Genomic DNA, 57447 nt, shown 5'->3' on the forward strand with positions numbered 1-57447 from the left:
CGCAGGCGGTCGTCGGCCGCCAGCTTGAACTGCTCCGCGGGATCATCGCTCTCGCAGATGACATATTTGCTGTCGGCATCGAGCCCAACCACTTTGAGTTCCCGCATGGCTATCTCCTCGCAGGCTCCGTGCAGATCAGCGACGGACCCGTCACGGCGCACTTTAGTCCAGCAACCGCCCGTCATCCGTGCTGACACGCTGGGCGGCGGCGCGCCGATCACCGGCTGTTCAAGGGCGCGCGACTAGAGCCGCTCGACGACCCAGTCGACGCACTCGGTGAGGGCGCTGACGTCGTCGGGATCCACGGCCGGGAACATCCCGACCCGCAGCTGGTTGCGGCCGAGCTTGCGGTACGGCTCGGTGTCGACGATGCCGTTTGCCCGCAGGACCTTCGCCACGGCCGCGGCGTCGACGTCGTCGGCGAAGTCGATGGTGCCCACCACCTGCGAGCGCAGCTTCGGGTCGCTGACGAACGGGGTGGTGTAGGGCCGCTCCTGTGCCCACGAGTACAGCCGTCCCGAGGAGTCCGCCGTGCGCTTGACGGCCCAGTCCAGCCCGCCGTTGCCCAGCATCCAGTCGACCTGCTCGGCCATCAGCGCCAGGGTGCCGACCGCGGGGGTGTTGTAGGTCTGGTCCTTGAGGCTGTTCTCCACCGCGATGGGCAGCGACAGGAAGTCGGGCACCCAGCGGCCCGAAGCGGCGATGGACTCGACGCGGGCCAGCGCGGCGGGGCTCATGACGGCCAGCCACAGCCCGCCGTCGCTGGCGAAGTTCTTCTGCGGCGAAAAGTAGTAGGCGTCGGTCTCGGCGATGTCGACGGGCAGGCCGCCCGCCCCGGACGTCGCGTCGATGACGACCAGCGCGTCACCGGAATCGGTGGGTCGGCGCACGGGCACCGCGACCCCGGTCGAGGTCTCGTTGTGGGCCCACGCGATCACGTCCACCGACGGATCGCTCTGGGGTTCGGGGGCGCCGCCCGAATCCGACTTGATGACGACGGGGTCGCCGACGAAGGGGTTCTTGGCCACCGCGGAGGCGAACTTCGAGCTGAATTCCCCATAGGACAGGTGCAGCGAGCGCTTGTCGATCAGGCCGAACGCCGCGGCGTCCCAGAACGCCGTCGCCCCCCCGTTGCCCAGAATGACCTCGTAGCCGTCCGGCACCGAGAACAGCTGAGCGAGCCCCGACCGCAGTCGGCCTACCAGATTCTTGACCGGCGCCTGGCGGTGCGAGGTCCCGAACAGCGGCGCCGCCGTCGTGGTCAACGCCTGCAGTTGCTCGGACCGGACCTTGGACGGGCCGCACCCGAAGCGGCCGTCGCGGGGCTTGATGGCGTCGGGAATTTGAAGGGAATCTGCGAGCTGGTCAGCCATGCTCATCAGGGTAGTGAGCCACCCTGGCGGGCCGTTGCGGCGGGCCGACCGTCGGACCGGGCCGTCAACGCAAAACGCCTGCTCGGGGCGCCTCCGACGTTTCCTTCGTTGTGATCCAGGGCATACGAATTCGATGACCACTGGTCAGGTCACAGTGCCTCGGACGGGCCTAGGAAATATCCGGTACCTCCGGTACTGTCTGGACATAGCACGTCCAAATGTAAACCTCATTGAGGAGGCCTAGGTTATGGCTAGGACGCGATTGGTCCGGCGTTGGCGCCGCAACATGGAAGTGCGCGACGACGCTGACTACGTCAACATGCTTGCCACACTGTCCGAGGGGTCGGTGCGGCGCAACTTCAACCCGTACACCGACATCGATTGGGACTCACCGGAATTCGCTGTCACCGAGAACGACCCTCGGTGGATCCTGCCGGAGACCGACCCGCTGGGCCGTCATCCCTGGTACTTGGCGCAGTCCGACGAGCGCAAGATCAAGATCGGGATGTGGCGGCAGGCCAACGTGGCCAAGGTGGGACTGCACTTCGAATCCATCCTGATCCGCGGCCTGATGAACTACACGTTCTGGGTGCCCAACGGCTCGCCCGAATACCGGTACTGCCTGCACGAGTCGGTCGAAGAGTGCAACCACACCATGATGTTCCAGGAGATGGTGAACCGGATCGGCGCCGACGTCCCGGGCATGCCGCGGATGCTCAAGTGGCTGTCGCCGTTGGTTCCGCTGGTGGCGGGGCCGCTGCCGGTGGCCTTCTTCATCGGCGTGCTCGCCGGCGAGGAGCCCATCGACCACACGCAGAAAAATGTTTTGCGCGAAGGCAAGTCCCTGCACCCGATCATGGAACGGGTGATGGCGATCCACGTCGCCGAGGAAGCGCGCCACATCTCGTTCGCCCACGAGTTCTTGCGCAAGCGGGTGCCGGAATTGACCAAGAGGCAGCGGTTCTGGACCGCGTTGTACCTGCCGCTGACCATGAAGGTGCTGTGCCGCGCGATTGTGGTGCCGCCCAAGGCGTTCTGGCAGGAGTTCGACATCCCGCGCGAGGTCAAGAAGGAACTGTTCTTCCGGTCGCCGGAATCGCGCAAGTGGCTCAGCGACATGTTCGGTGACGTGCGGATGCTGGCCTATGACACCGGCCTGATGGAGACGCGCTCGGCGCGGCTGATGTGGCGGTTGTGCAAGATCAACGGCAAGCCGTCGCGCTACCGCAGCGAGCCGCAGCGCCAGCACCTGGCCTCGGTCCCGGCCGCGTAACGAGTCCGGTCCATAGGTTTCATGCCGCACGTTATTACCCAGTCGTGCTGCAACGACGGGTCCTGTGTTTTCGCGTGTCCGGTGAATTGCATTCACCCCACGCCGGACGAGCCCGGCTTCGCCACCTCGGAGATGCTCTACATCGATCCGGCGGCCTGCGTGGACTGCGGTGCGTGCGTGAGCGCGTGCCCGGTCGGGGCCATCGCGCCCGACACCCGGTTGGACACCAAGCAGCTGCCCTTCGTCGAAATCAACGCGTCGTTCTACCCGAAACGGCCCGAGGGTGAGAAGCTTCCGCCGACGTCGAAGCTGGCGCCGGTCATCCCGGCCGCCGAAGTGCGGGCCCGCCGCCGGCCGCTGACCGTGGCCATCGTCGGATCGGGTCCGGCGGCGATGTATGCCGCCGACGAGCTACTCACCCAGCATGGCGTGCGCGTCAACGTCTTTGAGAAGTTGCCCACCCCGTACGGGTTGGTGCGGGCCGGGGTGGCGCCCGATCACCAGAACACCAAGCGGGTCACCCGCCTCTTCGAGCGGGTCGCCGGCCACGAGCGCTTCCGCTTCTATCTCAACGTCGAGATCGGCGAACACCTCAGCCACGACGACCTGCTGGCGCACCACCACGCCGTGCTGTACGCCGTGGGTGCGCCCGACGACCGTCGCCTGGACATCGAGGGCATGGGTTTGGCCGGCACCGGGACCGCGACCGAATTGGTGGCCTGGATCAACGGTCATCCCGACTTCGCCGATCTGCCAGTCGATCTCGGCCACGAGCGGGTGGTAATCATCGGCAACGGGAACGTCGCCCTCGACGTCGCCCGGGTGCTCACCGCGGACCCCGACGACCTGGCCCGCACCGACATCGCCGACCACGCCTTGGCGGCGCTGCGCGGCTCGGCGGTGCGTGAGGTGGTGATCGCCGCCCGGCGCGGCCCGGCCCAGTCGGCGTTCACGTTGCCCGAGCTGATCGGGCTCACGGGCAGCTCCGAGGTCGTCCTCAGCGCGGCCGACCACGAACTGGTCGCGGCCGACCTGGCGACGGCGTCGGATCCCTTGACGAAAAGCAAGCTGGAAATCCTGAGCACGCTCGGCGACGATTCGGCGCCGGCGGCACGCCCGCGGATCAGGCTGGCTTACCGGCTCACCCCGACCCGTGTGCTGGGCGAGCAGCGCGTCTCCGGTGTGGAGTTCTCGGTCACCGGCACCGATGAGGCGCGCCGCCTGAACACGGGCCTGGTGCTGACGTCGATCGGCTACCGCGGCAAGCCGATTCGTGGGCTTCCCTATGACGAATCGTCGGCCGTGGTGCCCAACGACGGCGGGCGCGTCGTCGATCCCGCCTCGGGCGCACCCGTGCCCGGCGCATACGTCGCGGGCTGGATCAAGCGGGGACCGAGCGGGTTCATCGGGACCAACAAGTCGTGCTCGTTTGAGACCGTGCAGGCCCTGGTGGCCGATTTCAACGCCGGCAAGCTGACCGAACCGGCGGCCAAGCCCGAGGCGCTGGCCGCCCTGGTGCGCGCCCGCCGGCCCGAGGCTGTCGACGCGGCGGGATGGCGTGCCATCGACGCCGCCGAAATCGCGCGCGGCAGCGGTGACGGCCGGCCCCGCAACAAGTTCACCGACGTCGCCGCGATGCTCGCGGCCGCCGCGACCGCCGAGCCGGCGCCGCCACCGCGACGCCGGCTCTTGGACCGGCTGCTCGGCTAACCGGCGCCCTGCCCGGACATCGCCGCGGTGATCTCTTCCATGCTGACCTCGCGGACCGGCTGCCCCAGCGACCAGTGGTGGCCGAATGGGTCGGCGACCACGCCGTAGCGGTCGCCCCAGAACTGGTCCTCCAACGGGGCCACCACGGTGGCACCGGCGTCCAGCGCCCGCTGGAAGCTGGCGTCGACGTCGGCGACGGTGAGGTGGATCGTCACCGGGGTGCCGCCCAGCGAGGTCGGTGTCATCGACTTGCCGCCACACACCTCCGGGAAGTCGTCGTTGAGCATCACCGTGAAGCCGTTGATGCGCAGCGCGGCGTGCACCAGTTTGCCGTCCGAACGCGGCACGCGCCCGATCTCCTCAGCCCCAAAAGCGTTGACGTAGAAGTCGATTGCCGCGGCGGCATCGTCGACCACGAGGTGGGGCGACAGTGCGGGTTCGATGTTGATCGCCATCCTGGTTCTCCTTGCTGTCGGTTCCGTCGCCTGCCCACCGCGGACAGGCTCACGACGTATGACTGCGTCGGCGACGCAAAGTCATCGCGCGACAGCAACCATTAGATCGCCGGGCACCGACAACCAGGAGGCCTCAGGCGTTGGTGAGGCTGCGGTCCCAACCCTCGACGGATTCCGGGCTGCGCGGGGCGGGGCCCACATAGATGGCCGACGGCCGGACCAGCTTGCCCAGCCGCTTCTGCTCGAGAATGTGGGCGCACCACCCGGCGGTGCGTCCGCAGGTGAACATCGCCGGCATCATGTTGGCCGGCACCCGGGCGAAGTCCAGGATGACCGCGGCCCAGAACTCGACGTTGGTCTCGATGGCCCGGTCCGGACGCCGCTCCCGCAGCTCGGCCAGCGCGGCCTGCTCCAGCGCCACGGCAACCTCGTGGCGCGGTGCGCCCAGCCGCTCGGCGGTGGCGCGCAGCACCCGCGCCCGCGGGTCCTCGGCGCGGTACACCCGGTGCCCGAATCCCATCAGCTTGTCGCCGCTGTCCAAGATCTTCTTCACCAGGCCGCGCGCGTCGCCGGTGCGCTCGACCTCTTCGATCATCGGCAGCACCCGCGCCGGCGCGCCCCCGTGCAGGGGACCGCTCATCGCGCCGATCGCCCCGGACAGCGCCGCCGCCACGTCGGCGCCGGTGGAGGCGATCACGCGCGCGGTGAACGTCGAGGCGTTCATCCCGTGCTCGGCGGCCGAAACCCAGTAGGCGTCAATCGCTTCGACGTGGCGCGGGTCCGGCTCGCCCTGCCAGCGCGTCATGAAACGGGCAGTGACCGTTTCGCATTCGTCGATCACCCGCTGCGGCACCGCGGGCTGATAGATGCCGCGCGCGGACTGGGCAACGTAGGACAGCGCCATGACGGACGCCCGGGCCAGCTGGTTGCGGGCGGTGGCGTCATCGGTGTCCAGCAGCGGCTTGTACCCCCAGATCGGGGCGAGCATCGCCAGGCCGGCCTGCACGTCGACGCGCACGTCGCCGGTGTGGATGGGCAGCGGGAACGGCTCGGCGGGCGGCAGCCCGTGGCCGAACTTGCCGTCGACCAGCAACGCCCAAACGTCGCCGAAGGTGACCTGCTGACCCACCAGGTCTTCGATATCGACACCGCGGTAGCGCAGCGCGCCGCCGTCTTTATCCGGCTCGGCGATTTCGGTGGTGAAGGCGACCACGCCTTCGAGGCCGGGGACAAAGTCTTCGGGGACCACAGTCATGCCGAAAATTCTCGCACCCCCCGCTCGGGCCGACGCTACCGGCCGGTAGCAAGCGCCGGTAGCGTTGACGCGATGGCACGACGGGACCCCGAGCCAGGAAAAGAGCACCTGCAAAGAATGCGTGTGGAATACGGATCGGCGGAGAAGGACGGCAGTCCCGATCTCGACGCGGACTGGCTCGGCGATGGTTGGGTTTCGTTGTTGCGCAAATGGATCGACGACGCCGAGCGATCGGGTGTCGCCGAGCCCAACGCGATGGTGCTGGCCACCGTCACCGCCGACGGGCGGCCGGCGAGCCGATCGGTGCTGTGCAAGGGCGTCGACGAGACCGGGATCACCTTTTTCACCAACTATGACTCGGCCAAGGGCGACGATCTGGCCGCGACGCCGTACGCCGCGGTCACGTTTCCCTGGTACCAGCTCGGCCGCCAGGTCCACGTCCGCGGCCCGGTGAGCAAGGTCACTGCGGAGGCGACCCAGGAGTACTGGTCGAAACGGCCGCGCGGATCACAGCTGGGCGCCTGGGCCTCGCACCAGTCGCAACCGATCGCCTCGCGGGCGGCCCTGCTGGGCCAGCTGGAGGAGGTGACCGCGCGCTTCGCGGACCGCGAGCAGGTTCCGGTGCCGCCGGGCTGGGGCGGCTATCTCATCGCGCCCGAGGTGGTCGAGTTCTGGCAGGGACGGGAAAACCGGTTGCATAACCGTATCCGGGTCAGCGGCGATCGCATCGAGCGCCTCCAGCCGTAGCGCGCCCGCGCGGGGGCTAACTTGGCTGGCGATGGACGAAACGGATTCGGTACGTCGGATCTGGACGGCGCTCGGGCTGCCCGGCATCGTCGACGTGCACACGCACTTCATGCCCAAATCCGTGATGGACAAGGTGTGGCGGTACTTCGATGACGCCGGCCCGCTGGTGGGACGGCATTGGCCGATCGCCTACCGCAGCGACGAACAACAGCGACTGCGAACCCTCCGTGGCTTTGGGGTCCGGGCGTTCACGGCGCTGATCTATCCGCACAAGCCGCACATGGCGGCCTGGTTGAACCAGTGGGGCCGATCGTTCGCGGCGACGACGCCCGACTGCCTGCACACCGCGACGCTGTACCCCGAACCCGGCGTCGAGGACTACGTCGGTCAGGCCATCGCGTCCGGCGCCCGCGTATTCAAGGCCCACATTCAGGTCGGCCGCTACAGCCCCACCGACCCGCTGCTCGATGGCGCCTGGGGCGTCATCGAAGACGCCGCGATCCCCGTCATCATCCACTGCGGCTCGGGTCCCGTCCCCGGCGAACACACCGGCGTCGGGCCCGTCGCGGCACTGCTCGCCCGCCATCCGCACCTGCGGTTGATCATCGCCCACCTGGGCATGCCCGAGTACACGGACTTCCTCGACCTGGCAGAGCGCTACGACGACGTGCGGCTCGACACCACGATGGCGTTCACCCCGTTCGTCGAGGAGGCCATGCCCTTCCCGCCCGCCGAGTACGGACGCCTCCGTGATCTCGCCGACCGCATACTTTTCGGGAGCGACTTTCCCAACATCCCGTACGGCTACGTCGACGCGGTCGAGGTCCTCACCCGGCTGCCCGGTATCGACGATGTGTGGCTGCGAAAGGTGTTACACGACAACGCCGCTCACGTCTTCGGGTTGGCCGGACCGATGTCCACGGCGGGGTGATGGGCGCCGCTTTCCGGGACAACGGCGGTGCGCCGTACCTGTTGTGGTCCGCGCCACGGCGGATCCGCGCGCCACGCGTCGCCGACCGCCGGGCGCGCAGTGGCGAAAGTCACGAACCGGCGGGATCGTCACCGCGCTACCTGATGAAAGCTTAAGGAAGGTTCCCAGACCCGACCCCGGACGGGCGCCTCGTCGCGATAACGACTACCTTCAGCTGTAAGCACCAAGTCAGGGGCAGCCATATCAGCCGGAAGCACGAAGGGGTTCTCGTGGCCGACACCGACGACACCGCCACTCTGAAGTACCCGGGCGGTGAGACCGACCTGGAGATCGTCAGCGCCACCGAAGGCGCCGACGGCATCGCGCTGGGCTCGCTGTTGTCCAAGACCGGCTACACCACGTTCGACAACGGCTTCGTCAACACCGCGTCGTGCAAGAGCTCCATCACCTACATCGACGGCGACGCCGGAATCCTGCGTTACCGCGGCTACCCGATCGAGCAACTGGCCGAGAAGTCGACCTTCATCGAGGTGAGCTACCTCCTGATCTACGGTGAGCTGCCCAGCAAGGAGCAGCTGGCCGAGTTCACCAAGCGGATTCAGCTGCACACCATGCTGCACGAGGACCTGAAGCGGTTCTTCGACGGATTTCCGCGCAACGCCCACCCGATGCCGGTGCTGTCCAGCGCGGTCAACGCGCTCTCGGCGTACTACCCGGATTCCCTCGACCCGACCGACAACGAGCAGGTCGAGTTGTCCACCATCCGGCTGTTGGCCAAGCTGCCGACCATCGCCGCCTACGCATACAAGAAGTCGGTCGGTCAGCCGTTCCTCTACCCGGACAACTCGCTGACCCTGGTGGAGAACTTCCTGCGCATGACGTTCGGCCTACCGGCCGAGCCGTACCAGGCGGACCCCGAGATCATCCGGGCGCTGGACATGCTGCTCATCCTGCACGCCGACCACGAACAGAACTGCTCGACGTCGACGGTGCGGCTGGTCGGGTCGTCGCAGGCGAACCTGTTCACCTCCGTTTCCGGTGGGATCAACGCGCTGTGGGGCCCGCTGCACGGCGGCGCCAACCAGGCGGTCCTCGAGATGCTCGAGCAGATTCGCGAAAGCGACGACAACGTCAGTGAATTCGTCCGCAAGGTGAAGAACCGCGAGGCCGGCGTCAAGCTGATGGGCTTCGGCCACCGCGTCTACAAGAACTACGACCCGCGGGCCCGCATCGTCAAGGAGCAGGCGGACAAGATCCTGGCCAAGCTCGGCGGCGACGACGACCTGCTCAGCATCGCCAAGGAGCTCGAAGAGGCGGCGCTGACCGACGACTACTTCGTCGAACGCAAGCTGTACCCCAACGTCGACTTCTACACCGGCCTGATCTACCGCGCCCTCGGGTTCCCGACCCGGATGTTCACCGTGCTGTTCGCGCTGGGCCGGATGCCCGGCTGGATCGCGCACTGGCGTGAGATGCACGACGAGGGCGACAGCAAGATCGGCCGTCCGCGCCAGATCTACACCGGCTACACCGAGCGCGACTACGCGACGATCGACGCGCGCTAGTTTCCTGCCGAGCAGACGCAGAATCGCCTGCGGGCGGCGGGATTTACGCGATTCTCTGCCTGGTCGCGAGGGAGGCGAGCACTGCCATCGCCGCGTTGTGCCCGCCGATGCCCGACACCGCCCCACCGCGGCGAGCGCCCGAGCCGCACAACATGATTCGTTCGTGAGCGGTGGCCACGCCCCACTGCCTCGCCGGGGTGTCCAGCGGATCGTCGTCATCGGCGAACGGCCACGACAGCCCGCCGTGGAAAATGTTGCCGCCGCTCATGCCGAGGGTGCGCTCGAGATCTGATGTGGTCGTCGTCTCGATGCACGGGCGCCCCTGCGCATCGTGCAGCAGCAGTTCTTGAATCGGTTCGGCCAGAACAGCATTCAGCGATCCCAGCACCTTGTCGGTGAGCCGATCGCGCAGCGCGTCCGGGTCGGCGTCGCCGAACAGCGCGTGCGGGGTGTGCAGGCCGAACACCGTCATCGTCTGGGCGCCCGAGCGGCGCTGGTCATCGGACAGGATGCTGGGATCGGTCAGGGAGTGGCAATACGCTTCGCACGGCAGGGGATTCGGCGGTTGCCCCGCGGCCGCCTGGGTATAGGCCGTATCCAGTTGCGTCCAGGTCTCGTTGACGTGGAACGTGCCGGCGAAGGCCTGGTCGGGTGTGACGCCCCGGTCGCGTAGGCGGGGCAGGCGCCGCAGCACCATGTTCACCTTGACCTGCGCGCCGCCGTCCGCCGGTGGCGGTTCGTCGCCGAGCAGCCCGGCCAGCACGGTGGGCGTGACGCCGGCGAGGACGAACCGGGCCCGGACCCGGCGCTCATGGCCGCCGCTGCGATAGCGCACTTCGCCGCTCGGGTCGAGCGCGTAAACCTCTGCGCCGCTGATAATTTCGGCACCGTGGCCGACGGCGGCCGCGGCCAGGGCGGTGGTCAGCGCGCCCATCCCGCCGATCGGGACGTCCCAGTCCCCGGTGCCGCCGCCGAGCACGTGGTACAGGAAGCAGACGTTCTGCGTCAACGACTCATCGTCGAGGCGCGCGAAGGTGCCGATGAGGGCGTCCGTGGCCATCACCCCGCGAACCAGGTCGTTGCCCACCGCGTCGGTGATGGCCTCGCCGACCGGTTCCTCGATCAGGGCTTCCCAGGCGGCCGCCGCGCGGCGGTCGTTGCTTTCCAGTACGTGGCGGCGGGCCTGCTCGCGGCTGCGCAGCGGTTCGAGCAGCGTCGGCCACAGCCGCTCGGTCACCAGCCGGCAGCGCTGGTAGAAGTCCGCGAAGCCCTGGGCGTCGTCGGCCGCGCCGATGGCGGCGAAGGTGTTACCGGGCGCCCCGATCAGCAGCCCGCTGCGGCCGCCGGTGGCGGGGTCGGGCGTGTACGACGAATAGGGACGCCGGGCCAGCCGAATCCCGGCGCCCAGGTCCTCGACGATGCGGCTCGGTAGCAGGCTGACCAGATAGGAGTAGCGCGACAGCCGGACGCCGACCCCGTCGAAGGGTTGCGCCGAGATCGCGGCCCCGCCGGTCTGTTCCAGCCGTTCCAGCAGGCGCACCCGCAGGCCGGCCCGCGCGAGGTAGGCCGCCGCGACGAGGCCGTTGTGCCCGCCCCCGACGACGGCGACGTCCACCGCGTCGTCGGCGTCCGCGTGGCCGCTCAGCTCAGGTAGCCCTCGACCTCGTCGGGCGGCCGCACCTCCGCCTCGCGCGGGTCGCCGCCGCTCTCGCGGAGCGCCCGGCGCTGCCGCAGCAGATCCCAGCACTGGTCGAGTTCGATCTCCATGCGCCGAAGGCGGTCATGTTCCTCCGACGTGTCGATGTCACCGCGCTGCAGTTGGGCCCGCAGCGCTTTTTCTTCGGCGACCAGTTCGCGGATGTGTGCCAGGGTGTCGTTGTCGGTGGGTTTGCTGCCGTTGGCCATCGCTCCAGTCTGCCCGACTCGGGAGGGGGCGGATAGCCGCCGACGGCCCGCGGCTAACTGGGTCCGGGTAGTCGCAGCACCAGCCGCGCACCGCCCAGCGGGCTGCTTTCCAGCTCGGCAGTCCCGCCGTGCAGCTCGGCCTGCTGGGCTACCAAGGCCAATCCCAGGCCCGACCCGGAATGCGAGGCCGTCGATCCGCGGGAGAACCGCGCGAACACCACCTGGCGCTCGTCCTCCGGGACGCCGCGCCCGTTGTCGTCGATGGCGATCTCCACGCCGGCGCGGGAGCTGACCGCCGACAGCTCGACGCGGGTGGCGCCGCCATGCTTGACGGCATTGGCGATCGCGTTGTCGACCGCGAGGCGCAAGCCGGCCGGCAGCCCGACGATGATGCAGGTGGGCGAGGGCACCAGTGAGACGTCGACCCCGGGGTAGACGCGGGTGGCGTCGTGGGCGGCGCGGTCGAGCAGCTCGGTGATGTCGACCGGCACGTGATCGTCGGACGTCGACAGCTCGCCCTGGGCCAGGCGCTCGAGGGCGGTCAGCGTGGCCTCGATGCGCGACTGCGTGCGGATGACGTCGCCCAGCACCTCTTTGCGTTGTTCGTCCGGCATGTCCAGGGTGGAGAGCACTTCGAGGTTGGTGCGCATCGCGGTCAGGGGGGTGCGCAGCTCGTGCGAGGACACGGCGGCGAAGTCGCGCGCAGACGCGAGCGCATCCTTGGTCCGGTCCTGCTCGGTCCAGATGCGCTGCAGCATGCCCCGCATGGCCTCGGCGATCTCGACCGCCTCGGTGGCACCGCGCACCGCCACTTGCGGCCGTTCGTCGGCGTCGATCGAACGGGCTTGCTGGGCCAGGCGTTTGAACGGCCGCACCGCGAAAGCCGCCAGGAGCCAAGCGAACACCGCCGCCGCGCCGATCGACAGCGCACAGATCAGGATCACCCGGCGATGCAGGTTGTTGGTCTGGGCGATCGTGTCGTAGTACGTCGCGCCCACTGCCACCGTCGCCGGCTGCGGCGTGGCGACCTCCAAGGTTCGGACGCGATAGCGCACCCCGTTGATGTAGGTGTCTGCATACCCCACCTCCAGCGGCGGCAGTGTGACGTCCGAGTTGGACTTGACCTGGCCGTCGCGCCGGACGGTGATCACGGTGTCCTGGTCGTGGGGTGCGCGCGGGATGTCGTCGAGGCCCCGGGGCAGGAAGGGGATGGCGAAACCGGCCGCCTCGTCCAGGCGGCGGTCCAGCCGCTCCTTCCAGGCGCTGGTGATGCCGAACCACACGACCGCCCCCGCGATCACCACCACGATCGCGGTGCCGATCGCCGTCGCGACCGCGACCCGGGCCCGTAGCGACGGCGTACGGGTCAGGATCCGGGACAGGAAGTTCATGGCCGCTCGACCGGGTTACTGCATGCGCAGCACGAATCCCACTCCGCGCACGGTGTGCAGCAGCCGGGGCCCGCCGTGGGCCTCGAGCTTGCGGCGCAGGTATCCGATGAAGACGTCGACGACGTTGGTGTCGGCGGCAAAGTCATAGCCCCATACCAGCTCGAGTAGCTGCGCACGGGACAGGACCGCGGTCTTGTGTTCGGCCAGCACCGCCAGCAGGTCGAATTCCCGCTTGGTCAGGTCGACGTCGACGCCGTTGACGCGAGCCCGCCGGCCGGGGATGTCGACTTCCAGCGGTCCCACCGTGATGGTCTCCGACGAGGAGGTGGCGGTGGCGCCGCGGCGGCGCAGCAGCGCTTTGACCCGCGCGACCAGCTCGGCCAGCACGAACGGTTTGACCAGGTAATCGTCGGCGCCGGCCTCCAGGCCCGCCACCCGGTCGTCGACCGAGCTGCGGGCGGAGAGCACGCAGACCGGGACGTCGTTGTCCATGGCGCGCAGCGCGGTGACGACGCTGACCCCGTCCAGCACCGGCATGTTGATGTCGAGCACGATCGCGTCCGGCCGCGTTTCGGTGGCGCTGCGCAACGCCTCGGCGCCGTCGACCGCGGTCGACACCTCGAACCCGGACAGGCGCAGGCCACGTTCCAGCGACGCGAGCACATCGGAGTCGTCGTCGACGACCAAGACCCGAGGTGAGCTAGCTCCTGTGTCCATGCCGCCCATCTTGCCTGATTGCCGCCTATGGATGCGGGAGGCACCACCGTCGCGGGGCTAGGCGCGCTTCGCCTCGGCCGGTCCGCGTCACGGCCAGACATAAACCAGGCACGCGCGCGTCGGCGATTCTGGTGTCTGAGTTACGTGTCGCGGTATCCGCGGCGGTGCAGCGCCTCGCGAATTTTTCCGATAACGGCTTCTGGTCGGTCCTCGACAATGACCCTGATAACGATCCACCCGCAATCCTGCAACGCGCTGAGTCGCCGGAGATCCCGCACATATTGGCGCCGCATGGTGCGGTGTTGGTCCCCGTCGTATTCGACCGCTACCTTGAACCGCTCCCAGCCCATGTCGAGCAGTGCCACGGTCCGGTAATGCATGACCACCGGTATCTGAGTCTCGGGAGTGGGCAGCCCCGCGTTGACGATCAGCAAGCGCAGCCAGGTTTCCTTGGGCGATGCCGCGCCTGGATCGACCAAGGGAAGTGCCTCCCGTAGCCGCCGAAGGCCGCGAGCACGCGGGTGTCCCTTGGTCACCAGCAAAACATCCTCGACGGAAAAGGGCGTGGCGCGCATCAGCGCGTCGAGGCGGGCCACCGCTTCTCCGGTGGGGAGACGACAGCTCAAGTCAAATGCCGTCCGCGCAACCGTGGTCACCGGAAGCCCTGCGACACACGTGATTTCATTGTCTCGCAACCGCTGATTGCGGGTCACTATGCCCATAGGGGCGTGTTGATTACTCCAGATCAATTCGACCGGTTCGTCCTCGTCGATCCAATTCGCGCCGTGCAGCGCCGCCGCGGCCAGCCCAGCGAGCACACCGCGTCGCCGCGTCCATAGCCACGCCGCTTCCGACCGCATTCGGAGCGAGGGCGCCACGTGACGCGCCAGGTAGATGTCGGGATAGATCGCGCGAAACTCGGTCCTCAGCTGATACCGGGTCAGTTTGCGCTGTCGCAGGGCCTCGCTGCCGACGATGGGTCCGTCCATGCGCGTAAGACGCGACGTGTCGCTGTTGGGTTGGCCAGACATAAACCACGCACGCGCGCGTCGGCGATTCTTGTGTCTGAGTTACGTGTCGCGGCGAAGGCGCCAGCGTTTCAGGGCAGACCGATGTTGCGGTAGCGCTGCAGCCGGGCGGCCAGCCGCTCGGAGGCGGGTATCCCGCGCAACGCCTGCACCTCGGCGGCGATGGCGCGTGAGAGTCGCCGCGAGAACTCGACGGGCTCGTCGGCGGCATCGGGATGTTCCGCGACGACGACGTCGACGATCCCGGACGCCAACAGGTCGGTCGACCGGATGCCTTGTGCGGCGGCAAGTTCGGCGGCGTGATCGGTGTCGCGGAAGACGATCGCGCTCGCGCCTTCCGGCGGTAGCGGCGCCAGCCAGCCGTGCAGCGCGGCCAACACCCGATCGGCCGGCACCATCGCCAGCGCCGGCCCGCCGCTGCCCTGGCCCAGCAGCACGGAGACCGTCGGGGTGTCCAGGGTCACCAGCTCGGCCAGGCACTGGGCGATCTGCCCGGCGAGCCCGCCCTGTTCGGCGTCGGCCGACAGCGCCGGTCCCGCCGTGTCGATCACCAGCACCAGCGGCAGGCGCAACTCGGCGGCCAGCGCCATGCCGCGCCGGACCTCGCGCAACGACGCGGGGCCCACGGTGCTCGCCCGGCCGCCCGCTATCCGCCGCTGGCCGAGCACCACCACCGGCTGACCGGCGAATCGGGCCAGCGCCAGCAGCGTCGTCGCCGCCTCTCCCCGGCCGGTCCCCGACAACAGCACCTGGTCGGTTGCGCCGTGCCGCAACAGAAGTCCGACGCCCGGCCGGTCCGGACGCCGCGATGCCACCACCGAATCCCACGCCGCGACGTCGGGTGTCGGTTCGGGTGGTGGCGGCGTGGGCAGCGGCCCGGGCGGGTCGGCGATGACGGTCATCGCTCGGTCCAGCGTCGGGCGCAGCTCGTCGAGCGGGATGACGTCGTCGATCACGCCGTGCCGCTGCAGGTTCTCCGCGGTCTGCACGCCCTCGGGGAACGGTTCGCCGTAGAGCAGCTGGTACACGCGAGGTCCGAGGAAGCCGATCAACGCGCCCGGTTCGGCGAGCGTGACGTGGCCCAGCGAGCCCCACGACGCGAAGACCCCACCGGTGGTCGGATTGCGCAGATAGACCAGGTAGGGCAGGTGAGCCCGGGTGTGCAGCCGGACGGCCGCGGCGATCTTCACCATCTGCAGGAACGCGACCGTGCCCTCTTGCATGCGGGTGCCGCCGGAGCTCGGCGAGGCCAGTAGCGGCAGCCCCTCGGCGGTCGCCCGCTGCACCGCCGCGGTGATCCGTTCGGCGGCGGCCACCCCGATCGAGCCACCCAGAAAGCCGAATTCGCAGACCACCACCGCGACCCGGCGCCCGAAGATGCGCCCTTCGCCGGTCAGCACGGATTCGTCCAGGCCCGTCGCGGCGCGGGCATTGGCCAGCTCTCGCGCATAGGCGGCGCTGGCCGGCACGGCGAGCGGCTCGCTGTCCCAGCGGATGAAGGAATTCTCGTCCAGGACCGCGTCGCGTAGTTGACCAGCCGTGATACGACTCACGTGACGAGGCTATATAGGGTGGCTGCCATGATCGGTGTCAGCCAGGCCGAAGCGGTTTTGACCATCGAGTTGCAGCGCCCCGAGCGCCGCAACGCCTTGAACTCCCAGCTCGTCGAGGAGCTGCGCGAGGCCGTGCTGAAGGCGGGCGACGGCTCCACCCGGGCGATCGTGCTGACCGGGCAGGGCACGGTGTTTTGCGCCGGCGCGGACCTGAGCGGTGACGCATTCGCCGCCGACTATCCCGACCGCCTCATCGAGCTGCACAGGGTCTTGGACGCCACCCTCATCCCGGTGATCGGCGCCATCAACGGCCCCGCCATCGGCGCGGGCCTGCAGCTGGCCATGCAATGCGATCTCCGGGTCGTCGCGCCGGACGCCTTCTTCCAATTCCCCACATCGAAATACGGTCTGGCCCTTGACAACTGGAGCATCCGGCGCCTGGCTTCACTGGTCGGTCACGGCCGGGCCCGCGCGATGCTGCTGGCCGCCGAAAAGCTGACGGCCGACGTGGCCCTGCAGACCGGGATGGCCAACCGCATCGGGACGCTGTCCGACGCCCAGGCCTGGGCCGCCGAGATCGCCGGCCTGGCCCCGTTGGCGATCCAGCACGCCAAGCGGGTGCTCAACGACGACGGCGCCATCGAGGAGGCCGACCCGGTGCACAAGGAGCTTTTCGACAAGGCGTGGGGCAGCCAGGACGTCATCGAGGCCCAGGTCGCGCGTATCGAGAAGCGGCCACCGAAGTTCCAGGGGGCCTGACGAGCCATGCGGGGGACGCTACGGCTGATCGCCGGCACGGCGTCGCTGGCGGGCGGGGGTTGGCTGCTGCGCGCGCTGCACGGCGCGCCGGACGCCCTCGGCGCCCACCCCGCATCGATCGCCGCGGCGACCGCGGGGTCCCCGAACTGTCGCGACGGCGTCTTCGTCAACCTCGAGCCCGCCTCGGAAACCAAGATGGACCGCGAGCAACTGCGGCTCATCGCGTGGGAGCTGGTGGGCAACCGGGGTGGAAGCCGGCCGCGCGGGCCGATCCCGCTGACGGCCCCCGGGGTCTTCCGCGCGGATCCGAGCGGGCTGGCCGTCAGCTGGTTCGGCCACTCCACGGCGCTGGTGGAAATCGACGGCTACCGGGTGCTCACCGATCCGGTGTGGAGCGACCGGTGTTCGCCGTCGGACGTCGTCGGGCCGCAGCGGCTGCACCCGCCGCCGATTCAACTCGAGGGGTTGCCCGCCGTCGACGCGGTGGTGATCAGCCACGATCACTACGACCACCTCGACATCGACACGATTCGGGCGTTGGCCCGCACGCAGCGGTCCCCGTTCTTCGTTCCGCTCGGTGTCGGCGCCCACCTTCGCAGGTGGGGGATACCCGAGCACCGCATCGTCGAGCTCGATTGGCACCAGAGCGCGACGGTCGACGAGCTCACCGTGGTGTGCGTGCCGGCGCGGCATTTTTCGGGGCGCTTCCTGGATCGCAACACGACGCTGTGGGCGTCGTGGGTCTTTCGCGGGCCGACCCATCGCGCGTACTTCGGCGGCGACACCGGGTACACGAAGAGCTTCGCCCAGATCGGCGCCGACCACGGACCGTTCGACCTGACCCTGCTGCCCATCGGGGCCTACAACACGGCGTGGCCCGACGTGCACATGAACCCCGAGGAGGCGCTGCGGGCGCACCTGGACGTCACCGACGGGGGGCTGTTGGTGCCGATCCACTGGGGCACCTTCCGGTTGGCCCCGCACCCGTGGGCCGAGCCGGTCGAGCGGCTGCTCGCCGCCGCGGAGCCCGAGCAGGTGAACGTGGCGGTTCCGGTGCCGGGCCAGCGCATTGATCTCGCGGCCCCGGTGAAATCGAACCCGTGGTGGCAGCTCTGATTCCGGAGTCCGGCAACCCCACCGCGTTAGAGTGCGCCATGACCAAACGCGCGGTCGCTGCCATCTCGGTGCTGCTCGGATTGACGGGATGCGGCTCCGCGCAGCCGACCGCCGGGGCCCCGTCCACACTGTCTGACGTCGCGCCCAACCAAGTGGCCGGCGTGGCGATTCCTGCCGGCCGCATCGACGATGCCGTCGCCAAGATCGACGGCCTGGTCGGCGACCTGATGAAGAACACCGGCGTGCCGGGAATGGCGGTCGCCGTCGTCCACGGCGGGAAAGTGTTGTACGCCAAGGGTTTCGGTGTCAAGGATGTGAGCAAGGGCGAGGGGCAAGGAAACAAGGTGGACGCCGACACCGTCTTCCAGCTGGCTTCGGTGTCCAAATCGGTTGGCGCGACGGTGATCGCGCACGAGGTCAGCGATCACGTCGTCACCTGGGACACCCCAGTGGCCGCCAAGTTGCCCTGGTTCACGCTCGGCGATCCCTATGTCAGTAGCCATGTGACCGTCGCCGACGTGTATTCGCATCGCTCCGGGCTGCCCGATCACGCGGGCGACAAACTCGAAGACCTGGGCTACGACCGTCGTCAGACCCTCGAGCGACTCAGGTATCTGCCGCTGGCACCCTTCCGGATCAGCTACGCCTACACCAACTATGGGATCACCGCCGGCGCGGAGGCCGTGGCGGCCGCGGCCGGCAAGTCATGGGAGGACCTGTCCGACGAGGCGCTCTACCGCCCGCTAAAAATGACGTCGACGAGCTCACGCTTCGCCGACTTCCTCGCCCGGCCCAATCACGCGGTCAACCACGTCAAGGTCGCCGGCAAGTGGGAGGCCCGCTTCCAGCGTGATCCCGATCCCCAGTCACCCGCGGGCGGCCTCAGCTCATCGGTCAACGACATGGCCCGTTGGCTGATGATGTTGCTGGGCAACGGGACTCACGACGGGCGGCGGATCGCCGCGCCGGAAGACCTGTTGCCGGCCATCAGTCCGCAGACGGTGTCGACACCCGCGACGACGCCCAAGGCGCGCACCGGGTTCTACGGATACGGTTTCAACGCGTCGGTCGATTCCTCGGGCCGCACCGAATACAGCCATTCCGGCGCTTTCGCTTTGGGGGCGGCGACGAACTTCGTGGTGATGCCCTCGGAAGACGTGGGCATCATCGCGCTGACCAACGGCGCGCCCTACGGCATCCCGGAAACCCTGACCGCCGAATTCATGGACCTCGTCCAATACGGCCAGATCCGCGAGGACTGGGGTCCCTTGTACCAGAAGGCGATCGGCTGGCTGAACAATCCGGTGGGCTCGCTGGTCGGCAAGCAGCCCCCGCCCAAACCCGCCCCGGCCAAGCCGCTTCGCGACTATGCAGGCGTGTACGCCAGCGACTACTGGGGCCCGGCCGTCGTGACCGAACGCGACGGCGCCCTGCACTTGGCGATGGGCCCGAAAAACCACACGGTCGCCCTCACCCATTGGGACGGCGACACCTTCACCTTCCCGCTGACCGACGAAAACGCCCCACCCGGAACGATTTCCAAAGCGGTCTTCTCCAACGACACCCTGAATCTGGAGTACTACGACACCGAGAAGCTGGGGACCTTCGCCCGATGAGCTCCTCACTGATCACCGGCCTGACCGACGCCGAGGTGGCGCAGCGGGTCGCCGACGGCCAGAGCAACGCCGTGCGGAAACGGGCGACGCGCAGCATCACCGATATCGTGCGGGCCAACGTGTTCACCCGGATCAACGCGATCCTGGGAGTGTTACTGCTGATCGTGCTGGCGACCGGCTCGCTGATCAACGGGATGTTCGGACTGTTGATCATCGCCAACAGCGTCGTCGGCATGGTCCAGGAAATCCGGGCCAAGCAGACGCTGGACAAGCTCGCGATCGTGGGTCAGGCGAAACCCGTGGTGCGCAGGCAATCCGGGACGCGTGCGGTCCCGCCCGAGGAGGTGGTGCTCGACGACATCATCGAGCTCGGGCCCGGCGATCAGGTCGTCGTCGACGGAGAGATCATCGAAGAGGCGAACCTGGAGGTCGACGAGTCACTGCTGACCGGTGAGGCCGACCCGATCGCCAAGGCCGTCGGCGACGCGGTGATGTCGGGCAGTTTCGTCGTTGCGGGCGCCGGCGCCTACCGGGCCACCAAGGTCGGCCCGGACGCCTACGCGGCCAAACTCGCCGAGGAAGCCAGCAAGTTCACGTTGGTGAAATCCGAACTGCGCAACGGCATCAACCGCATCCTGCAGTTCATCACCTACCTTCTGGTGCCGGCCGGCCTGCTGACGATCTACACCCAGCTGTTCACCACGCACGCGGGCTGGCAGGAGTCCGTGCTGCGGACGGTGGGCGCCCTGGTGCCGATGGTGCCCGAAGGGCTGGTGCTGCTGACGTCGGTCGCGTTCGCGGTCGGGGTGGTCCGGCTGGGCCAGCGCCGCTGCCTGGTGCAGGAGCTGCCCGCCATCGAGGGGCTCGCGCGGGTCGACGTGGTCTGCGCCGACAAGACGGGCACCCTGACCGAAAGCGGCATGCGGGTCGCCCGGGTGGACGAGCTCGACGAGGACGCGCACCGCGATCGGATCGGCGACGTGCTGGCGGCGTTGGCCGCCGCCGACCCGCGACCCAACGCGAGCGTGCGCGCGATCGCCGAGACCTATCACGAGTCGCCGGGCTGGACCGCCACGGCGACAGCACCTTTCAAGTCCGCCACCAAGTGGAGCGGGGTGTCCTTCGAAGGGCACGGCGACTGGGTGATGGGGGCGCCCGACGTGTTGCTCGAGCCGGCGTCGGCGGCGGCCGAACAGGCCGAGCGGATCGGGTCGCAGGGCTTGCGGGTCCTGCTGGTGGGCGCCGCCGACGTGGCCGTCGACCACCCCAGCGCACCGGGGGACGTCACCCCGGTCGCGCTGGTGGTGCTCGAACAGAAGGTCCGACCTGACGCCCACGAGACGCTGGAATACTTTGCCGATCAGGGTGTTTCGGTCAAGGTGTTGTCCGGGGACAACGCCGTTTCTGTCGGCGCCGTCGCCGACAAGCTCGGGTTGCGCGGCGAGACGATGGATGCGCGCCAACTCCCCTCGGACCCCGCGCAATTGGCCGACGCGCTGGACACCCACACCACCTTCGGCCGGGTGCGTCCCGATCAGAAGCGCGCCGTCGTACACGCCCTGCAATCGCGCGGGCACACGGTCGCGATGACCGGCGACGGCGTCAACGACGTCCTGGCCCTCAAGGACGCCGATATCGGCGTCGCGATGGGGGCCGGCAGCCCGGCTTCCCGTGCCGTCGCACAGATCGTCCTGCTGGACAACAGGTTTGCCACGCTACCGTACGTGGTCGGCGAGGGCCGACGCGTGATCGGCAACATCGAGCGGGTCGCCAACCTGTTCCTGACCAAGACGGTGTACTCGGTGCTGCTGGCGTTGTTGGTGGGCATCGAATGCCTGTTTTCCAAAGCGTTGAAAGCCGATCCGTTGCTGTATCCGTTCCAGCCGATCCACGTCACCATCGCGGCGTGGTTCACCATCGGAATACCGTCGTTCATCCTGTCCCTGGCGCCCAACATCGAGCGCGCCGAGCCCGGTTTCGTGCGCCGGGTGCTGAGCTCGGCGCTGCCGTCCGGGCTGATCGTCGGCACCGCGACCTTCGCGTCGTACCTGGCCGCCTACCCTGGCCGGCACGCCGGCTTCCAGCAACAGGATCAGGCGTCGACCGCGGCCCTGATCACCTTGCTCATGACGGCCCTGTGGGTGCTCGCGGTGGTCGCACGGCCCTACCAGTGGTGGCGGGTGGCGCTCGTAATCGTCTCGGGCCTGGCGTATGTGGTGATCTTCAGCCTCCCCCTGGCCCGCAAGCAGTTCCTGCTGGATCCGTCCAATGTCACGGTGACCGCGACCGCGCTGGGGATCGGTCTGCTGGGCGTAGCCGCGGTCGAGGCCATGTGGTGGATCCGCGCCAGGATGCTGGGCGTGCAGCCGCGGCTGTGGCGCTGAGCACAGCGAACTCGGCGCCGGCCGGTTTCACCGGGCAAGTACGATGCCGGAAAAAGGGAGGGCACATGGGATTCCTGGACAAGGCCAAGGATCTGTTGTGGCAGAACGCCGACAAGGTCGAGACGGCCATCGACAAGGCAGGCGAGTTCGTCGACGAAAAGACGCAGGGCAAATACTCCGACACCATTCACCAGGTGCAGGAGCAGGCGAAGAAGGCGGCCGGCGCCGCGGACACGGGCGACCAGCAGAACTGAGCCATGGCCAAGCTTTCCGGATCCATCGATGTCCCGCTGCCGCCCGAGGTGGCCTGGCAGCACGCCTCCGACCTGTCCCGGTACAAGGATTGGCTGACCATCCACCGGGTGTGGCGCAGCGCATTGCCCGACGAGATCGAGAAGGGCTCGGTCGTCGAGTCGATTGTCGAGGTCAAGGGCATGCCCAACCGGATCAAATGGACGGTCGTGCGCTACAAGCCACCCGAGGGCATGACGCTCAACGGCGACGGAGTCGGCGGGGTCAAGGTCAAGCTGATGGCCAAGATCCAGCCCAAAGGGGACGGCTCCCTCGTCAGTTTCGACGTGCACCTCGGTGGCCCCGCACTGTTCGGCCCCATCGGCATGATCGTCGCCGCCGCACTGCGCGGCGATATCGACCAGTCGCTGGAGAACTTCGTGACGGTGTTCACCCGGCCCGATCCGAGCAGCAACGGGCATCGCTGATCGCCCGCCGATGAGTTTTCGCCTCGGGCGCGGTCGATAGTGTGAACCCCCTTTCTTCCGGGGACACATCATCAGGAGGTCACCATGCCTATTCGTGACAGCGCCCCGCTGGGCGCCCCATGCTGGATCGATCTGACCACGTCCGACGTCGCCCGCGCCCAGGATTTCTACGGCACGGTCTTCGGCTGGACGTTCGAATCCGCCGGGCCCGAGTACGGCGGATATGTCAACGCAGCCAAGGGCGGCCACCCCGTCGCCGGGATCATGGCCAACCGGGCCGGGGCCGAGGCGCCGGACCGCTGGGTTACCTATTTCCACACCGCCGACATCCAGACCACGCTGGCCGCGGTGACCGGGGCGGGCGGTTCGGTCTGCATGGCGATGGAGGTGCCCGCCAAGGGCCATATGGGCCTGGCGACCGACCCCGCCGGCGCGACGTTCGGTTTGTGGCAGCCGCTGCAGCACCGCGGTTTCGAGATCATCGGAGCGGCCGGCGCCCCCGTCTGGCATCAGCTGACCACCCGCGACTACGGTGCGGCCCTCGACTTCTACCGCGACGTCCTCGGCTGGCGTACCGAATCCGAGTCCGATACCGACGAATTCCGCTACACCACAGCGTGGTTCGGCGACGAGCAATTGCTCGGCGTGATGGACGGCGCCTCGCTGCTACCCGAGGCCGTCCCGTCGAACTGGGTGACCTTCTTCGGCGCCGAGGACGTCGACAAGACCCTGCGAGTGATCGTCGACAACGGCGGCGCTGTGGTGCGCGACGCCGAGGACACCCCGTATGGACGGCTGGCCGCCGCGACCGATCCGACGGGCGCCCCGTTCAACCTGTCATCGCTGCAGGCCTAGCCGACGAGCGCCGCCACGCTAGGACGACGCTCGGTGCCGCGGACCGGCGGCGGAGTCGGTTAACCTCGCTACCATGACTCGCCGACTGCGCCCCGGTTGGCTGGTGGCGTTTTTCGCCGTGGTGGTTTCGGCCAGCGCGTGGCTGCCGTGGCTGAGGACGGCGGTCAACGGCGGGGGCTGGGCCAACGCCATCGGAGGCGCCCACGGCAACTTGGAACTGCCCCCGGGGTTCGGCGCCGGCCAGCTCATCGTGCTGCTAGCCTCGACCCTGCTGGTGGCCGGCGCAATGATGGGCCGAGGATTGTCGGTGAAGCTCGCTTCGGTTGCGGCGCTGCTGATTTCGCTGTTGATCGTGGCGCTGACGGTGTGGTACTACAAGCTCAACGTCAACCCGCCGGTGTCGGCCGAATACGGCCTCTACGTCGGTGCGGGCGGCGCGGTGTGCGCCGCAGCGTGCTCGATCGTGGCGGTGATCTCGGCGTTGGCGTCGGGACGGCCGCGGCGCTGAGCCCTCACGCCGACGGGAACTCGTGCTTCCCCGAAGCGGCGCTGGTGTCGGGCTCGTTGACGCCGAACACGAAGGGCGCGAATACGATCTCGCGCCCGTCGGGATCCCGATAGGTTATCGCGCCCGTGGCCGCCCAGTACGGGTGCTGGTCGACGGGTTCGACGCCCGCGTCGTGCAGGCGGGCGAGTGCGGCTCGTTGTGCTTGGGGGTCCGGAAAATAAAGACAGAGCTGTTCATGGGGGTCCACCGCGACGTCGTCGGCGGCCTGCACGATCTCCATGGTGAGGTTCCAGCTGGGGAGCCCGAAGATCGCGCCGTTGCTGCCGTAGCTGTCCTCGAACGTCTCGTAGAGCGGCAGACCGACGAGGTCGCGGTAGAACCGCACCGTCTCCGCGAAGTGCGAGGAGCGGCGCGCGAAGCGGATGCCGCCGATGGGGGCCAACTGCGGCGGCCAATGCGTCGTGCGGTGGTGCTTGTGCTGGTCGGTGCTCATCACAGTCCGATCGCGTCCGCGGCGGACTCGGCGGTGTCCCAGCGGCGCAGCTCGGAGCCGGGCGCCCAGGTCGAGTGGGTGCCGCTGGAGATCCGTTCCGGCAGTGGGAGTTTGCACACCGGCCCGTCGCCGGGGCGGGTGGCGTCGAACACGAGGCAATACGAGGCGTCCGTGTTCATGTCGGTGGTGAGCATGATCAGGTAGCCGTCGTCTTCGCCGGTGCCGCCGACGCGCGGTGCCATTGCGGTCTCGCTGCCGTAGACGCCGTCCCCGAACGAGAACCGCTCCTCGGTTCCGGTGCGCAGGTCGTGTTTGACCAGGCCGTCGAACAGGAACCAACCCGGCTTGCCCGTGGCCGCATAGACGTAGCGATAGTCGGCGGCCGCGTAGCCGGTGTTGATGGTGCCGAACTCGGTGACGGATTCGAACAGCCGCTCTTCGCGCACCTCGCCGGTGACCAGGTTGAAGCGCCACCGGTGCAGGCGTGCCTGCAGGCGATCCAGGGCTAAGAAGCGGAACAGTTTGTCCCACTTGGTTCCACCGGTATCGAGCGGGGAGGGGTCGCCTTCGAAGAATCCGTCGAGCACGATCTCGTCGCCATCCTCGTAGGCGTTGGTGAAGTGCAGCACGAACGTGGGGTCGGCCTCGAACCAGCGAATGTCCTCGGTCCCGCCGCGGCGCGGGATCACCGCGAACCGCGACGGGATGTCGGGGTGGAAGCGCGGCAGGTGCACGTCGTGCTCGAGCAGCTGAGGATCCCAGAACAACGGGAAATCGTTGAGAATGGCGTAGTTTTCGGTGAACGCCATGTCGTGGGGGAGGCGCGGACCGGGCAGCGGGATGTCGACGTAGTGAGTCAGTTCGTTGCGCTCGTCGACGACACCGTAATGCATGTACGGGTCTTGCTTGCTGTAGTTGAAGAACAGCAGTTCACCGGTTGCGTTGTCTACCTTGGGGTGTGCGGACACGCCCCACGCGGTCGGGAAGCGCCCGTTCCAGGACTCCTTGCCGAGCGTGTCACCCGAATACGGGTCGATTCGGTACAGGTCGCCGCACTGGTAGAAACTGCTCAGCGCGACGCCGCGATGCACGATGACGTCGGTGCTCGACGCGTCCTTCATCCGCGTTCGCGCGCCCCAGCCTTGCCGGCCCTGCGCCAGTTGCACGGGCTCGGCCAGCCCCGGCCACAGCGGCCCGCCGGCCTCGCTCTCGGCCAGGAGTCCGTCGGTGCGGATAAAACGGTTGCGGTAGAAGGCCTTTCCGTCGCGGAAGCCGACCACGTGCAGCATGCCGTCGCCGTCGAAGGGGTGATAGGTCTTGAACGCGGGGTGCAGCGGGTTCTCGGTGTTGCGCAGATAGACGCCGTCCAGGTCGCCCGGGATCTCACCCTCGACCGCGACCAGGTCGTCGGCGTCCCACTCGGTGGTCTGGGGACGCCACGGGCCCGTCCGGTAGGGGTGGTCGTCGTCCTCGGGAAGGGTGGACAGGAAGTTGCCGACGATCGCTACGTCCATCATCAGATGCCTTTGCTGACAACGAAACTCACCGTTGTGGCGGTGCTGCCGCCGAAATTGAGGGTCCCGAAGGTTTGCGCCCCGTCGACCTGATAGTCGCCGGCGGCGCCGCTGACCTGCTTGGCCGCGTCGAGCAGCATCCGCACCCCGGAGGCGCCCACCGGATGCCCGCCGCCGATCAGCCCGCCGCTGGGATTGATCGGCAGCCTCCCGCCGATCTCGATCTCGCCGTTTTCGATCGCCTTCCATGACTCGCCCGGGCCGGTCAACCCGATGTGGTCGATGGCCAAGTACTCGCTGGGAGTGAAGCAGTCGTGCACCTCGAACCCGTCGATGTCGTCGAGGCCGCGCCCCGCCCGGCGCAGCGCGTCGAGCACCGCCGCCCGCACATGCGGCAACACGTAAAGATCGTCGCCGGCACGGTCCAGTTTCTGCTGCAGCCCCAGCCCGACGGTGCGATGGCCCCAGCCCTCGATCCGGCCGATCGGATGCGCGTCGGGGTGGTTGCGCAGGTAGGCGTCGTTGACGAGCACCAATCCCGCGCCGCCGTCGGACATTTGGCTGCAGTCGAAGCGTCGCAGCCGGCCCTCGGTGATCGGGTTGGCGTCGTCGTCGTCGTCGGTGATGGGATCGGGGACGGTCCACCCGCGGGTCTGGGCGTTGGGGTTGCGGCGCGCGTTGGCGAAGTTGAGCTGGGCGATGGCCCGCAGGTGCGCGTCGTCCATTCCGTACCGGCGGTCGTACTCGTCGGCCACCCGGGCGAACATGGACGGCCACAGGTAGCGCGCGTCGGCCCCCTCGTGACCGGTCCACGCCGCGGCCCCCAGATGCTGCGCGGCGGTGTCGCCCGGGACCGTTTTCTCGAGCTCGATGCCCACCACCAGCGCGGTGTCGTAGGCGCCCGACCGCAGATCGGCCATCGCCGCCAGCGCCGCCACGCTGCCGGAGGCGCAGGCGGCTTCGTGGCGCGACGCCGGGGTGTCCCAGAGGCCGTCGCAGACCGTGGCGGGCATCGCCCCGAGGTGGCCCTGCCGGGCGAACATCTCGCCGAAGGCGTTGCCGACGTGCACCACTTCGATGCCGGCCGCGTCCAGCTTGGCCGTTGCCAGCGTCGCGTCGACGACCTCGGCGGTCAGCGCGGCGAAGTCGTGGCCTTCCCTGGTGAGGTTGCGAGCAAAATCGCTTTGGTAACCGCCGAGAATCCACACACCGGAGGAGCGATCCATACGCCGACGGTACTCCCGGGCGGGGCGGTTGTTGAGGCCTATCGGCGGGCCGGCGCGGGTCCCTGGCTGGTCCAAAGAGGGCGGCCCCGTCGGCTCTCGGGCTGAACCGACGGGACCTAGGCGGGCGCGAAGGCCGGCCGACGCACTCGCCTACTGTTGGATCATTGCCCCCCAGCGGTGCCGACAAACATGCGGCCTCAATCTATTTGACGTCTCGTTGATGCCAGGCCGCCGACGGCGCCGGGTCCGGTTAACGTCGATTCACCTTTTCCGGGTGCGCGCGGGGCACTCGGGCAGGCGGTCGGCCGGAAGTCTGAGCTGCGGCGATGTGGTGGGGTTGCGCCGTCGTGCGGCCAGTCCCACCGCGAAGCGGCCGCCCCGCATCGTGGCGTCGCACGAGGCTGCGGTGTAAGCCGATATGCGCACCCGTCGGCCGTTCGTTTTGCGGCCGTCCCAGCAAAGTAGCCGCGACGTCAACCCCCCAGCCGGCGACGACCCCGCGGGGCCGGCGGCCACTTGTGCGGACGCGACCGGCTCTTGGCGACCGGGTGAAAGGCCCGGGGCGGGCTCACCCCCCGGGGCGGGTCGGTCTGCGGTCCATCGTGACATCTTCCGGGTCGATACCCGACCCAGCCAGTGGCAGCGTTGGCAAAATCAGAAACGCCGATTAACAGCTTGCATGTTGCTTCCAGCTAATGCCACGCGAGGGAAGTCGGGGCGGCGACTGCCGCGTTGCGACACGGTCACGGATGCATACCTATCGGCTCATCGTTGGTCACATATGCCCCGCAGATCACTATCGTCACATGAGCCAACTACGGACGTCAGCGCGGTGTCCTACCCCTCGAAAGGTGTTACATGTCGGCGATTCTTCGAAGTGTGTCGCTATCGATGGCGTCGGCGGCCGCTGTCGGATTCGTCCTCGTGGTGGGGCCCGCGCCTACCGCCCACGCCACGCCGTGTGGTGCCCCCGAGGCGAACGTCGACCCTCCCGCCGCGCAGCCGGCGATGCCCGCGCCTCAGCCGGTCGTGCAGCCGCCGACCGGGCGCAGACCCAGTCACACGAATGACCAGGCGCCGCTGCCGAGGCTGGGTCCGCTGATCTCGTCGTTGCTCAAGCCGGCGACGCCGGGGCAGCGCTACTCCGCGCCGGTCCATCCGCGAGCCGAGGGGCCGACGCCGGGACCCGGACCCTCCGCGCCGCTGCAACAGCAAGCCGAGGTCCTGCCGCCGGCTCCCAACCCGCCCGCGGTCCCGCAACTGCCGAACGCCAATCCGCTACGGCCGAACGCCGCCCCGGTGCCGCAGCCGCAACCCGAGCCGGGCCCGCCGCCTCCGTCGATCGCGGGCGCCCCGACGTCCCTCGTCGACTGGGTCACCGGGCCGGACGGCCCCAACAAAACGCTGCAACGTTTCGGCATCTCCGGCACCGATCTCGGGATTGCCTGGGACAACGGCGATCCCGTCAACCGCCAGGTGCTGATGGCCTTCGGTGACACCTTCGGCTACTGCAAGGTGCACGGCCAGCAGTGGCGCTACAACACCCTGTTCCGCAGCAACGATCGCGATCTGTCCAAGGGAATCCACATCGCCGACGGCGTGCCGAACGACAAGTATTCCGGCTCGCCGGTGTGGGCGCCCGGGCTCTCCAAACAGGTCGTCAACACCATCCACAAGGCCGCGCACGAGACGGGAATCATTCCGACCGGGGCGATGTCGATGGGCAGAACCCAGTACATGAGCTACATGTCCATCCGCCAGTGGGGCCGTGACGGCGAATGGACAACGAACTATTCGGCGATCGCGCGGTCCAACGACAACGGCCAGAACTGGGGGATCTTCCCCACCACGATCCGCACGGCGTCCGCGGATGCCATTCCGGGAGCCGGGTTTACGCCTGGAAACGAGAACTTCCAGATGGGCGCCTTCTTGAAGGGCAAGGACGGCTACATCTACCAGTTCGGGACGCCGTCGGGTCGCGGCGGCGCGGCCTTCCTGTCGCGGGTTCCACCGAACCAGTTGCCCGACCTGACCAAGTACCAGTACTGGAACGGCGACGAGGGCGGTCGTTGGGTCCCGAACAATCCGGGTGCGGCGACGCCGATCTTCCCGGCGCCGGTGGGCGAAATGTCGGCCCAGTACAACAGTTACCTCAAGCAGTACCTGGTGCTCTACACCGACGGCGGCAGCAACGACGTCATCGCACGGACCGCGCCGGCGCCGCAGGGGCCGTGGAGTCCCCCGCAACCGCTGGTGTCCTCGTTCCAGATGCCCGGCGGCATCTATGCGCCGATGATCCATCCCTGGTCGTCGGGACGGGACCTGTACTTCAACCTGTCGCTGTGGTCGGCGTACGACGTGATGCTGATGCACACCGTGTTGCCGTAGGAAACGTCGCCGTCGAAGATACGATGGTCTAGTGAGAGGAGGGCGATGATGATCGCCTTGGAGTATCACGACAACTGTTGTGGTCTTGCTGATCCGCTCACTCCTCTCGCCGCGGCCGCGTTACCCGACGACGTGCCTGCCTCATCGGCGGGCGAACTGCGGGACAACGGTGACGGCGCGGACAATCACACGGTGTTCGACGGGCACCGCCCGGACTACTGGACCGTGGGCAGGCCGGGGCTCCGAGACATCGAGGTGTGCATCGAAAGCGCCCGCGCGGACGGCGCCATCAGTCTGGGCCTGGTGGTCAACGGTTTGGATTGCAGCGGGCTCCCGATTGACCAGGCGCTTTCGCTCGCAGACGCCCGGGGGGATGCGGGCGTCTGCGGCGTTAGCTGCCGGGGAGGCGGACACCTCAAGGCCAGTTAGTCAGCGGCTGAGGGGATTTCGCGGGGCGAGGTCACGCGGTATCGGCTACGGAGGCAGCGGAATCCACCGCTTGCCATCCGTTGTCCATCCGCACGGCAGGTAGTTCCAGTGCGCCGGCGGATTGGGATCGAAACTCAGGCACTTCGGTGCGTAGAACGAAGGGGCGGGAGGAGGCGGTGGCGGCTGGTCCTCAGCGTGTGCGATCGCCCCGCTGAGCATTAAAGCCCCAACGGCCATCTGTGTGGCGACTAGCTTCCGCATCGCAGGCCCGGCAAGTGCTATGCCCCAACGAAGCGACGGTCGCTACGTTTCTTCCCTTATGCGCACGGTATCGATGGTAGTCCGCATTCCTGCGCTTTGTGGGACTTGATTGCATTTGCTCTGGGCATTTCGGGGTGCCGCTCTGGTGGGGGATCGTGAGCGGGTTTGCGGAGGTGCGGACGGGCGCCGACCTGCTGGTATGGCGTGAACGCAAACTGGACACGGCCTGACCGGGATAAGTACGATCGTGGTCTGTCATTTATCTGATATGCAAGCAGGAGCACCGCGATGAGATCTGTCGATGAGGGTTCGCCGTCATCGACGGGGGTGAGCGCTTGTCCGATCGCCCCGCGCAGTTTTACCCCCTTGGCTGGCCGCCCGCTCGGGCGGATGCGGCTGTGCCTCGCCTCGATCGCCCGTGAGCAAACACGCCAAGACAGCTGGCGCGCAATTGAAATCATCGCCAATACGCACAACCGCCGCGTCGAGTCCTATTTGCAGCGTCGGCGGCACCGCCCGTGGCGCAACCGGGGTTCCTAGCCTTCGAGGTTGACCTTCGTGTCGACGACGATCGGCGCTGTTTCACTGCGCCGGTGGTGCACACCACAGCGGTATCCGGTAGCAAGTTCACACCGTGGCAACGTATCTGGTCGCGGCATCGGTACTAACCATGTCAGCTCAGCCGGGGGATGCATTTTCCCGTCGTTGAATCACCCTGCGCTACAACGATAACGGCACATCGCCGGGGCCGCAGCGGATAACCGCTCTCACGATCCGGCCGAGTCGTGCGTCGATAGGGCGCGGTTACAGAAGTTCATCAAATCATTCAGGCGATGCAGCGGTCGACTCACGTCGCCCTCGGGCGTCGCGCACCGAGTTATGAGGTATAGCAATGGATTTCGGAGGGATGCCGCCGGAGGTCAACTCCGGTCGAATGTACTCTGGCCCCGGGGCCGGGCCGATGCTGGCCGCCGCCGCGGCGTGGGACGGACTCGCAGCCCAGCTGCACGCCGCCGCAGCGTCTTACGAGTCGGTGATCTCGAACCTGACCGCCGGGTGGCGCGGTCCTTCGTCGAGCATGATGGCCGCCGCGGCGGCACCGTATGCGGCATGGATGAGTGCGACCGCCGCCCAGGCCGAGCAGACCGCCAACCAGGCGAGGGCGGCGGTGGTCGGGTACGAGGCGGCGTTCCTCGCGACGGTGCCGCCACCGGTCATCGCGGCCAATCGGGCGCAGTTGATGGCGCTGATCGCGACCAATTTTCTGGGTCAGAACACCCCGGCGATCATGGCCACCGAGGCCCAGTACGCCGAGATGTGGGCCCAGGATGCCGCGGCGATGTACGGCTACGCCGGTGCCTCGGCGGCCGCCGCGCAGGTGACGCCATTCGCCCCGCCGCCGCGTAGCACCAACCCGGCCGGGACCGCGGGACAGGCCGCCGCCGTCGCGCAGGCCACCGGCGGCTCGGTCGCGACTAACACGGAATCGGCTCTCCCGCAACTGATGTCCGCCGTGCCCCAATCGTTGCAGACCCTGACAACGCCTGCCGCCGCCGATCCACCATCGCTGCTGTCAGCATTCGACTCGGCGCTCACGGGCCCGTTGGGTCCCGTGTCATTGTTCGGCATCGGGGGCAGCCCGTATCTGCTGGGCGTCGAAAACTACCTGGTGCCCCAAAACGTGGCGAATGTGAACAGTGCCCGGCAAAGGCTGGACCGGGACCGGTCGGCGCTCGGGCGGTTGGGCGGCGAGGCCAATTCGGGGACGCAAATGGTGAGCTCGCCGAGAGCCGCTGGAACCGGAATGTCGCCGGGCATCGGTCGTGCCGGCGTCGTCGGGCGCTTGTCGGTGCCGCCGGGATGGGCGGCGGCCGCCCCGGAGATCCGGCCGGTCGCCACGGTGATTCCACAAACCGCCTTTGCCGGCGCTCCTTCGGCCCTCGCGGCCGAAGGAGAGGGATCGCTGTTCTCCAGCATGGCCGCGTCGGGTCTGGCCGGGCGCGCCATGGCCGCCACCGGCGGTGGCTCCGCGCGGGCAACGGGCATCGGCGGCGGTTTCGGGCGCGTCGCGACCACGGCCACGATCATCGTCATCAACGCGGACGACCCGCAGGAATAGCACGCACTACTTATCGCGAAGAACAAGGAGTGACAATGGATTTCGGAGCATTTCCGCCGGAGATCAACTCTGGTCGAATGTACGCCGGTGAAGGCGCAGGCTCAATGTTGGCCGCGGCGTCGGCATGGGATGGGTTGGCCGCCCAACTGCACTCTGCGGCGACGTCGTATGAGTCGGTGATCTCGAACTTGACCAGCGGTTGGCAGGGGCCGTCCTCGCTGACCATGGCCGGTGCGGCCGCGCCGTATGCGGCGTGGATGAGCACGACCGCCGCTCAAGCCGAACAGGCCGCCTCGCGAGCCAGAGCGGCCGCGGCGGCGTACGAGGCCGCATTCACCGCGACGGTGCCCCCGGTGGCGATCGCGGAGAACCGCGGCCGGCTGGCGTCGCTGGTGGCGACGAACCTTCTCGGGCAGAACACCGCCGCGATCGCGGCCACCGAGGCGGAGTACGCACAGATGTGGGCGCAAGATGCTGCCGCGATGTACGGCTACGCCGGATCTTCGGCGATCGCTGCGCAATTGGAGCCCTTCAACGCGCCACCGCAAACCACCAACCCAGCGGGAGGAGCCGGCCAATCAGGCGCGGTCGCCCAAGCCGCCGGTACGGCGCCCGCCAACGCGCAGTCGGCCTTGGCGAAGCTGATGTCGTCGACCCCGCGAACGCTGCAAAGCTTCGCGTCGCCTTCCGCATTGCCGGCGGCCGATCCGTCGTCATTGGCGACATGGTTGAACAACTTGAATTCCACGCCGTTGGCGAAGATCGCCGCGAACATCGAGTTCGTCACCAAAGGCATCCGCCCGGTCAACGACACGTTGCTGAGCCTCAGTTTGGGCCTGGTGGCAACGGCACGGACGTGGGGTGACACCGCCGTCGAACTCGAAGGGCCGCTGTTCGCTTCGCTGGGTTCGAGCACCCCGGCCGTAGGAGCCGTTGGCGCATCTGCGGTGACCGCAGGTCTCGGCAATGCGGGTCTCGCGGGGGCGTTGTCAGTACCGCCGAGCTGGGCCGTGGCCAGTCCCGCGGCCAAGCTGGCCGCCACCGTGTTGGAGTACACCAGCGCGGGTGCCGCGCCGACGGTCGCGGCCGGCGCCGGTGCCCTCGGTCAGATCGGCCTGGCGGGCCTGGCCGGTGGAGCGCTGGGTGGCGCTGTGCCCCGCGCGGTCGCCGCAAGCCCCACCCGGGGGCTGGGCCGCCGCTCGTCGGACAACGACGCCAAGACCCCGGACAAACTGAAGACGGTCCTGGCGGAAATGCAGGAGGCGCCGGAGTCGGTTCAGCACTGGCACACCGACAAGGCGCACCTGGAAAGCCTTTTGGATCAGCTGTCGAAGAAGCCGGGTGTCCACGCGGTGCACTTGTCCTCGGCCGACAAGTCCAAGGTCACACCGCCGCGGGCAACGTGGGGCTAGGGGAGCACAATTCAGGACCGTTTTGCCTGCCGTCTGGGGTGACGCGTTGCCGCCCGCAGCCGGGGCGCCAGGCTGATCACGTCTAGCGTTGTGTATCAGCGGGTTTGGTCGTAACTCGGTTTATGACGACAACCATCACCGCCAGCAATATCGCGTAGGAGACTATGTAGAGAGGGATCAGAATCCAGATGGACATGCTGTGGAAGATCAGCTTCGTCAGGGCCTTCAGGCCGTCATCGATGAAACCCGAAATAAGAAGTGCGATAAGGAAACCCATGTACACACGCTCACGCCTAGGAGGTACCTTCCCGCGAGAGCGCTGCACGAGATACCACGCCACAATCAGGACTACGAGCACGGCCATGATCGTGAAACCGATGATGAGCCATAGCGGCAGGTCGTTGCTGGTGTTCACGCCGCTGGAGTTGAACAACAAATCCGTTCCGACCATCCAGGCGACGTAGATCGGTAGCAGCAACACCGCCTTGCGCATATCAATGATCATGCAAACTCCGGTTATTCGGCACTGACCCGCGACTTCGACGTCGGCTTTGACCGGTCGTCGCAGTCGCGGCATATCGAGTCGTCGCCCGCATGGCTTGCGTTGCGCCAATCAAAAGGGCACTGCCTCATTGAATGCGGAGCTAGGACTCGCAGGCGATGCCGTCGTTGTCCCGATCCAGCTTTTGTTGGTAGGCCGGATCTCCCCTTGGAATGTTGTATCGGCCATCTTGGCGCGCCGCGGTGCAGTTTCTATAGGGCGGATCTGCCTGTGCGGCGGGCGCGATGGATAAACCGACGCCAAGGAAAGCGGCAACTGTGGCCATTGCCGCGATAATCAGACGGGTCGTCATTACTAGGTCAAACCTCCTATGTGCGTGCCGGAGCGTAACAGTGAGCACCACGGCTCGAGGTCTGAATTGAAAAATTTGCTCGGCCCAGCCTTCTTCGGATCTTCTGTGCGAGAGAGCTTTTTGACTCCCAATCCCTCCCAAAGGCGGTGCCTTCAGCCATACAATCGATGTCTTGCGCGTCAACGGCAACCAAATCCTGTCCGGATGACCAGGGGCGGCCCCATTGCCGTGACCGGAGCCCGGCCGGACCTAACGAGTCGGACTGTGCGCAGGGTTCCGAATTTCGGACCGGCATGCACGCTCGGGGAGGTCCGCACTAATGTCCGGGTCGCATGAGCAATCAAAGGTTTCCGAAGGCGTCTGAGCTGGGGACCGTGTCCGTTGGGACATTGCATCTCCCCATCCGCCGGCCCGGCAGCATGCCTGTGGCGGTTGATTACCACTGCGTTCGCGTGACCTGGTCACATCTCGATGAGTGGTGTGAGGGTCGTGCCGAGGCGGTCCAGGCTGGGCAGAGCGTCGGGGTCCAGCAGCCATTGCACCATGAGGCCGTCGAATACGGCGATCAGTATTGCGGATAGCGCCTCGACGTCCAAGTGTTCGCTTCGCGCGCGGGGGATTACGGATTGGATGAGAGCCGCTGTAGCGGTGCGGAATTCGCGGTAATGGCTTGCGAGCTGCTCTCGCAACTCGGGCGACCGCTCTATTTGCGCCCACGCTTCTAGGTAGGCGACGGCGACCTCGCGGCTGTCTTCAACGGCGCGGTATGCCGCAGTTACCGCGTTGTCCCAGGGGCTGCCACCGGGTTGGTTGGCGGCAGACGAGACGGCGGCTAACCAACGGCGGCAACATTCGGCCAGCGCCTCCGTCATCAGCGCTTCCTTCGAGCCAAAGTGGTAGCCGATCGCGCCAAGGTTGGTGTTGGACACGGCAACGATGTCGCGCGCGGTCGTGCGGGCGTAGCCGCGCTCCTGGATGCATCGTATGGCCGCATCGAGCAGCGCTTGTCGGTTACGGGTTGGCGGCGCCATGGCTTCTCTCTTGAAATGGGACGTTTGTCTGCTACGATCGTCTCATATCGCTTCGGATGCTTTGCGGAGCCGCGCCGACACTTCGGTTGGAGGATCACGCCATGCCCGACGTCGAGCTATCAGCTGGCACAGTGCACTACCGCGACACCGGTCAGGGGTCACCAATCCTGTTCGTCCACGGCATCCTGGTGAACGGCACGTTCTGGCGCAACATCATTCACGTCCTCGAGCCACAATTTCGGTGTATCGCGCCGGACTTGCCGTTGGGGGGCCACCGTCGGCCCATGCGGGCAGATGCCGACCTCACCCCTCGCGGCGTTGCTCGGCTCATTGCGGAGTTCCTCGACACGCTCGAGGTCGACAACGTGACGGTCGTGGCCAACGACACCGGCGGTGCGATCGCCCAGCTGCTTCTTGCTGACGGCTGCCCAAACGTTTCCCGACTCGTGCTCACCCCCAGCGATTCCTTCGACAACTTCCCGCCACCCTCGCTTCGCATACTGAAGTACGCGCCTCGCATCCCCGGCCTGCTGTGGTTAGGCGCACTGCTGATGCGGTCCTCCGTTGTACGGCGTGCGACGTTCGCGCCGATGAGTAGGAGACCTATTCCCGTCGAGGTAGCTGAGGGCTGGCTGCAGTCATTCATCGGCGATCGTCGTATCCGCGCCGACATCGGGAAGTTCCTGCGAGCCATGGATTATCACGAGACGCTCAACGCCGCAGAAGCCTTGCGTAACTTCGCCAAGCCGGTGCTCATCTTGTGGCCACCTAAGCTGCCGTTCTTCCCGTTCGAGCACGCGCGCCGGTGGGCGGAACTCCTACCTGACGCGACTCTTGTCGAGGTGCCCGACAGCTTCACTTATCTGCCCGAAGACCAGCCCGAGATCACCGCACGGGCGATCCAGGACTTCGTCCACGAACACGCGTCATCCTGATGTCTCGACGCTGCGGAGGCAGCAAGCAGCGCTTCAACAGCGTTGGAGGGGGATCGTGAAGGTAGTAGTCGTCGGAGCAGGACTTGGCGGACTCACAGCGGCAACACGTTTGAGTGCCGCCGGCCATGACGTCGTCGTTCTCGAGGGCCGCGCCGAGGTCGGCGGTCGCTCGCGATCCCGGCCCGTCACCGGCGACGTCGTCGAGCTCGGCGCCCAGTTCATTTCCACACGACATCGACGGATGCGGAAGCTCGTAACAGACGCCGGTCTGCACCTCGCCCGCGGCCGTTACGCTGCGGGCCCCGTGCTATGGCGGCAGCCCAATGACCGAGCAGGACATCTGATCCCGCACCTTGCGCCCACCGATCTCATTGCACTGGCCCGCCTGCCCCTAGGTCCCCGCAGCCTTCGTTGGCTAGCCGCCGCCAACAGAGTGGAGCTTCAACGCGCCGAACTCGACGCACAATCCGTAGCCGACTTCTTCGGCCACCGATGTTCCGCCTCGCTTCGGTACTTCATCGAATGCCTCATAGGAGCACTATTCGGCGGCGCCAAACTTGAGGACATCTCGCTGCTGAGTCTCGCCGAACTGCTTGGGCGCGAAGGAGGTACGCTCCGATTCGTTATCGGAGAAGTTGGTGGGGCGAGCCACATCGTAGAGGGAACCGGGGCGCTCGCCACCCACCTCGCTTGCCGGCTCACCACGCCGGTGCACCTACAAGCAACAGTTAACGCCGTCGAGCAGGACAACAGCACCGTGGCGGCGCATGTCGACAACGGTGACGTCGTCGAGGCCGACCACGCCATCATTGCGGTACCGACCCCCACTCTGGCGGGGATCAAATTCACTCCCAGCTTGCCGGACACCATCGACGATGCGAACACTGGCATTAACTACGGGCGGGCTACCAAGTTGGTGGCCATCGTCCCACCACGAGGGCCCTTCCAAGCTCAGGCATTCATCGGCGGAAATCTCATCACCGCCGGCTGGCGAACCAGACGGGTCCTCTACGGCTTCACCACGCGCATCGCAGCCGAGCTCGACGTCGAGACGCTCGCCGACGATCTGTGTCGCGGCTTCGGGGTCAGTCCCGGCCTCGTCGAACACGCTGAGCTGGTGTCGTGGCCCGAAGATCGCTTTACCGGCGGCACCTATGCCCACCTATTGCCGGGGCGGTTCAGCCAGTTCCGCCGATCACTGCCGCATCGGCACCGCCGCGTACGATTCGCCGGCGCCGAACGCAGCAGCTGGCCGCTGTTCATGGAAGGCGCGGTAGAAAGCGGCGAACAAGCGGCGGATTCAACCATTCGCGCGTCACTCCAACCGCGGAATTGCGTGACATCGCCACTCAATCCGTCATCGAAATAGTCTGTGCCGCGAAACCACCGCCGACCATACGCCGACCCGAGAGGAGTGGAGGAAGTAATGTAGTCGCCCGCAAAGCAGAGTTGAGCTGGGAAAAGATTTTGTGCGCCAGATCGCCAACCCATCACGAATGACCGACAACACGGCCTGATACCGCTGCTCAGCCACGCTCAACTCAGTGTCAAGGATCAGCCGAAGTAGCTGTCAAGCATCAGCCGAAACACCGTCAAGCATCACCCGAAGGCGAAACGACAGGCATCAACCGACGTCATACAACAAAAGTGCCCCCGGCAGGATTCGAACCTGCGACACCGGCTTTAGGAGAGCCGTGCTCTATCCCCTGAGCTACGAGGGCGGACGGCCTGAGCTTACCGGGCTGGATCAAAACCCGAGGGCCACGGCGTCAGCGCAGCTCGGCGATCACCCTCGAGAAGTTCTCGATGTTGTTGTCCTGCACGGTGAAGGATGAGACACCGTACTTGTCGCGGTACGCGATCAACGTGTCGGCGATTTCGCGGGGGGAACCGCTGAGCACCGAGGGCTGGGACAGGATCTCCTCATCGGACAGGTCCGGCGCGTAGCTGCGGGTCAGCTTCAGGTCCGGCTCGGTCTCGCCGACCCGCGGCATCGCCGTGATCGCCAGATTCAGCTCCAGGGCGTCGAAGCGATCCCCCGCGGCGTTGCGGACGAAGTCGACACGTTCGGCGAACGGGTCCTCGACCGCGCGCACCTTGGAGCCGGTCAGGCCGATGATGTCGGCGTTGCGGGCGGCGATGGTCAGCACCCGGTCGCCGTTGCCGGCGATGATGAGCGGCGTCGACGGGTGGTGTTCCTTCAGATACTTCGTCATGTGTTCGAGGTAGTCGACGCGGGCACCGGCGCTGGGATAGGGGATCTCGGCGGCTTCGAACTCTTCCCGGACGTAGCCGGTGCCCAGCCCGATCTCGAGGCGGCCGTCGCTGAGCAGATCGAGGGCCTGCATGTCCCGGCTGAGCAGGGCCGGCTTGTAGAAGGCGGAGTTGAGCACATACATGCTCAGCTTCAGCGTGGTGGTGACCATCGCGACCGCGGTCAGCGTCGGGAAGGGCGCCGCCGCGCCCAAATGGTCCGGCACACAAAGAATGTCGAAACCGGCGTCTTCAGCCCGCTTGGCCTTGTCGAGCAGCGCCTCGCGGGACTTAAAGAACCGCATGCTCATTCCGAAGCGAAAATCCTTGGCCACCAACAACCTCCGTTTTAGCGATCCGACGACATAGACCAACGACGAGCGGCCTCGGCCAGCCCTTGGATCAGCACGCTGGTGACCGACGACAAACCGTCATCGCCGGGCAGCGGGCTGCGCGGGCTGATCCCGCGGACCCGCGCCGAGAGCTCCAGCTGGGTTCCGCCCTGACGCACCCGGTTCACCGGGTTCCGCGGGTGCAGCCCGCGCAATTCCGGTGGCACGTCGTCGAGGTCGGTGATGACCTGATAGCCGGTCAGCCGGATGTGGCGGGCCAAATGGGCAGCCAGCTCCCGGTTGCGACCACCGGCCAGCAGCTGTGTGCTGCGCCCGTCGCGGCCATAGCCGTGCAGCGACACCGCGACGTCGACATGGTCGAGGAAAGCGGCGAGCCGTGGCGACTCGGCCGGATCGAACAGGGCCGACGGCAGGTGATGCGGGTAGTGGTCGGGATGACGCACCACATAGACGGACGCACCGGCGGCCTCGGCGGCGCGCTCGGCGATCACGTCGGTCATCTCTTCCAGTCCGCCGCCGTGGATCGCCAAAAATCCGAAACGCGAACGCAATTGGCAGCTCTCGGCCACCCCGGGCTCGCTCAGCAACGCCGAAAACGACTGCGGCCCAGGCCCGCACGCCGCCGACGATTTCGGGCGCGGCCAGCCGGCCGGATCCCAGCGGCGCAAGAACTCGAGCCAGCGTGGGGGCAGCCCGTGCTGCGCGGCACCGTCGATGATGGTGGGCAGGTAGCCCGGGCGGGGAGGGCCCGGCGTCACCCGGTGGTCGATGTAGACCCAGGCCGGTGACGGCCCGTCGTCGGTGTGCACGGTCAGCCGGTCGCGCCGGTAGCGCACCGGCACACCCTCGGCGCTGTCCAAGGTCGCCAGGTCGCCGTCGGAGATCTGCCAGAGCACCCCATGCACCTGGTTTCCGGCCAACGGCTCGACGGTGGCCACGCCTCGCTGGTTGATCAGCCAGTCGTGGTCGGCGAGGACCGCGGGGCGCGGATCGGCGGCGTCGGGACAGCGGCGCGCCATCTGCCGTACGCATAGGTTCGAGCCGTATGCGAAGTACAGATGACGCAGGGCCGGCATTCAGCCGGTCACCGTCAGCCAGACGAGCACCATGTTAAGCAGACTAATCAATATGCCGACGCCCCAGCCAAGAATCGTCGTGATGCGGTGGTTGGCGTCGTCGCCCATCAGCTCGCGGTTGCTCGTCAGCTTGATCAGAGGCAGCACCGCAAACGGAATGCCGAACGACAGCACCACCTGGGACAGCACCAACGCGCGGGTGGGGTCGAACCCGACCGCCAGGATCACCAGGGCGGGGCACAGGGTGATCAGGCGGCGCGCCACCATCGGGATCGACCGGTGCAGCAGCCCCTGCATGATCATGGCGCCGGCGTAGGCGCCCACCGACGAGGACGCCAGCCCGGACGCGAGGAGACCGATCGCGAACAGCACCGCGATGGTCGCCCCCAGCGTGTTGTGGATGGCGGAATAGGCGCCCTCGATGGAGGCGCTCACGTTGCGGTCCTGCAGGTTGATCGCGGCGACCAGCAGCATGGCGGCGTTCACCGTGCCGGCCACCGCCATCGCCAGGACGACGTCCCAGCGGGTGATCCGCAGCAGCAGGCGGCGATGCGACCCATGGTCGGGATGCCCGTGCCGGTCTAGCACCAGACCCGAATGCATGTACACCGCATGCGGCATCACGGTGGCCCCCAGGATCGCGGCGGCCAGCAGCACACTCTCGGTGCCGCGGAACCTCGGCACCAGGCCGCCCAGCACGTCGTGGGGCGGCGCGGTCTTGACGAAGAAGCTCGCCGCGAACCCGATCGCGATGACCAGCAGCAAGCCGGTGATGACCCGCTCGAAGATGATCTGTCCGCGCCGATCCTGAATGCCCAGCAACAGCAAGGCCACCACGCCGGTGATGAGCCCGCCGACCATCAGCGGCAAGCCGAACAGGATGTGTAGGGCGATGGCCCCGCCGACGACTTCGGCGGCGTCGGTGGCGATCGCCACGAGTTCGGCCTGCGCCCAATACACCAGCCGCAGTGGGCTGCTCATCCGCTTGCCCAGAGCGGCCGGCAACGATCGCCCGGTGACCAGCCCGAGCTTGGCCGACAGGTACTGCACCAGGCCCGCGAGGACGTTGGCCGCGACGATCACCCACAACAGCAGGTAGCCGTACTGTGAGCCGGCGCTGACGTTGGCCGCGACGTTTCCGGGGTCGACGTAGGCGATCGCGGCGACGAACGCGGGCCCGAGCAGATACCAGTTGCCCTTGAGCGAGCCCTGGGTGCGCTGCGCCAACGTGACCTCGATTCACTTCACCGAATAAGAAAGTGAGGTTAGTCGAACATCCCGTCGGGCTGCCCAGCGGCCGCGGTGTTTCGTGCCGTCCAGGCTCAGGCCGGACGGTAGAGCCCCTTGCCGGTGATCAGCGGCAAGTCGAGCGTGGTGACGATTCCCGGATCGGCGGCCACCACCGCGGGAATCGCGTTGACGACTCGCATCGCGGTGGCCACCAGCCCGGCGTGGTTGTGATCGCCCTTGCGGCTGCTCAGGCAGATGTCCATGGCGTACGACGGCTCGCCGGTGACCTCGATGCGGTAGGAGCCACCCTCCTGTGCGGGTTGCGGCCAGTCCGGGCACAGGTCCTCGCGCAGCCGGGTGACGTGTTCGAGGACGACGACGGGATCGCCGTTGACCATGCCGAACACCTCGAAGCGCAGCGCCGCGGCGGTGCCCTTGGCGATATGGCCCGAGGCGATGTCGAAGTCCTCCGGGGCGGGTACGCGCACGTGCGACTGGGTGACCTCGTCGAGCGAAATGCCAAGGCCCGCCGCCATTTGCCGGATCACCGAGCCCCACGCCAGGCTGAGCACACCGGGCTGCAGCAACATGGGAATTTCGTCGAGTGGCTTGCCGAATCCCATGACGTCGAACATGACCGCCGCACTGTCATAGGTGGCGTAGTCGACGATCTCCATGCACCGGATCTGCTGGATGCTCTGGCAGGTGCCGGCCAGCGCCAGGGGCAGCAGGTCGTTGGCGAAGCCCGGGTCGATGCCGTTGACGTAGAGGCTTGAATTGCCTTCGCGCGCTGCGTCTTCCAGCGGCTTGATCAGCTCCTCGGGGATCACCTGCCACGGATACTGCAAGAAGACGGGGCCGCTGCCGACGATATTGATCCCGGCCGCCAGCACGCGCCGGTAATCCTCGAGCGCCTCGGGCAACCGGTTGTCGGCCAGCGCGTTGTACACCGCGCACTGCGGCCCGGTGGCGAGCACGGCGTCCAGGTCGGTGCTGGCGAGCACCCCCGTCGCCTCCGCAAGCCCGGCGAGCTCGGCGGCGTCCTTGCCCGCCTTGGCGTCGGACGACACCCACACGCCTTTCAGGTCGAACTCCGGATTGGTGATGAGCGCGCGCAGCGCGTGGATACCGACGTTGCCGGTGCCCAGTTGGACGACGGGGATGGGCATGACGTGCTCCTTAGCGGTCGTGGGTCACAGGTCCGGGACGGGGATGTCGAGATTGGGGAAGGTGAGGCCGCCGTCGACCTCGAGGGTCTTGCCGGTCAGGAAGTTGCCGGCGGGAGACGCCAAATAGACTGCCGCAGCGGCAATGTCGACCGGATCGCCCAGCCGGCGCATCGGGGTGGCCTTCTCCATCGGCGACCGCAGCTCGTCGTTGGAGGCAACCACGTCCAGCGCGGAGGTGAGGATCGATCCCGGCGCGATCGCGTTGACCCGAATCCGTGGGCACAGGTCCAGGGCGGTCAGCCGGGTGTAATGGGACAGCGCGGCCTTGGCGGTGCCGTAGGCCGCGAAGCCACGTCCGGCCAGCCGGCCCATGGTCGAGGTGATGTTGATGATGCTGCCGCCGCCGGAGTGCTCGAGCATCAACGGCACCGCAGCCAGTGTGAGCGCGTGGGCGGTGCCGACGTTGAAGGTGAAGGCGTCTTTGAGATCCTTCGTCGAGGTCGTCAACAACGTGTTGGGCATGGATCCCCCGACGTTGTTGACGACGATGTCTAGTTTCCCGAATGCCTCGACGGCCTGGCCGGCCAGCTCGGCGGTGGATTCCGGATGCGCCAGGTCGGCGGCCACGACGTGGGCGCGGCGCCCGGCGGCGCGGACCTGTTCGGCGACGGCCTCTAGTCGGGATTCAGTTCGCGAGGCGATGAGGACGTCGGCGCCTGCCTCGGCGAACGCCAGCGCGATGGCCGCCCCGAGGCCACGGCCTGCACCGGTGATGACGGCGACTTTGTCGTCGAGACGGAACCTGTCAAGGATCATGGCGGCCTCTCTTCGTTTCGGTGTCAGGCGACACGGTAGCAAGCCGCGGCGGCGCGGATAAGGCATTTCTAGAACAAGTTCTATTTTTCTATCCGGGGGGCTTCCGATGCGGCCGTCGGGGCGGCGGCCCGGTGTCGGTGACGTTGCGCGCGTTGCCAGACCATTTGCCCGTCGTTCACCTTGGTGCGGTTAGCTCGGTGACGCCGATCTTTGTGGTCCTTACTGTGAGGAAGAGACTTGGGACGCAACCGTTTTGGTGCTGTGCTGGGCGTCCTGACAGCCGCTGCGCTGGTGTTGTCGGGATGCGGATTCCACGACAGCACGGCCCGGGGAAGCGGGGCGGGCGTGTCGGGCGTGGTCAATTGCGGCGGCAAGCAGGCCCTGACGGCGGCGGGCTCGAGCGCCCAGGCCAACGCGATGACCCGATTCTCCGGCGCCTTCGAGCACGCTTGCCCCGGTCAGACGCTGAATTACACACCCAATGGCTCCGGCGCGGGAATCGGCCAATTCACCGGAAACCAAATCGATTTCGCGGGTTCGGATTCACCGTTGGCCCCGATCGAATACTTCGCGGCGCGGACCCGATGCGGTTCGCCGGCGTGGAATCTGCCCGTGGTCTTCGGCCCGATCGCGATCACCTACAACGTCAGGGGCGTCAGCTCGCTGATCCTCGACGGGCCCACCGCCGCCAAAATCTTCAAGGGCGCCATCACTGCCTGGGACGACCCGGCGATCGCAGCGCTGAACCCGGGTACCGCGCTGCCCGCCGAGCCCATCCGTGTCGTGTTCCGCGGCGACGAGTCCGGCACCACCGACAATTTCCAGAAATACCTGGACTCCGCGTCCGACGGCGTGTGGGACAAGGGCATCGGCAAGACGTTCCACGGTGGGGTCGGGCAGGGCGCCGACGGCAACGGCGGTACGTCGGCGGCCGTCCGGGCGACCGAAGGATCGGTCACCTACAACGAATGGTCGTTCGGTCTGGCGCAGAAGCTGACGATGGCCAGGATCGTCACCTCGGCCGGGCCCGAGGCGGTGGGCATCAGCGCCGGATCGGTCGGGAAAACGATCTCCGGTGCCACCCTCACCGGGCAGGGCAACGACTTGGTGGTGGACACCTTCTCGTTCTACAAGCCGACCCGGCCCGGTTCCTACCCGATCGTGTTGGCGACCTACGAGATTGTGTGTTCGAAGTATCCCGACCCGCAGGTCGGCGCGGCCGTAAAGGCGTTCCTGCAAAGCACCATCGGTGCCGGCCAGAATGGCTTGGTGGACAACGGGTATATCCCGGTGCCGGAGTCGTTCAAGTCCCGGCTGTCGGATGCGATCAACGCCATCGCGTGATGTCAGCAACCAGTCGGCGGCCCCTCGGAGGGCCGGGTGGGGCCTTTGCTGACGAACACCGGCCAGGCGACGTCGCGGTGTGCTGCGGCCGACGTCGCGACCCCCCGCCGACGCGTTCAGCGGTGATCGCCGAAAAGTTTGCTCAACGTTCAATTGTTACTGTTACGTTCGTGGCCGCGATACCGGCTGGTCGGCGCGCTACGGTTAACTGACCGGCCGCGACCATGTTTCATCCCTACCGTGAGGAAGCGAATTGAAACTCAACCGATTTGGCGCCGTGCTGAGTGCCTTGAGCGTTACTGCGCTGGCGTTGTCGGGGTGCGGCAGCGACAACAACGGGTCCGGCGCCAGTGCGCCGACCGGCTCGTCGTCGGGCAAGGTGAATTGTGGCGGGAAGAAGGCCCTCAAGGCCAGCGGGTCGACGGCCCAGGCCAACGCGATGACCCGCTTTGTCAACGCGTTCGAGCAGGCCTGCCCCGGCCAGACGCTGAACTACACGGCCAACGGATCCGGTGCGGGAATCAGCGAATTTAACGGCAACCAAACGGATTTCGGTGGTTCTGACTCGCCGCTGGCGACCAACGAATACGCCGCCGCGCAGCAGCGGTGCGGTTCGCCGGCCTGGAATCTGCCGGTCGTTTTCGGCCCGATCGCCATCACCTACAACGTGACGGGCCTGAACTCGCTCAGCCTCGACGGCCCCACGGCCGCCAAAATCTTCAACGGCTCGATCACAACGTGGAACGACCCCGCGATTCAGGCCCTCAACCCCGGTGCCACATTGCCCGACGTGCCGATTCACGTCGTCTTCCGCAACGACGAGTCCGGCACCACCGACAATTTCCAGAAATATCTCGACGCCGCCGCGGACGGAGCATGGGGCAAGGGCGCCGGAAAGACCTTCAAGGGCGGCGTCGGTGAGGGAGCCAAGGGCAACGACGGCACGTCGGCGGCGATCAAGGCCACCGAAGGATCCATCACCTATAACGAATGGTCGTTTGCCCAGGCACAGAAACTGAACATGGCCAAGATCATCACCTCGGCCGGCCCGGACGCGGTGTCGATCAGCGCCGAATCGGTGGGCAAGACGATTGCTGGGGCCAAAATCTCCGGCCAGGGCAACGACCTGGTGCTCGACACGCTGTCGTTCTACAAACCCAAGCAGGCCGGTTCCTACCCGATCGTGCTGGCGACCTACGAGATCGTGTGCTCGAAGTACCCCGACTCCGGGGTCGGTGCGGCGGTGAAGGGATTCCTGCAAAGCACCATCGGCGCCGGGCAAAATGGCCTGGCCGACAATGGCTACATTCCGATCCCCGACGCGTTCAAGGCGAGGCTGTCTTCTTCGATCAACGCCATCACATAACCTGAGGTGGTCGTGACACGAGGAACAGCAACCAGCCCGTCGACCGCGGAAAAACCGGCATCAACGGCGCTGAATGCACGCGTGTCGCGGCGGGGCGACCGGATCTTCAAGCTGGTCGCCGCGGCCGCTGGTTCCACGATCGTGGTCGCCATCCTGTTGATCGCGGTGTTCCTGTTGCTGCGCGCCCTGCCGTCGTTGCGCGTCAATCACGCAAACTTCTTCACCAGCGCCGAGTTCAGCACCAGCAACCCCCACAACCTGGCCTTCGGCATCCGTGACCTGCTCATGGTCACGGTGCTCAGTTCGCTCACCGCGCTGGTGCTGTCCGTGCCCATCGCGGTCGGTATCGCCGTGTTCCTCACCCAATACGCGCCGAAGCGGCTGGGGCGCCCGTTCGGCGCGGTGGTGGACCTGCTGGCCGCGGTGCCGTCGATCATCTTCGGGCTCTGGGGAATCTTCGTCCTGGCCCCCCGGCTCGAGCCGGTCGCGGCGTTTCTCAATCGGCACCTCGGATGGTTTTTCCTGTTCAAACAGGGCAACGTGTCGTTGGCCGGCGGCGGCACCATCTTCACCGCCGGCGTCGTGCTCTCGGTGATGATCCTGCCGATCGTCACGTCGGTCTCGCGCGAGGTGTTTCGGCAGACCCCCCACATCCAGATGGAAGCGGCGCAGGCGCTGGGCGCCACCAAGTGGGAGGTGGTGCGGATGACCGTGCTGCCGTTCGGCCGCAGCGGCGTCATCGCCGCCTCGATGCTGGGGTTGGGACGCGCGCTGGGCGAGACCGTGGCTGTGCTGATCATTCTGCGTTCGGCCGCCCGCCCGGGGAATTGGTCGCTGTTCGACGGTGGCTACACGTTTGCCTCCAAGATCGCGTCGGCGGCCGCGGAGTTCAGCGCACCGCTGCCCACCGGGGCGTACATTTCGGCGGGATTCGCCCTGTTCGTGCTGACGTTTATCGTCAACGCGCTGGCCCGCGCGATCGCTGGCGGCAAGGTCAACGGATGACGCGCGCCGCGACGATGCAGAGCGAAGCGATGAGGAGAAGCGGCGCTCATGACGGTTGACGCGCTCGACCGGCCGGTCAAGGCCGAGGTGTTCAGGCCGCTCAGCTTCCGGCGGCGGATCACCAACGGCGCCGCGACGATCTTCTTTCTCACCTCGTTCCTCATCGCGCTGGTGCCGCTGTTCTGGGTGCTGTCGATCGTGGTCGCACGGGGCTGGTACGCCGTGACCCGGTCGGGGTGGTGGACCCACTCGCTGCGCGGCGTGCTGCCCGAACAGTTCCTCGGCGGCGTCTATCACGCGCTGTACGGGACGCTGGTGCAGGCCGGGGTGGCCGCCGTGCTGGCCGTGCCGCTGGGCCTGATGACCGCGGTCTTCCTCGTCGAATACGGTTCTGGCCGCCTGGTGCGGCTGACCACCTTCATGGTCGACGTGCTGGCCGGGGTCCCCTCGATCGTCGCGGCCCTGTTCATCTTCAGCCTCTGGATCGCCACCCTGGGCTTCCAGCAGAGCTCTTTTGCGGTGTCGCTCGCGCTGGTCTTGCTGATGCTGCCGGTGGTGGTGCGCTCCGCCGAGGAAATGCTGCGGCTGGTGCCCGACGACCTGCGCGAGGCCAGCTACGCGCTGGGTGTGCCGAAATGGAAGACCATCGTTTCGATCGTCTTTCCGATCGCGATGCCCGGCATCGTCTCGGGCATCTTGTTGTCCATCGCGCGGGTGATCGGCGAAACCGCGCCGGTGCTGGTGCTGGTCGGCTACAGCAGGTCGATCAACTTCGACATCTTCCACGGCAACATGGCCTCGCTGCCGCTGCTGATCTACACCGAGCTCACCAACCCCGAACACGCCGGATTCCTGCGGATCTGGGGTGCGGCGCTGACGCTCATCATCATGGTCGCCGTGATCAACGTCGTCGCCGCGGCCACCCGATTTCTGGCGACCCGCAAACGCTGACCGAGGCGCGTCGGGTCAGGACTTCGAGGCCGCTTTCTTGGCCGGAGTCTTCTTGGCGGCGGTCTTTTTCGCGGGTGCCTTCTTGGCGGCGGTCTTCTTCGCTGCGCTCTTTTTCGCGAGCGCCTTTTTCTCCGCTGCCTTGCCGTTGCCTCCACCGGAGCGCGCCTTCACGCTGGCCTCCAGCTTGGCCAGCAGATCGGAGACGTCTTCGGTCTCATCCAGCTCCTTGGGCTGCTCCTCGGTGGTAAACGCCTCTCCGCCTTCGAGTTTGGCTTGGACCAGCTCGTGCAGCTGCTCCTGGTAGTCGTCGTGGTAGCGGTCGGGGTTGAACTCCTCGGCCATCGAATCAACCACCTGCCCCGCCATTTTGAGCTCGGCGGGTTTGACCTCAACCTTCTTGTCGAGGATCGGGAAGTCCGGATCACGAATCTCGTCGGGCCACAACAACGTATGGATGACCATCACGTCGCGCTTGCCGAAGTCCTTGACCCGCAACGCCGCCAGCCGGGTCTTGTTGCGCAGCGTGAAGTGCACGATCGCCATCCGGTCCGTCTCCGCAAGCGTCTTGGCCAGCAGCACATAGGATTTCGACGATTTGGAGTCGGGCTCCAAAAAATAGCTGCGGTCGAACAGCATCGGATCCACATCGCTGGCCGGCACGAACTCCAGCACTTCGATCTCGCGGCTGCGTTCCTCGGGCAGCGTGGCGATGTCGTCGTCGGTGATGATGACCATCTGGCCGTCATCGGATTCGTAGGCCCGGGCGATGTCACGGTATTCGACGACTTCGCCGTCCACCTCGCACACGCGCTGGTATCGGATGCGGCCGTTGTCCTTGGCGTGCACCTGGTGGAACTTGATGTCGTGGTCCTGGGTGGCGCTGTACACCTTGACCGGGACGTTCACCAGCCCGAACGCGATGGAACCCTTCCAGATGGAGCGCATGTAAGTCAGTATGCCCACACTGTTCGCTGCCTAACAGCACCCCCGCCGCCGCGCCGCTGTTCAAAAGCCCGCGCCCGTAACGCCACGGCGAGATTGTCCTCGGCAGATTCATACGGTCAATGCAATTTCCACGTTTGAGGAGGTTGCAGGTGTCAGTTGCTTATCCGCGTTCGATGCGGCGAGAGTTCTTTGATCGGGTGTGTGCAGGGGAATCATTGCGTGAAGCCGGCCGTCAGGTCGGTGTGTCGATCCAGACCGGATGGAGCTGGTGGCATGACGCTGGATCAATGCAATTACGAAGTGGTACGGGCTCTGATACCGGCCTTGCCGAACCAGGTGATCTGACCCGGCCGGGCGCGCGGGGACACCGGCTCAGTTTCGATGAACGCCTGGTGATTATGCGGGGTCTGGACAAGGGCCTCACCCAGGTCGAGATCGCCGACGAGCTCGACCGCGACGCCAGCGTCATCTCCCGTGAGCTCAAACGCAATCGCAATCCCGACGGGGATTACCACGCTGGTCTTGCCCATGCCCGCGCCGCCAAGAAAGCCAAGCGTCCCAAAGCATTCAAACTCCAAGACCGCGCGCTATGCGAGGCCATAGAGGACTGGATGGATCAGGGATGGAGTCCCAAACTGATCGCCGATGTCTTGGCGCGCGATCACCCCGATGACAGGCTGGCACGGGTGAGCCACGAAACCATCTACCAGTGCCTCTACGTCCAAACTCGTGGTCAACTGCGCGCCGACCTGAGTAAGCGTTTGTCGACGAAACGCGCGGCCCGCAAATCCCGGGACCACACCGAACGGCGGGGGAAATTCCACGATGTGTTCACCATCAGCGACCGGCCCGCCGAGGCCGCCGACCGCGCGGTGCCCGGCCACTGGGAAGGTGATCTGATCGTCGGCCCCAACAGCGCCATCGGCACCCTGGTCGAGCGGTCCACCCGCTTTACGATGCTGCTGCATTTGCCCGGCGATCACACCGCCGAGACGGTGGCCGGCGCGATGATCGAAGCGATGCGCCAGTTACCCGAACACCTTCGTCGATCAATCACCTGGGACCGTGGCAGCGAAATGGCCCGCTGGCGCGACATTCACCTGCAACTCAACACCCCGGTCTATTTCTGCAATCCGCACTCGCCCTGGCAACGCGGCACCAACGAAAACACCAACCGCCTCCTGCGCTTCTGGTTCGAAAAGGGCAGCGACCTCAGCGGTTACACCCCAGCAGACCTCAAACGCATCCAAGACACCCTCAACCGACGACCGCGCCCAACCCTTGACCTCGACACCCCCGCCCAACGCCTGGCCGCCCTCCTCGACCAAGCCGCCTAACAAAAATGCATTAGCCACTTGACTTTGAGCCTCCGATTTTCGCCGTGGCGTTACGCGAGCGAAGCGGTCTACTCGTCCTGCAGGCGGGGGTCGGGAGTTCTTTGATCGGGTGTGTGCAGGGGAATCATTGCGTGAAGCCGGCCGTCAGGTCGGTGTGTCGATCCAGACCGGATGGAGCTGGTGGCATGACGCTGGATCAATGCAATTACGAAGTGGTACGGGCTCTGATACCGGCCTTGCCGAACCAGGTGATCTGACCCGGCCGGGCGCGCGGGGACACCGGCTCAGTTTCGATGAACGCCTGGTGATTATGCGGGGTCTGGACAAGGGCCTCACCCAGGTCGAGATCGCCGACGAGCTCGACCGCGACGCCAGCGTCATCTCCCGTGAGCTCAAACGCAATCGCAATCCCGACGGGGATTACCACGCTGGTCTTGCCCATGCCCGCGCCGCCAAGAAAGCCAAGCGTCCCAAAGCATTCAAACTCCAAGACCGCGCGCTATGCGAGGCCATAGAGGACTGGATGGATCAGGGATGGAGTCCCAAACTGATCGCCGATGTCTTGGCGCGCGATCACCCCGATGACAGGCTGGCACGGGTGAGCCACGAAACCATCTACCAGTGCCTCTACGTCCAAACTCGTGGTCAACTGCGCGCCGACCTGAGTAAGCGTTTGTCGACGAAACGCGCGGCCCGCAAATCCCGGGACCACACCGAACGGCGGGGGAAATTCCACGATGTGTTCACCATCAGCGACCGGCCCGCCGAGGCCGCCGACCGCGCGGTGCCCGGCCACTGGGAAGGTGATCTGATCGTCGGCCCCAACAGCGCCATCGGCACCCTGGTCGAGCGGTCCACCCGCTTTACGATGCTGCTGCATTTGCCCGGCGATCACACCGCCGAGACGGTGGCCGGCGCGATGATCGAAGCGATGCGCCAGTTACCCGAACACCTTCGTCGATCAATCACCTGGGACCGTGGCAGCGAAATGGCCCGCTGGCGCGACATTCACCTGCAACTCAACACCCCGGTCTATTTCTGCAATCCGCACTCGCCCTGGCAACGCGGCACCAACGAAAACACCAACCGCCTCCTGCGCTTCTGGTTCGAAAAGGGCAGCGACCTCAGCGGTTACACCCCAGCAGACCTCAAACGCATCCAAGACACCCTCAACCGACGACCGCGCCCAACCCTTGACCTCGACACCCCCGCCCAACGCCTGGCCGCCCTCCTCGACCAAGCCGCCTAACAAAAATGCATTAGCCACTTGACTTTGAGCCTCGAATTTTCGCCGTGGCGTTACATCCGCGAGCGAAAGGGCCGCGCTCGAAGACACTAGCGGCGACGGTTTGCTTGGGCCCGCAGCGCGGCGCGATCGGGGAGGTCGGCGCCGGACCGCGAGACCGTCACCGCCGACGCCAGGCTGGCGGCTTGTAGTGCCGCCGTGAGCGCGTCGAGCCCGACCCGGCTCAGGGCGGCGCGGCGGTCGGCGCCCAACAGACCCAATTCCCACAGCGCATCGAGCAAACCGGCCATGAAGGCGTCGCCGGCACCGACGGTGTCGACCACCCGGACCGGCCTGGCCGCCACCCGGACATCGCCGGCCGCGCAGAACGCCACGGCGCCCCGGGCGCCCAGCGTCAGGACGACGATCGCGGGTCCCGACGCCAGCCACCCCCGGGCCGTGCGCTGCGGCTCGCGGTCGGGATCGATCCACTTCAAGTCCTCGTCACTGACCTTGACGATGTCGCTGCGCTCGACCAGGTGTGCGATGCGGGCCTGCGCGGCGTCACGGTCGGGAATCAGCGACGGTCGCACGTTGGGATCGAAGCTCACGGTGGCCGAGACGCGGTAAGCCTCGAGCAGCGCGGCGACCGCCAGGCACCCCGGTTCGCGCACGGCGGCGATCGACCCGGTGTGCACCAGCAGCGGCGGTGCCACCTCGGGCGTACCGGAAAGCCGCCATTGCAGATCGAATGTGTAAGCGGCCGAGCCGTCGTCGGCGATCGTCGCGACCGCGGCCGGCGTGCGTTCGGCCGAGACACTTCCCGGAACGAGTTGCACACCAGAGGATTTCAGGTCCGCGGCGATGCGCTGGCCGGATTCGTCGTCCGCGATATGGGTCAAGAAGTCGACGTGACGACCCAGCCGGGCCAGCCCGACCGCGACGTTGAGGGGGCTGCCGCCGACGTGCTCGACGGCGCCGCGCCGTTCGACCCTGTCGATCAGCGCTTCACCGATGACCAGCGCGCCGCCCATAGACTCAGAGTATGAGTCCGACGGCGGGGCCACGGGTCAAGCTGACCAACGCCGAAAAAGTGCTGTATCCCGCCACCGGAACCACCAAGAGCGACATCTTCGACTACTACACGCGGATCGCCGAGGTGATGATCCCGCACATCGCCGGGCGTCCGGCCACGCGCAAACGCTGGCCCAACGGCGTCGAACAGGAATCCTTCTTCGAGAAGCAACTCGCCGCGTCGGCACCCGACTGGCTGCCGCGCGCCAGCGTGACCCATCGATCCGGAACGACGACCTATCCGATCATCGACGACCCCACCGGCCTGGCCTGGATCGCCCAACAGGCGGCGTTGGAGGTTCACGTTCCGCAGTGGCGGTTCGTCGCCGAGTGGACCCGCAGCCGGGCCGAAGAACTCAAGCCCGGGCCGGCGACGCGATTGGTGTTCGACCTCGACCCCGGCGAAGGCGTGACGATGGCGCAGATGTCCAAGGTGGCGCGCGCCGTGCGCGACCTGATCGCCGGGATCGGGCTGAGAACCTTCCCGCTCACCAGCGGCAGCAAGGGACTGCATCTGTATGCGCCGCTCGACGAGCCGGTGAGCAGCAAAGGCGCCACGGTGTTAGCCAAACGCGTTGCGCAACAGCTGGAAAAGACGATGCCCAAGCTTGTCACGTCGACCATGACCAAGAGCCTGCGGGCGGGGAAGATCTTTTTGGACTGGAGCCAGAACAACGGCTCCAAGACGACCATCGCACCGTATTCCCTGCGCGGACGCGAACATCCCACCGTCGCGGCGCCGCGCACCTGGGACGAACTCGACGACCCGTCGCTGCGCCAGCTGCGGTATGACGAAGTGCTGTCCCGGGTCGCGCGCGACGGCGACCTGCTTGCAGAGCTGGACGAGGACGCTCCGGTGCCGGATCGGTTGACCAAGTACCGCAGCATGCGCGACGCGTCGAAAACCCCCGAGCCGGTTCCGGCGGCGAAACCCGCTGTCGGCCAAGGAAATACCTTCGTCATCCAGGAACACCACGCGCGACGCCTGCACTACGACTTCCGGCTGGAGCGCGACGGCGTGCTGGTGTCCTGGGCGGTGCCCAAAAACCTGCCCGAAACCACGTCGGTGAACCACCTGGCGGTCCACACCGAGGACCATCCGCTGGAATACGGCGGGTTCGAAGGCGTCATCCCCAAGGGCGAATACGGCGCGGGCAAGGTGATCATCTGGGACTCCGGAACCTACGACGCCGAAAAGTTCCTTGACGACGAGGTCATCGTCAACCTGCACGGCAGCAAGATCTCCGGACGCTACGCGCTGATTCAAACCAATGGCGACCAGTGGTTGGCACATCGGATGAAGGACCAGAAGGTCTTCGAGTTCGACACCATCGCACCCATGCTGGCCACCCACGGTTCGGTGACGGCCCTGAAGGCAGGTCAGTGGGCGTTCGAGGGCAAATGGGACGGTTACCGGCTTCTGATCGAGGCCGACCACGGTGCCTTTCGGGTGCGGTCGCGACGCGGTCGCGAAGTCACCCAGGAATACCGCGAACTGCGTTGGCTGGCAGACGATCTCGCCGACCATCACGTGGTGCTCGACGGGGAGGCCGTCGTCCTGGACTCCTCCGGGGTGCCCAACTTTCACGAGATGCAAAACCGTGGACGGGGCTCACGGGTCGAATTCTGGGCGTTCGACCTGCTCTACCTCGACGGCCGCTCGTTGCTGCGGGCCCGCTACCGGGATCGGCGAAAACTGCTGGAAATGTTGGCCGCCGGCAGCAGGCTCATCGTCCCCGACCTACTGCCCGGCGACGGCAGGGAGGCGCTGGAGCACTCCGCGGAGCGCGGTTGGGAGGGGGTGATCGCCAAGAAGCGCGACTCCACCTATCAGCCGGGCCGCCGCTCGTCGTCGTGGATCAAGGACAAGCACTGGAACACCCAGGAAGTCGTCATCGGCGGTTGGAAAGCCGGGGAAGGCGGACGCAGCAGCGGCATCGGCTCACTGCTGATGGGTATCCCAACCGCGGGCGGACTGCACTTCGCCGGGCGCGTCGGCACCGGGTTCACCGACCGCGACCTGGCAAACTTGAAGAAGACGCTGGCACCGCTGCACACCGACGAATCCCCCTTTGACCCACCGCTTCCCAGGAGCGAAGCGCGCGGCGTGACGTATGTGCGGCCGGAGCTGGTCGGGGAGGTGCGCTACAGCGAGTGGACCCCGGATGACCGGTTACGCCAATCGAGTTGGCGCGGACTACGACCGGACAAGGAGGCGAGTGAGGTGGTGCGCGAGTGAAATGGGTTACCTATCAAGATGTTTCGGGCGCAGAACACGTCGGCGTGGTCTCGGGCGACACGATCTATGCGATGCCACCGGGCGTGACGCTGCTCGATCTCGTCGCCCGCGGTTCCGAGGGATTGCGGCAGGCGGGGCAGGATGCGCAGCGATCCCCGGCGGCGGTGGCACCGCTGGCGGAGGTGCGATTGCTGGCGCCGATTCCACGCCCGCCGTCCATCCGTGATTCCCTGTGCTTCCTCGACCACATGCGCAACTGCCAGGCCGCGCTGGGCGCCGGGCGCACCCTCGGCGACTCCTGGTACCGCATACCGGCCTTCTACTTCGCCTGCCCGGCAACCGTTTTGGGTCCGTACGACGACGCCCCCACGGCGCCCGGAAGCGCGTGGCAGGACTTCGAATTGGAGATCGCTGCCGTGATCGGGACCGGGGGCAAAGATCTCACGGTCGAAGAGGCGGAGCAGGCGATCATCGGCTACACCATCTTCAACGACTGGTCCGCCCGCGATCTGCAGCAGATGGAGAGCCAACTGGGGATCGGGCAAGGCAAGGGCAAAGACAGCGGGGTCACGTTGGGCCCGTACCTGGTGACCCCCGACGAGCTCGAACCGTATCGCCACCCCTCCTATCCGGGCAGATTGGACCTGCGGGTCACCGCCCTGGTCAACGACGTCGTCATCGGTTCCGGGTCGACCGCCCAGATGGACTGGACCTTCGGCGAGGTCATCTCCTATGCCTCGCGCGGCGTCACCCTCTCGCCCGGCGACGTCATCGGCTCCGGGACCGTGCCGACCTGCACGCTGGTCGAGCACCTCAATCCGGCGGCCCTGGAATCGTTTCCGGGCTGGCTGCACGACGGCGACATCGTCACGCTCCAGGTCGAAGGGCTGGGAGAGACCCGGCAAACCGTGCGGGCCAGCGGTGCCCCGCACCCGCTGGCGGTGCGGCCGAATCCGGACGCCGCTCCCGCCCCGCCGCGAGTCAACCCGGCCCGCGCGCGGGTGCCCTACACCCGCGGGCTGCACGAGGTCGGCGGCCGGGTGTGGGCCTGGACCCTGCCCGACGGCGGCTACGGATGGAGCAACGCCGGGCTGATCGCCGGCGACGGGGCGTCGCTGCTGGTGGACACCTTGTTCGACCTGGCGTTGACCCGCGAAATGCTCACCGCGATGCGGCCGCTCACCGCGTCCGCGCCGATCACCGACGCGGTGATCACGCACTCCAACGGGGACCACACACACGGCAACCAACTGCTCGATCCCTCGGTGCGCATCATCGCCGCGCGCGGCACCGCCGAGGAAATCGAACATGGGATGGCCCCGGAGATGCTCGCCATGGCGCAGACCGCCAACCTCGGGCCGGTCGCCACGCCGTACACACGAGAACGCTTCGGGCACTTCGACTTCAGCAACATCAAGCTGCGCAATGCGGATCAGACGTTCGAGCGCAACCTTGCCGTCGAGGTAGGTGGGCGGCGCATCGATGTGCTGAATCTGGGTCCCGCGCACACCGCCGCCGACTCGGTGGTGCATGTACCGGACGCGGGGGTGTTGTTCGGCGGCGACCTGTTGTTCATCGGCTGCACGCCCATCGTGTGGGCCGGCCCGATCGCCAACTGGGTCGCCGCCTGTGACGCGATGATCGCGCTGGACGCGCCGACGGTGGTACCCGGCCACGGCCCGGTCACCGATCCGGATGGGATCCGTGCTGTGCGTGGCTATCTCATGCATGTCGCCGAACAGGCCGAGGCCGCCTACCACAAGGGGCTGTCGTGGGCGGAGGCCGCCGACACCATTGATCTCGGTGAGTACGCGTCCTGGCTGGACGCCGAGCGCGTCGTCGTCAACGTCTATCAGCGCTACCGCGAACTCGACCCGCAGACACCGCAATTGGAGGTCATGGGCCTGCTCGTGATGCAGGCTGAGTGGCTGGCCAAACGGGCTGTGTGACGCTTCAGGTCCGCACCGCGCGGACCAAGCTGATCGTGGCGGCGGGCGCCTGGTGCTCGGCTTCCCCCAAGTCCGGCAGGCCCGCCGCCGAAAACAGGTCGGAGAGCCGGAATTCGGTGGTCTCCCATCCGTTGGCCCGCAGATGCGCGGCCACGTCGGTGTGCTCCCCCGGATAGGTCAACGCGGTGATGTCCAGGTCGAGCCCCTGCCGTCGCCACCCCTCGGCCATGAGCCGGGATTTCTCCAGCGCCTCCGGCGACGTGCCGGCCACGGCCCCGAAATCGGCGGCGAACCGGCTGCCCTCGCTGGACAGCGGAATGATGGCATCCAGCAGCCGCACCTCGGCGTCGGGCGGAAGGAATCCGATCAGCACTCCCTCGGCCAGCCACGCCGTCGGCTTGCTCGGGTCAAAGCCCGACGCCTGCAGGGCCGCCGGCCAATCCTCGCGCAGATCGACACCCACGGTGCGCAGCTCGGCGGTTGGGGCCGCGCCGATCTCGGCCAGCGTGGCGGTCTTGAACGCGATCACCTCCGGCTGATCGATCTCGTACACCGTGGTCCCCGCGGGCCACGGCAGCCGGTAGGCGCGGGAA

53 protein-coding genes and 1 tRNA gene (2 of these 54 only partly in view) are annotated in these 57447 nt (G+C 67.0%); 28 read left to right on the forward strand and 26 right to left on the reverse strand.

The window, feature by feature from the left end:
- On the reverse strand, positions 1 to 107 hold the beginning of the coding sequence (gene sepH / locus K883_RS13410; protein WP_036454685.1) for a septation protein SepH. It extends 664 nt beyond the left edge of the window; 107 of the gene's 771 nt are visible here — the first part of the coding sequence; its start codon is at positions 105 to 107; its stop codon lies beyond the left edge, outside the window.
- A gap of 135 nt (positions 108 to 242) precedes the next feature.
- On the reverse strand, positions 243 to 1373 hold the full coding sequence (serC, locus tag K883_RS13415) for a phosphoserine transaminase (protein WP_086427175.1): 1131 nt from the start codon (positions 1371 to 1373) through the stop codon (positions 243 to 245).
- Between the two features lie 247 nt (positions 1374 to 1620).
- Between serC and K883_RS13420 the strand changes: the two genes are divergently transcribed.
- A complete protein-coding gene (locus K883_RS13420) occupies positions 1621 to 2646 on the forward strand; it encodes an AurF N-oxygenase family protein (RefSeq protein ID WP_026071403.1) in 1026 nt (341 codons plus the stop codon).
- A 21-nt stretch (positions 2647 to 2667) separates the two neighbouring features.
- Positions 2668 to 4356, forward strand: a complete 1689-nt coding sequence (locus K883_RS13425) for an FAD-dependent oxidoreductase (protein ID WP_036454687.1) — start codon at positions 2668 to 2670, stop codon at positions 4354 to 4356.
- Here the strand turns inward: K883_RS13425 and K883_RS13430 are convergent.
- Both K883_RS13430 and K883_RS13435 read right to left on the reverse strand, forming a co-directional pair.
- Complete coding sequence (locus K883_RS13430; RefSeq protein ID WP_008253889.1) at positions 4353 to 4811, reverse strand: VOC family protein; 459 nt, start codon at positions 4809 to 4811, stop codon at positions 4353 to 4355. The two genes, K883_RS13425 and K883_RS13430, sit on opposite strands and share 4 nt — an antisense overlap.
- A gap of 133 nt (positions 4812 to 4944) precedes the next feature.
- Positions 4945 to 6066 carry a citrate synthase 2 gene (locus K883_RS13435; RefSeq protein WP_008253892.1) on the reverse strand — a complete coding sequence of 374 codons (1122 nt, stop codon included), beginning with the start codon at positions 6064 to 6066 and terminating at the stop codon, positions 4945 to 4947.
- A 117-nt stretch (positions 6067 to 6183) separates the two neighbouring features.
- Between K883_RS13435 and pdxH the strand changes: the two genes are divergently transcribed.
- The 3 genes from pdxH to K883_RS13450 all read left to right on the forward strand — a co-directional run bounded on the left by pdxH (position 6184) and on the right by K883_RS13450 (position 9309).
- A complete protein-coding gene (gene pdxH, locus K883_RS13440; RefSeq protein ID WP_008253893.1) occupies positions 6184 to 6813 on the forward strand; it encodes a pyridoxamine 5'-phosphate oxidase in 630 nt (209 codons plus the stop codon).
- Positions 6814 to 6844: 31 nt separating this feature from the next.
- Positions 6845 to 7744, forward strand: coding sequence for an amidohydrolase family protein (locus K883_RS13445; protein WP_008253894.1), 900 nt, complete (start codon positions 6845 to 6847; stop codon positions 7742 to 7744).
- Positions 7745 to 8013: 269 nt separating this feature from the next.
- Positions 8014 to 9309, forward strand: a complete 1296-nt coding sequence (locus tag K883_RS13450) for a citrate synthase (RefSeq protein WP_008253896.1) — start codon at positions 8014 to 8016, stop codon at positions 9307 to 9309.
- A gap of 43 nt (positions 9310 to 9352) precedes the next feature.
- On the opposite strand, the gene K883_RS13455 is transcribed toward K883_RS13450, so the two are convergent.
- From K883_RS13455 to K883_RS13480, 6 genes are all read right to left on the reverse strand, one after another.
- Complete coding sequence (locus K883_RS13455; protein WP_008253897.1) at positions 9353 to 10924, reverse strand: phytoene desaturase family protein; 1572 nt, start codon at positions 10922 to 10924, stop codon at positions 9353 to 9355.
- 26 nt (positions 10925 to 10950) lie between these two features.
- Positions 10951 to 11214, reverse strand: a complete 264-nt coding sequence (locus K883_RS13460) for a DUF2630 family protein (protein ID WP_008253898.1) — start codon at positions 11212 to 11214, stop codon at positions 10951 to 10953.
- 53 nt (positions 11215 to 11267) lie between these two features.
- Positions 11268 to 12605 (reverse strand): sensor histidine kinase, encoded by a 1338-nt coding sequence (locus K883_RS13465; protein WP_008253899.1) that lies wholly within the window; start codon positions 12603 to 12605, stop codon positions 11268 to 11270.
- A gap of 15 nt (positions 12606 to 12620) precedes the next feature.
- Positions 12621 to 13331, reverse strand: a complete 711-nt coding sequence (prrA, locus tag K883_RS13470) for a two-component system response regulator PrrA (protein WP_008253900.1) — start codon at positions 13329 to 13331, stop codon at positions 12621 to 12623.
- Between the two features lie 131 nt (positions 13332 to 13462).
- Positions 13463 to 14311, reverse strand: a complete 849-nt coding sequence (locus K883_RS13475) for an endonuclease domain-containing protein (protein ID WP_008253901.1) — start codon at positions 14309 to 14311, stop codon at positions 13463 to 13465.
- A 110-nt stretch (positions 14312 to 14421) separates the two neighbouring features.
- Entirely contained in the window at positions 14422 to 15903 is a 1482-nt protein-coding gene (locus tag K883_RS13480; RefSeq protein WP_014381857.1) for an acetyl-coenzyme A carboxylase carboxyl transferase subunits beta/alpha, read from the reverse strand.
- A gap of 27 nt (positions 15904 to 15930) precedes the next feature.
- On the opposite strand from K883_RS13480, the gene K883_RS13485 reads away from it, so the two are divergent.
- The 8 genes from K883_RS13485 (at position 15931) to K883_RS13520 (ending at position 23860) form a co-directional block, all read left to right on the forward strand.
- On the forward strand, positions 15931 to 16662 hold the full coding sequence (locus tag K883_RS13485; RefSeq protein WP_014381858.1) for an enoyl-CoA hydratase: 732 nt from the start codon (positions 15931 to 15933) through the stop codon (positions 16660 to 16662).
- 6 nt (positions 16663 to 16668) lie between these two features.
- Positions 16669 to 17778, forward strand: coding sequence for an MBL fold metallo-hydrolase (locus K883_RS13490; RefSeq protein ID WP_009957318.1), 1110 nt, complete (start codon positions 16669 to 16671; stop codon positions 17776 to 17778).
- 38 nt (positions 17779 to 17816) lie between these two features.
- A complete protein-coding gene (locus tag K883_RS13495; RefSeq protein ID WP_014381859.1) occupies positions 17817 to 19394 on the forward strand; it encodes a serine hydrolase in 1578 nt (525 codons plus the stop codon).
- Complete coding sequence (locus K883_RS13500; RefSeq protein WP_014711030.1) at positions 19391 to 21778, forward strand: cation-translocating P-type ATPase; 2388 nt, start codon at positions 19391 to 19393, stop codon at positions 21776 to 21778. The genes K883_RS13495 and K883_RS13500 overlap by 4 nt, the downstream gene beginning before the upstream one ends.
- Before the next feature lie 65 nt (positions 21779 to 21843).
- Positions 21844 to 22032 carry an antitoxin gene (locus K883_RS13505; protein ID WP_008253910.1) on the forward strand — a complete coding sequence of 63 codons (189 nt, stop codon included), beginning with the start codon at positions 21844 to 21846 and terminating at the stop codon, positions 22030 to 22032.
- 3 nt (positions 22033 to 22035) lie between these two features.
- The gene (locus tag K883_RS13510; RefSeq protein WP_008253911.1) at positions 22036 to 22497 is read left to right on the forward strand and encodes a type II toxin-antitoxin system Rv0910 family toxin; all 462 of its coding nucleotides are present in this window, start codon (positions 22036 to 22038) and stop codon (positions 22495 to 22497) included.
- An 84-nt stretch (positions 22498 to 22581) separates the two neighbouring features.
- Positions 22582 to 23352 (forward strand): VOC family protein, encoded by a 771-nt coding sequence (locus K883_RS13515; RefSeq protein WP_008253913.1) that lies wholly within the window; start codon positions 22582 to 22584, stop codon positions 23350 to 23352.
- Positions 23353 to 23425: 73 nt separating this feature from the next.
- Entirely contained in the window at positions 23426 to 23860 is a 435-nt protein-coding gene (locus tag K883_RS13520; protein ID WP_008253914.1) for a hypothetical protein, read from the forward strand.
- A 4-nt stretch (positions 23861 to 23864) separates the two neighbouring features.
- Here the strand turns inward: K883_RS13520 and K883_RS13525 are convergent, their stop codons facing one another.
- Genes K883_RS13525 through K883_RS13535 form a run of 3 tightly spaced genes read right to left on the reverse strand, consistent with a single transcriptional unit; the run spans position 23865 to position 27093 of the window.
- Complete coding sequence (locus tag K883_RS13525; RefSeq protein WP_036454690.1) at positions 23865 to 24353, reverse strand: VOC family protein; 489 nt, start codon at positions 24351 to 24353, stop codon at positions 23865 to 23867.
- Positions 24353 to 25867 carry a carotenoid oxygenase family protein gene (locus K883_RS13530; RefSeq protein ID WP_036454693.1) on the reverse strand — a complete coding sequence of 505 codons (1515 nt, stop codon included), beginning with the start codon at positions 25865 to 25867 and terminating at the stop codon, positions 24353 to 24355. Before K883_RS13530 ends, K883_RS13525 begins: the two co-directional genes overlap by 1 nt.
- 2 nt (positions 25868 to 25869) lie before the next feature.
- Positions 25870 to 27093 (reverse strand): acetyl-CoA acetyltransferase, encoded by a 1224-nt coding sequence (locus K883_RS13535; protein ID WP_036454694.1) that lies wholly within the window; start codon positions 27091 to 27093, stop codon positions 25870 to 25872.
- An 858-nt stretch (positions 27094 to 27951) separates the two neighbouring features.
- Here K883_RS13535 and K883_RS13540 point away from each other — a divergent pair.
- Both K883_RS13540 and K883_RS13545 read left to right on the forward strand, forming a co-directional pair.
- Complete coding sequence (locus tag K883_RS13540) at positions 27952 to 29481, forward strand: DUF4185 domain-containing protein (protein WP_014381863.1); 1530 nt, start codon at positions 27952 to 27954, stop codon at positions 29479 to 29481.
- Between the two features lie 48 nt (positions 29482 to 29529).
- The gene (locus K883_RS13545) at positions 29530 to 29910 is read left to right on the forward strand and encodes a hypothetical protein (RefSeq protein WP_036455495.1); all 381 of its coding nucleotides are present in this window, start codon (positions 29530 to 29532) and stop codon (positions 29908 to 29910) included.
- A 45-nt stretch (positions 29911 to 29955) separates the two neighbouring features.
- Here the strand turns inward: K883_RS13545 and K883_RS28565 are convergent, their stop codons facing one another.
- Positions 29956 to 30171 carry a hypothetical protein gene (locus K883_RS28565; RefSeq protein ID WP_080587915.1) on the reverse strand — a complete coding sequence of 72 codons (216 nt, stop codon included), beginning with the start codon at positions 30169 to 30171 and terminating at the stop codon, positions 29956 to 29958.
- A 288-nt stretch (positions 30172 to 30459) separates the two neighbouring features.
- On the opposite strand from K883_RS28565, the gene K883_RS27555 reads away from it, so the two are divergent.
- The 3 genes from K883_RS27555 (at position 30460) to K883_RS13555 (ending at position 33702) form a co-directional block, all read left to right on the forward strand.
- Positions 30460 to 30711 carry a hypothetical protein gene (locus tag K883_RS27555; protein ID WP_131820905.1) on the forward strand — a complete coding sequence of 84 codons (252 nt, stop codon included), beginning with the start codon at positions 30460 to 30462 and terminating at the stop codon, positions 30709 to 30711.
- Between the two features lie 352 nt (positions 30712 to 31063).
- Positions 31064 to 32290 (forward strand): PPE family protein, encoded by a 1227-nt coding sequence (locus K883_RS13550; RefSeq protein WP_051197693.1) that lies wholly within the window; start codon positions 31064 to 31066, stop codon positions 32288 to 32290.
- 35 nt (positions 32291 to 32325) lie between these two features.
- The gene (locus K883_RS13555; RefSeq protein ID WP_036454696.1) at positions 32326 to 33702 is read left to right on the forward strand and encodes a PPE family protein; all 1377 of its coding nucleotides are present in this window, start codon (positions 32326 to 32328) and stop codon (positions 33700 to 33702) included.
- 82 nt (positions 33703 to 33784) lie between these two features.
- Here the strand turns inward: K883_RS13555 and K883_RS13560 are convergent, their stop codons facing one another.
- From K883_RS13560 to K883_RS13565, 3 genes are all read right to left on the reverse strand, one after another.
- Positions 33785 to 34207 (reverse strand): hypothetical protein, encoded by a 423-nt coding sequence (locus K883_RS13560; protein ID WP_036454698.1) that lies wholly within the window; start codon positions 34205 to 34207, stop codon positions 33785 to 33787.
- Positions 34208 to 34346: 139 nt separating this feature from the next.
- Positions 34347 to 34556 (reverse strand): excalibur calcium-binding domain-containing protein, encoded by a 210-nt coding sequence (locus tag K883_RS26785; RefSeq protein ID WP_369798886.1) that lies wholly within the window; start codon positions 34554 to 34556, stop codon positions 34347 to 34349.
- A 461-nt stretch (positions 34557 to 35017) separates the two neighbouring features.
- Positions 35018 to 35587 carry a TetR/AcrR family transcriptional regulator gene (locus K883_RS13565; RefSeq protein ID WP_020821700.1) on the reverse strand — a complete coding sequence of 190 codons (570 nt, stop codon included), beginning with the start codon at positions 35585 to 35587 and terminating at the stop codon, positions 35018 to 35020.
- 101 nt (positions 35588 to 35688) lie between these two features.
- On the opposite strand from K883_RS13565, the gene K883_RS13570 reads away from it, so the two are divergent.
- Positions 35689 to 36522, forward strand: coding sequence for an alpha/beta fold hydrolase (locus K883_RS13570; RefSeq protein WP_036455497.1), 834 nt, complete (start codon positions 35689 to 35691; stop codon positions 36520 to 36522).
- Positions 36523 to 36577: 55 nt separating this feature from the next.
- Entirely contained in the window at positions 36578 to 37891 is a 1314-nt protein-coding gene (locus tag K883_RS26790) for a flavin monoamine oxidase family protein (protein WP_020821702.1), read from the forward strand.
- 279 nt (positions 37892 to 38170) lie between these two features.
- Here the strand turns inward: K883_RS26790 and K883_RS13580 are convergent.
- From K883_RS13580 to K883_RS13605, 6 genes are all read right to left on the reverse strand, one after another.
- Positions 38171 to 38243, reverse strand: a tRNA-Arg gene (locus K883_RS13580).
- A 48-nt stretch (positions 38244 to 38291) separates the two neighbouring features.
- Positions 38292 to 39116: an LLM class F420-dependent oxidoreductase gene (locus tag K883_RS13585; RefSeq protein WP_020821703.1), complete on the reverse strand. Its 825-nt coding sequence runs from the start codon at positions 39114 to 39116 to the stop codon at positions 38292 to 38294.
- An 8-nt stretch (positions 39117 to 39124) separates the two neighbouring features.
- Positions 39125 to 40204 carry a poly-gamma-glutamate hydrolase family protein gene (locus K883_RS13590; protein WP_008253936.1) on the reverse strand — a complete coding sequence of 360 codons (1080 nt, stop codon included), beginning with the start codon at positions 40202 to 40204 and terminating at the stop codon, positions 39125 to 39127.
- Complete coding sequence (locus tag K883_RS13595; RefSeq protein ID WP_008253939.1) at positions 40205 to 41431, reverse strand: Nramp family divalent metal transporter; 1227 nt, start codon at positions 41429 to 41431, stop codon at positions 40205 to 40207.
- Positions 41432 to 41526: 95 nt separating this feature from the next.
- Positions 41527 to 42603 (reverse strand): NAD(P)H-dependent amine dehydrogenase family protein, encoded by a 1077-nt coding sequence (locus tag K883_RS13600; RefSeq protein ID WP_014383902.1) that lies wholly within the window; start codon positions 42601 to 42603, stop codon positions 41527 to 41529.
- A gap of 24 nt (positions 42604 to 42627) precedes the next feature.
- Positions 42628 to 43419, reverse strand: coding sequence for an SDR family oxidoreductase (locus tag K883_RS13605; RefSeq protein WP_008253943.1), 792 nt, complete (start codon positions 43417 to 43419; stop codon positions 42628 to 42630).
- Positions 43420 to 43656: 237 nt separating this feature from the next.
- On the opposite strand from K883_RS13605, the gene pstS (K883_RS13610) reads away from it, so the two are divergent.
- The 4 genes from pstS (K883_RS13610) to pstA all read left to right on the forward strand — a co-directional run bounded on the left by pstS (K883_RS13610) (position 43657) and on the right by pstA (position 48085).
- Entirely contained in the window at positions 43657 to 44763 is a 1107-nt protein-coding gene (gene pstS, locus K883_RS13610) for a phosphate ABC transporter substrate-binding protein PstS (protein ID WP_085976428.1), read from the forward strand.
- 253 nt (positions 44764 to 45016) lie between these two features.
- Complete coding sequence (gene pstS, locus K883_RS13615) at positions 45017 to 46129, forward strand: phosphate ABC transporter substrate-binding protein PstS (protein WP_008253946.1); 1113 nt, start codon at positions 45017 to 45019, stop codon at positions 46127 to 46129.
- Positions 46130 to 46135: 6 nt separating this feature from the next.
- Positions 46136 to 47134 carry a phosphate ABC transporter permease subunit PstC gene (pstC, locus tag K883_RS13620; RefSeq protein ID WP_014379265.1) on the forward strand — a complete coding sequence of 333 codons (999 nt, stop codon included), beginning with the start codon at positions 46136 to 46138 and terminating at the stop codon, positions 47132 to 47134.
- Between the two features lie 48 nt (positions 47135 to 47182).
- A complete protein-coding gene (pstA, locus tag K883_RS13625) occupies positions 47183 to 48085 on the forward strand; it encodes a phosphate ABC transporter permease PstA (RefSeq protein ID WP_008253952.1) in 903 nt (300 codons plus the stop codon).
- Positions 48086 to 48100: 15 nt separating this feature from the next.
- Here the strand turns inward: pstA and K883_RS13630 are convergent, their stop codons facing one another.
- Positions 48101 to 49030: a non-homologous end joining protein Ku gene (locus tag K883_RS13630; protein WP_008253954.1), complete on the reverse strand. Its 930-nt coding sequence runs from the start codon at positions 49028 to 49030 to the stop codon at positions 48101 to 48103.
- 143 nt (positions 49031 to 49173) lie between these two features.
- Here K883_RS13630 and K883_RS13635 point away from each other — a divergent pair, with 143 nt between their 5' ends.
- Together K883_RS13635 and K883_RS13640 are read left to right on the forward strand one after the other, a co-directional pair.
- On the forward strand, positions 49174 to 50367 hold the full coding sequence (locus K883_RS13635; protein ID WP_369751691.1) for an IS30 family transposase: 1194 nt from the start codon (positions 49174 to 49176) through the stop codon (positions 50365 to 50367).
- Between the two features lie 109 nt (positions 50368 to 50476).
- Positions 50477 to 51616 (forward strand): IS30 family transposase, encoded by a 1140-nt coding sequence (locus K883_RS13640; RefSeq protein WP_081914367.1) that lies wholly within the window; start codon positions 50477 to 50479, stop codon positions 51614 to 51616.
- Positions 51617 to 51702: 86 nt separating this feature from the next.
- On the opposite strand, the gene K883_RS13645 is transcribed toward K883_RS13640, so the two are convergent.
- Positions 51703 to 52626, reverse strand: a complete 924-nt coding sequence (locus K883_RS13645; RefSeq protein WP_014383905.1) for a carbohydrate kinase family protein — start codon at positions 52624 to 52626, stop codon at positions 51703 to 51705.
- A gap of 11 nt (positions 52627 to 52637) precedes the next feature.
- Here K883_RS13645 and K883_RS13650 point away from each other — a divergent pair, with 11 nt between their 5' ends.
- On the forward strand, positions 52638 to 54905 hold the full coding sequence (locus K883_RS13650; protein ID WP_008253977.1) for an ATP-dependent DNA ligase: 2268 nt from the start codon (positions 52638 to 52640) through the stop codon (positions 54903 to 54905).
- Positions 54902 to 56854 carry a fumarylacetoacetate hydrolase family protein gene (locus tag K883_RS13655; RefSeq protein WP_008253979.1) on the forward strand — a complete coding sequence of 651 codons (1953 nt, stop codon included), beginning with the start codon at positions 54902 to 54904 and terminating at the stop codon, positions 56852 to 56854. The genes K883_RS13650 and K883_RS13655 overlap by 4 nt, the downstream gene beginning before the upstream one ends.
- Before the next feature lie 4 nt (positions 56855 to 56858).
- Here K883_RS13655 and K883_RS13660 read toward each other — a convergent pair whose 3' ends face one another.
- A protein-coding gene (locus K883_RS13660; RefSeq protein ID WP_008253980.1) for a class I SAM-dependent methyltransferase crosses the window boundary here: on the reverse strand, positions 56859 to 57447 show its 3' portion. The gene runs 329 nt beyond the window's last position; only the last 589 of its 918 coding nucleotides appear in the window; its start codon lies off the right edge, out of view; the stop codon is at positions 56859 to 56861.

The sequence above is a fragment of the Mycobacterium sp. TKK-01-0059 genome (assembly GCF_000709305.1).
GTDB classification, from domain to species: domain Bacteria; phylum Actinomycetota; class Actinomycetes; order Mycobacteriales; family Mycobacteriaceae; genus Mycobacterium; species Mycobacterium intracellulare.

Bases quoted from the DNA above. Each gene is read 5' to 3' on its own strand.
- serC (WP_086427175.1), bottom strand. From the start codon at position 1,373: ATGGCTGACCAGCTCGCAGATTCCCTTCAAATTCCCGACGCCATCAAG.
- K883_RS13420 (WP_026071403.1), top strand. From the start codon at position 1,621: ATGGCTAGGACGCGATTGGTCCGGCGTTGGCGCCGCAACATGGAAGTG.
- K883_RS13425 (WP_036454687.1), top strand. From the start codon at position 2,668: ATGCCGCACGTTATTACCCAGTCGTGCTGCAACGACGGGTCCTGTGTT.
- K883_RS13430 (WP_008253889.1), bottom strand. From the start codon at position 4,811: ATGGCGATCAACATCGAACCCGCACTGTCGCCCCACCTCGTGGTCGAC.
- K883_RS13435 (WP_008253892.1), bottom strand. From the start codon at position 6,066: ATGACTGTGGTCCCCGAAGACTTTGTCCCCGGCCTCGAAGGCGTGGTC.
- pdxH (WP_008253893.1), top strand. From the start codon at position 6,184: ATGCGTGTGGAATACGGATCGGCGGAGAAGGACGGCAGTCCCGATCTC.
- K883_RS13445 (WP_008253894.1), top strand. From the start codon at position 6,845: ATGGACGAAACGGATTCGGTACGTCGGATCTGGACGGCGCTCGGGCTG.
- K883_RS13460 (WP_008253898.1), bottom strand. From the start codon at position 11,214: ATGGCCAACGGCAGCAAACCCACCGACAACGACACCCTGGCACACATC.
- K883_RS13465 (WP_008253899.1), bottom strand. From the start codon at position 12,605: ATGAACTTCCTGTCCCGGATCCTGACCCGTACGCCGTCGCTACGGGCC.
- prrA (WP_008253900.1), bottom strand. From the start codon at position 13,331: ATGGGCGGCATGGACACAGGAGCTAGCTCACCTCGGGTCTTGGTCGTC.
- K883_RS13475 (WP_008253901.1), bottom strand. From the start codon at position 14,311: ATGGACGGACCCATCGTCGGCAGCGAGGCCCTGCGACAGCGCAAACTG.
- K883_RS13485 (WP_014381858.1), top strand. From the start codon at position 15,931: ATGATCGGTGTCAGCCAGGCCGAAGCGGTTTTGACCATCGAGTTGCAG.
- K883_RS13490 (WP_009957318.1), top strand. From the start codon at position 16,669: ATGCGGGGGACGCTACGGCTGATCGCCGGCACGGCGTCGCTGGCGGGC.
- K883_RS13495 (WP_014381859.1), top strand. From the start codon at position 17,817: ATGACCAAACGCGCGGTCGCTGCCATCTCGGTGCTGCTCGGATTGACG.
- K883_RS13500 (WP_014711030.1), top strand. From the start codon at position 19,391: ATGAGCTCCTCACTGATCACCGGCCTGACCGACGCCGAGGTGGCGCAG.
- K883_RS13505 (WP_008253910.1), top strand. From the start codon at position 21,844: ATGGGATTCCTGGACAAGGCCAAGGATCTGTTGTGGCAGAACGCCGAC.
- K883_RS13510 (WP_008253911.1), top strand. From the start codon at position 22,036: ATGGCCAAGCTTTCCGGATCCATCGATGTCCCGCTGCCGCCCGAGGTG.
- K883_RS13515 (WP_008253913.1), top strand. From the start codon at position 22,582: ATGCCTATTCGTGACAGCGCCCCGCTGGGCGCCCCATGCTGGATCGAT.
- K883_RS13520 (WP_008253914.1), top strand. From the start codon at position 23,426: ATGACTCGCCGACTGCGCCCCGGTTGGCTGGTGGCGTTTTTCGCCGTG.
- K883_RS13525 (WP_036454690.1), bottom strand. From the start codon at position 24,353: ATGAGCACCGACCAGCACAAGCACCACCGCACGACGCATTGGCCGCCG.
- K883_RS13530 (WP_036454693.1), bottom strand. From the start codon at position 25,867: ATGGACGTAGCGATCGTCGGCAACTTCCTGTCCACCCTTCCCGAGGAC.
- K883_RS13535 (WP_036454694.1), bottom strand. From the start codon at position 27,093: ATGGATCGCTCCTCCGGTGTGTGGATTCTCGGCGGTTACCAAAGCGAT.
- K883_RS13540 (WP_014381863.1), top strand. From the start codon at position 27,952: ATGTCGGCGATTCTTCGAAGTGTGTCGCTATCGATGGCGTCGGCGGCC.
- K883_RS13545 (WP_036455495.1), top strand. From the start codon at position 29,530: ATGATCGCCTTGGAGTATCACGACAACTGTTGTGGTCTTGCTGATCCG.
- K883_RS28565 (WP_080587915.1), bottom strand. From the start codon at position 30,171: ATGCGGAAGCTAGTCGCCACACAGATGGCCGTTGGGGCTTTAATGCTC.
- K883_RS27555 (WP_131820905.1), top strand. From the start codon at position 30,460: ATGAGATCTGTCGATGAGGGTTCGCCGTCATCGACGGGGGTGAGCGCT.
- K883_RS13550 (WP_051197693.1), top strand. From the start codon at position 31,064: ATGGATTTCGGAGGGATGCCGCCGGAGGTCAACTCCGGTCGAATGTAC.
- K883_RS13555 (WP_036454696.1), top strand. From the start codon at position 32,326: ATGGATTTCGGAGCATTTCCGCCGGAGATCAACTCTGGTCGAATGTAC.
- K883_RS13560 (WP_036454698.1), bottom strand. From the start codon at position 34,207: ATGATCATTGATATGCGCAAGGCGGTGTTGCTGCTACCGATCTACGTC.
- K883_RS26785 (WP_369798886.1), bottom strand. From the start codon at position 34,556: ATGACGACCCGTCTGATTATCGCGGCAATGGCCACAGTTGCCGCTTTC.
- K883_RS13565 (WP_020821700.1), bottom strand. From the start codon at position 35,587: ATGGCGCCGCCAACCCGTAACCGACAAGCGCTGCTCGATGCGGCCATA.
- K883_RS13570 (WP_036455497.1), top strand. From the start codon at position 35,689: ATGCCCGACGTCGAGCTATCAGCTGGCACAGTGCACTACCGCGACACC.
- K883_RS13590 (WP_008253936.1), bottom strand. From the start codon at position 40,204: ATGCCGGCCCTGCGTCATCTGTACTTCGCATACGGCTCGAACCTATGC.
- K883_RS13600 (WP_014383902.1), bottom strand. From the start codon at position 42,603: ATGCCCATCCCCGTCGTCCAACTGGGCACCGGCAACGTCGGTATCCAC.
- K883_RS13605 (WP_008253943.1), bottom strand. From the start codon at position 43,419: ATGATCCTTGACAGGTTCCGTCTCGACGACAAAGTCGCCGTCATCACC.
- pstA (WP_008253952.1), top strand. From the start codon at position 47,183: ATGACGGTTGACGCGCTCGACCGGCCGGTCAAGGCCGAGGTGTTCAGG.
- K883_RS13630 (WP_008253954.1), bottom strand. From the start codon at position 49,030: ATGCGCTCCATCTGGAAGGGTTCCATCGCGTTCGGGCTGGTGAACGTC.
- K883_RS13645 (WP_014383905.1), bottom strand. From the start codon at position 52,626: ATGGGCGGCGCGCTGGTCATCGGTGAAGCGCTGATCGACAGGGTCGAA.
- K883_RS13650 (WP_008253977.1), top strand. From the start codon at position 52,638: ATGAGTCCGACGGCGGGGCCACGGGTCAAGCTGACCAACGCCGAAAAA.